The 45,072-nt window shown below is 72.2% G+C and carries 40 protein-coding genes and 2 tRNA genes; 34 read left to right on the plus strand and 8 right to left on the minus strand.

What is annotated here, in order from left to right:
* Positions 1-270: 270 nt before the first annotated feature.
* A complete protein-coding gene (locus ACFWXO_RS27575; protein ID WP_030056266.1) occupies positions 271-684 on the minus strand; it encodes an SsgA family sporulation/cell division regulator in 414 nt (137 codons plus the stop codon).
* Between the two features lie 401 nt (positions 685-1,085).
* Here ACFWXO_RS27575 and ACFWXO_RS27580 point away from each other — a divergent pair.
* Positions 1,086-1,157 (plus strand) — tRNA-Val (locus ACFWXO_RS27580).
* Between the two features lie 212 nt (positions 1,158-1,369).
* Positions 1,370-1,441: transfer RNA gene (locus ACFWXO_RS27585), tRNA-Val, on the plus strand.
* A gap of 78 nt (positions 1,442-1,519) precedes the next feature.
* On the opposite strand, the gene ACFWXO_RS27590 is transcribed toward ACFWXO_RS27585, so the two are convergent.
* Positions 1,520-2,287: an exonuclease domain-containing protein gene (locus ACFWXO_RS27590; protein WP_375890042.1), complete on the minus strand. Its 768-nt coding sequence runs from the start codon at positions 2,285-2,287 to the stop codon at positions 1,520-1,522.
* A 145-nt stretch (positions 2,288-2,432) separates the two neighbouring features.
* On the opposite strand from ACFWXO_RS27590, the gene ACFWXO_RS27595 reads away from it, so the two are divergent.
* The 4 genes from ACFWXO_RS27595 (at position 2,433) to ACFWXO_RS27610 (ending at position 6,934) form a co-directional block, all read left to right on the plus strand.
* The gene (locus ACFWXO_RS27595; protein ID WP_380526820.1) at positions 2,433-2,987 is read left to right on the plus strand and encodes a DUF4365 domain-containing protein; all 555 of its coding nucleotides are present in this window, start codon (positions 2,433-2,435) and stop codon (positions 2,985-2,987) included.
* 32 nt (positions 2,988-3,019) lie between these two features.
* Positions 3,020-4,180, plus strand: a complete 1,161-nt coding sequence (locus ACFWXO_RS27600) for a hypothetical protein (protein ID WP_375890040.1) — start codon at positions 3,020-3,022, stop codon at positions 4,178-4,180.
* Between the two features lie 87 nt (positions 4,181-4,267).
* Positions 4,268-6,247, plus strand: coding sequence for a threonine--tRNA ligase (gene thrS / locus ACFWXO_RS27605; protein WP_380526822.1), 1,980 nt, complete (start codon positions 4,268-4,270; stop codon positions 6,245-6,247).
* A 126-nt stretch (positions 6,248-6,373) separates the two neighbouring features.
* Positions 6,374-6,934 carry an HIT domain-containing protein gene (locus ACFWXO_RS27610; RefSeq protein WP_350507180.1) on the plus strand — a complete coding sequence of 187 codons (561 nt, stop codon included), beginning with the start codon at positions 6,374-6,376 and terminating at the stop codon, positions 6,932-6,934.
* 74 nt (positions 6,935-7,008) lie between these two features.
* Here the strand turns inward: ACFWXO_RS27610 and ACFWXO_RS27615 are convergent, their stop codons facing one another.
* Positions 7,009-8,655 carry a hypothetical protein gene (locus ACFWXO_RS27615; protein ID WP_380526824.1) on the minus strand — a complete coding sequence of 549 codons (1,647 nt, stop codon included), beginning with the start codon at positions 8,653-8,655 and terminating at the stop codon, positions 7,009-7,011.
* Positions 8,656-8,854: 199 nt separating this feature from the next.
* On the opposite strand from ACFWXO_RS27615, the gene ACFWXO_RS27620 reads away from it, so the two are divergent.
* Complete coding sequence (locus ACFWXO_RS27620) at positions 8,855-9,301, plus strand: thiol-disulfide oxidoreductase DCC family protein (RefSeq protein ID WP_380526857.1); 447 nt, start codon at positions 8,855-8,857, stop codon at positions 9,299-9,301.
* On the opposite strand, the gene ACFWXO_RS27625 is transcribed toward ACFWXO_RS27620, so the two are convergent.
* The gene (locus ACFWXO_RS27625) at positions 9,289-11,337 is read right to left on the minus strand and encodes an elongation factor G-like protein EF-G2 (RefSeq protein WP_380526826.1); all 2,049 of its coding nucleotides are present in this window, start codon (positions 11,335-11,337) and stop codon (positions 9,289-9,291) included. The genes ACFWXO_RS27620 and ACFWXO_RS27625 overlap by 13 nt on opposite strands.
* 233 nt (positions 11,338-11,570) lie before the next feature.
* On the opposite strand from ACFWXO_RS27625, the gene pgsA reads away from it, so the two are divergent.
* From pgsA to ACFWXO_RS27705, 16 genes are all read left to right on the plus strand, one after another.
* Entirely contained in the window at positions 11,571-12,218 is a 648-nt protein-coding gene (gene pgsA / locus ACFWXO_RS27630) for a phosphatidylinositol phosphate synthase (protein ID WP_380526828.1), read from the plus strand.
* A gap of 16 nt (positions 12,219-12,234) precedes the next feature.
* Positions 12,235-13,200 carry a phosphatidylinositol mannoside acyltransferase gene (locus tag ACFWXO_RS27635; RefSeq protein ID WP_380526830.1) on the plus strand — a complete coding sequence of 322 codons (966 nt, stop codon included), beginning with the start codon at positions 12,235-12,237 and terminating at the stop codon, positions 13,198-13,200.
* A gap of 45 nt (positions 13,201-13,245) precedes the next feature.
* Positions 13,246-14,421, plus strand: a complete 1,176-nt coding sequence (locus ACFWXO_RS27640) for a glycosyltransferase family 4 protein (RefSeq protein ID WP_380526832.1) — start codon at positions 13,246-13,248, stop codon at positions 14,419-14,421.
* A gap of 123 nt (positions 14,422-14,544) precedes the next feature.
* Positions 14,545-14,925, plus strand: a complete 381-nt coding sequence (locus tag ACFWXO_RS27645; RefSeq protein WP_380526834.1) for a 5-carboxymethyl-2-hydroxymuconate Delta-isomerase — start codon at positions 14,545-14,547, stop codon at positions 14,923-14,925.
* A gap of 43 nt (positions 14,926-14,968) precedes the next feature.
* Positions 14,969-15,514, plus strand: a complete 546-nt coding sequence (locus tag ACFWXO_RS27650) for a hypothetical protein (RefSeq protein ID WP_375890023.1) — start codon at positions 14,969-14,971, stop codon at positions 15,512-15,514.
* Between the two features lie 128 nt (positions 15,515-15,642).
* Positions 15,643-16,554 carry a pyridoxal 5'-phosphate synthase lyase subunit PdxS gene (pdxS, locus tag ACFWXO_RS27655; protein WP_375890021.1) on the plus strand — a complete coding sequence of 304 codons (912 nt, stop codon included), beginning with the start codon at positions 15,643-15,645 and terminating at the stop codon, positions 16,552-16,554.
* 96 nt (positions 16,555-16,650) lie between these two features.
* Positions 16,651-17,268, plus strand: a complete 618-nt coding sequence (pdxT, locus tag ACFWXO_RS27660; RefSeq protein ID WP_375890020.1) for a pyridoxal 5'-phosphate synthase glutaminase subunit PdxT — start codon at positions 16,651-16,653, stop codon at positions 17,266-17,268.
* A 90-nt stretch (positions 17,269-17,358) separates the two neighbouring features.
* Positions 17,359-18,117, plus strand: coding sequence for a YebC/PmpR family DNA-binding transcriptional regulator (locus ACFWXO_RS27665; RefSeq protein WP_375890018.1), 759 nt, complete (start codon positions 17,359-17,361; stop codon positions 18,115-18,117).
* A gap of 163 nt (positions 18,118-18,280) precedes the next feature.
* Positions 18,281-18,838, plus strand: a complete 558-nt coding sequence (ruvC, locus tag ACFWXO_RS27670; RefSeq protein WP_380526837.1) for a crossover junction endodeoxyribonuclease RuvC — start codon at positions 18,281-18,283, stop codon at positions 18,836-18,838.
* Positions 18,835-19,446, plus strand: a complete 612-nt coding sequence (ruvA, locus tag ACFWXO_RS27675) for a Holliday junction branch migration protein RuvA (protein WP_380406865.1) — start codon at positions 18,835-18,837, stop codon at positions 19,444-19,446. Before ruvC ends, ruvA begins: the two co-directional genes overlap by 4 nt.
* Positions 19,447-19,507: 61 nt before the next feature.
* Positions 19,508-20,578: a Holliday junction branch migration DNA helicase RuvB gene (ruvB, locus tag ACFWXO_RS27680; protein ID WP_375890012.1), complete on the plus strand. Its 1,071-nt coding sequence runs from the start codon at positions 19,508-19,510 to the stop codon at positions 20,576-20,578.
* A gap of 260 nt (positions 20,579-20,838) precedes the next feature.
* Positions 20,839-21,258 (plus strand): preprotein translocase subunit YajC, encoded by a 420-nt coding sequence (gene yajC / locus ACFWXO_RS27685; RefSeq protein WP_380526840.1) that lies wholly within the window; start codon positions 20,839-20,841, stop codon positions 21,256-21,258.
* Positions 21,259-21,405: 147 nt separating this feature from the next.
* A complete protein-coding gene (gene secD / locus ACFWXO_RS27690; protein WP_375890008.1) occupies positions 21,406-23,241 on the plus strand; it encodes a protein translocase subunit SecD in 1,836 nt (611 codons plus the stop codon).
* 4 nt (positions 23,242-23,245) lie between these two features.
* Complete coding sequence (secF, locus tag ACFWXO_RS27695) at positions 23,246-24,346, plus strand: protein translocase subunit SecF (protein ID WP_380526842.1); 1,101 nt, start codon at positions 23,246-23,248, stop codon at positions 24,344-24,346.
* Between the two features lie 29 nt (positions 24,347-24,375).
* On the plus strand, positions 24,376-24,927 hold the full coding sequence (locus ACFWXO_RS27700; protein WP_375890004.1) for an adenine phosphoribosyltransferase: 552 nt from the start codon (positions 24,376-24,378) through the stop codon (positions 24,925-24,927).
* 96 nt (positions 24,928-25,023) lie between these two features.
* Positions 25,024-27,540: a RelA/SpoT family protein gene (locus ACFWXO_RS27705; RefSeq protein ID WP_375890002.1), complete on the plus strand. Its 2,517-nt coding sequence runs from the start codon at positions 25,024-25,026 to the stop codon at positions 27,538-27,540.
* Positions 27,541-27,632: 92 nt separating this feature from the next.
* Here the strand turns inward: ACFWXO_RS27705 and ACFWXO_RS27710 are convergent, their stop codons facing one another.
* Both ACFWXO_RS27710 and ACFWXO_RS27715 read right to left on the minus strand, forming a co-directional pair.
* Positions 27,633-28,862 carry a DUF349 domain-containing protein gene (locus ACFWXO_RS27710; RefSeq protein ID WP_375890000.1) on the minus strand — a complete coding sequence of 410 codons (1,230 nt, stop codon included), beginning with the start codon at positions 28,860-28,862 and terminating at the stop codon, positions 27,633-27,635.
* Between the two features lie 265 nt (positions 28,863-29,127).
* A complete protein-coding gene (locus ACFWXO_RS27715) occupies positions 29,128-29,967 on the minus strand; it encodes a peptidylprolyl isomerase (RefSeq protein ID WP_380526845.1) in 840 nt (279 codons plus the stop codon).
* Positions 29,968-30,205: 238 nt separating this feature from the next.
* On the opposite strand from ACFWXO_RS27715, the gene ACFWXO_RS27720 reads away from it, so the two are divergent.
* The 7 genes from ACFWXO_RS27720 to rpsD all read left to right on the plus strand — a co-directional run bounded on the left by ACFWXO_RS27720 (position 30,206) and on the right by rpsD (position 37,959).
* A complete protein-coding gene (locus ACFWXO_RS27720; protein ID WP_360230103.1) occupies positions 30,206-30,913 on the plus strand; it encodes an MBL fold metallo-hydrolase in 708 nt (235 codons plus the stop codon).
* Positions 30,914-30,924: 11 nt separating this feature from the next.
* Positions 30,925-32,187, plus strand: a complete 1,263-nt coding sequence (gene hisS, locus ACFWXO_RS27725; RefSeq protein ID WP_375889996.1) for a histidine--tRNA ligase — start codon at positions 30,925-30,927, stop codon at positions 32,185-32,187.
* Entirely contained in the window at positions 32,184-33,974 is a 1,791-nt protein-coding gene (gene aspS / locus ACFWXO_RS27730; RefSeq protein ID WP_375889994.1) for an aspartate--tRNA ligase, read from the plus strand. The genes hisS and aspS overlap by 4 nt, the downstream gene beginning before the upstream one ends.
* Positions 33,975-34,072: 98 nt before the next feature.
* Positions 34,073-34,591 (plus strand): GNAT family N-acetyltransferase, encoded by a 519-nt coding sequence (locus ACFWXO_RS27735; protein WP_380526848.1) that lies wholly within the window; start codon positions 34,073-34,075, stop codon positions 34,589-34,591.
* Positions 34,592-34,711: 120 nt separating this feature from the next.
* Complete coding sequence (gene ppk2, locus ACFWXO_RS27740) at positions 34,712-35,533, plus strand: polyphosphate kinase 2 (RefSeq protein ID WP_375889991.1); 822 nt, start codon at positions 34,712-34,714, stop codon at positions 35,531-35,533.
* A 68-nt stretch (positions 35,534-35,601) separates the two neighbouring features.
* Positions 35,602-37,032, plus strand: coding sequence for a replication-associated recombination protein A (locus tag ACFWXO_RS27745; RefSeq protein ID WP_380526850.1), 1,431 nt, complete (start codon positions 35,602-35,604; stop codon positions 37,030-37,032).
* 312 nt (positions 37,033-37,344) lie between these two features.
* The gene (rpsD, locus tag ACFWXO_RS27750) at positions 37,345-37,959 is read left to right on the plus strand and encodes a 30S ribosomal protein S4 (protein WP_030240707.1); all 615 of its coding nucleotides are present in this window, start codon (positions 37,345-37,347) and stop codon (positions 37,957-37,959) included.
* Positions 37,960-38,084: 125 nt separating this feature from the next.
* On the opposite strand, the gene ACFWXO_RS27755 is transcribed toward rpsD, so the two are convergent.
* Both ACFWXO_RS27755 and ACFWXO_RS27760 read right to left on the minus strand, forming a co-directional pair.
* Positions 38,085-38,402, minus strand: coding sequence for a tetratricopeptide repeat protein (locus ACFWXO_RS27755; RefSeq protein ID WP_375889988.1), 318 nt, complete (start codon positions 38,400-38,402; stop codon positions 38,085-38,087).
* 48 nt (positions 38,403-38,450) lie between these two features.
* Positions 38,451-40,670 carry an ATP-binding protein gene (locus ACFWXO_RS27760; RefSeq protein WP_380526852.1) on the minus strand — a complete coding sequence of 740 codons (2,220 nt, stop codon included), beginning with the start codon at positions 40,668-40,670 and terminating at the stop codon, positions 38,451-38,453.
* A 218-nt stretch (positions 40,671-40,888) separates the two neighbouring features.
* Here ACFWXO_RS27760 and ACFWXO_RS27765 point away from each other — a divergent pair, with 218 nt between their 5' ends.
* The 4 genes from ACFWXO_RS27765 to ruvX are packed head-to-tail and all read left to right on the plus strand — an operon-like array spanning position 40,889 to position 44,952.
* A complete protein-coding gene (locus ACFWXO_RS27765) occupies positions 40,889-41,368 on the plus strand; it encodes a DUF948 domain-containing protein (protein ID WP_375889985.1) in 480 nt (159 codons plus the stop codon).
* A gap of 4 nt (positions 41,369-41,372) precedes the next feature.
* Positions 41,373-41,804 (plus strand): DUF6167 family protein, encoded by a 432-nt coding sequence (locus tag ACFWXO_RS27770; protein WP_375889983.1) that lies wholly within the window; start codon positions 41,373-41,375, stop codon positions 41,802-41,804.
* Positions 41,804-44,473, plus strand: coding sequence for an alanine--tRNA ligase (gene alaS / locus ACFWXO_RS27775; protein WP_375889982.1), 2,670 nt, complete (start codon positions 41,804-41,806; stop codon positions 44,471-44,473). The genes ACFWXO_RS27770 and alaS overlap by 1 nt, the downstream gene beginning before the upstream one ends.
* Positions 44,473-44,952: a Holliday junction resolvase RuvX gene (ruvX, locus tag ACFWXO_RS27780; RefSeq protein WP_380526855.1), complete on the plus strand. Its 480-nt coding sequence runs from the start codon at positions 44,473-44,475 to the stop codon at positions 44,950-44,952. The genes alaS and ruvX overlap by 1 nt, the downstream gene beginning before the upstream one ends.
* Positions 44,953-45,072: the final 120 nt, after the last annotated feature.

Consider the following 45,072-nt stretch of genomic DNA (forward strand, 5'->3'; position numbering starts at 1 on the left):
CGCCGGGGGGGGGGGGGGGGGGGGCGGGGCCGCGCGGGGGGGGGGGGGCGGCGGGGGGGGGGGGCGGGCCCGGGTTCTGGGGGGGGGGCCCCGTCTCCGGGGCGCCTGCGGTGCTGTGGCCCCGCTCCGGTGGGAGCGGGCCGTTTCACCGGCCCCGAGACCGCGTGGTGCGCGGCTGAGTCCGCTGCCGTGCCCCCGAGTAGGACGGCAGCGATGACGGCAGGAAGTACGGCCCCGCCGACAGCGGGGCTGGACCGCCTCCGGTCGGGGTCAGCTTTCGGCGAGGATGTGGGACAGCTCCCGGTCGAGGTCGAAGTGACGGTGTTCGGTGCCGGGGGGCACCGCGGCGTCCGTCCGCTTGAGGAACGACTCAAGCGCGCGGGCCGGGGCTTCCAGCAGGGCTTCTCCTTCCGGAGAGCTCAGGGCGATGCAGACCACCCCTTGCCCGTGGCTGCGCGACGGCCACACCCGGACGTCGCCGGTACCGGTGGGTCGGTGCAGCCCCTCCGCGAGGAGATCTCGGGCGAACACCCACTCCACGGTCTCGTCGGCGCCCGTGTGGAACGTGGCGTGCACGGCGTAGGGGTCGGCGGTGTCGTAGCGCAGGCCCGCGGGGACGGGCAGTGAGGACTCGCTGGACACGATGAGGCGCAGGTGCAGCTCGCAGCTGACCGTGGTGTTCATAAGCGCCATGGCCTTTCGCTCAGTGTGCGCTCGGGGAATCGCACGTCGGCGAACGGACCATCCCACCCCCAAGACCGATGTAAACCCCTCTGTCCCGATTCGGGCGCGAGTCGTACCCCTTACGGCGCATTGCGGAATCGCCCCGGAGTACCCGCCCGGGGCATTACCGGCGGTTCTTCTCGGTCGGATTCCGGTTCGGCGTGCAGGCGGTCCGTCGGAGTGCCGGGCGGGCCGGGAACAGGGGAGCGGGTGGTGCGGCCGGGCCCGACGAGTCGTGCGCGCGGGCGGGAGGGGCGGGACGGGTGGCGGGGAGGCCCCGGCCCCGGGCGTTGGGGCGGGGTCGCCGGCGGGCGGGGTGTTCGGAGCACCCTCCGGGATGCGGTAATGTTTTCCCTGCACCCGGGCGATTAGCTCAGCGGGAGAGCACTTCGTTCACACCGAAGGGGTCACTGGTTCGATCCCAGTATCGCCCACCGGAATGCATTGTGATATGTGAGGCCCAGTCGATTATCGGCTGGGCCTCACATGTATTTCCGGAAATCCATCCGAAGAGCCGGTATCGAATCCGGCTGAGGGCCAGTCATCTTCCGTGCGGAGCGCGAGTTCTGTGGGTGCGTCGGCCGTACCCCGGAAGAGCGAGTTGTACGACCGCCCCCGAATGGTGCTAGAGTTCTTCTCGTTGCCCGGGCGATTAGCTCAGCGGGAGAGCACTTCGTTCACACCGAAGGGGTCACTGGTTCGATCCCAGTATCGCCCACCCGGACAGCACGCAGGCCCTGACCAGGAAACCGGTCGGGGCCTGCGGCGCGTTCCGGGCCGTCGTGCCGGTGAAGGGCTATGCCGCCGCCCGGCACCCGTGCTCCGGCTCCAGCCGACGACCGCAGACGCACCGGGCCGGCCGCAGCGGCCACGACAGGTCCACCCGCTCCGGCGTTCCCGAGCGGTCGAACCAGGCCTGCAGCCCCCGGGCCTGCGCCGCGTGCCAGACCGCCTGCCGCAGGTGCAGCTCCGCCGCCGTCAGTCCGCCGAGCGCCGCCGGATAGCGGGCGCCTATGCGCCGGATCAACGACAGGGCCGCCGTCGCGTCCGCCGCCGCGTCGTGCGCCCCGGCGAGGTCCACCCCGTAGTGGGCGCACAGGTCGGTCAGCGTCCGCCGGCCCTTGCGGTAGCGGTCCACGTGCTTGTCCAGCACCCGCGGATCCAGCACCACCAGCCCCGCCCCGTCCAGCCCGGTGCTCAACGGCAGGCCGTGGTGGCGCCGCAACTCCCGGTCCAGCAGGGTCAGGTCGTAGGGGGCGTTCATCACCACCACCGGGCGGCCGGCCCGCGCCTGGGCCGCCAGCGCGCGGGTGACCTCGGCCACCACCGTGCGGGCCGGGCGCCCGTACGTGCGGACCTGGTCGTCGGTGATGCCGTGCACCGCCCGCGCCCCGTCCGGGATCGGCACGCCAGGATCGGCGAGCCAGGTGGTGGTCTGCGCCGGTGCGCCCGGGGTGAGTTGGACGACCAGGGCGGCGGAGACGATGCGGTCGGACTCCACGTCCACGCCGGTCGTCTCGGTGTCGAAGGAAGCGAGCGGGCCGGTGTACCAGTGCTGCTGCATGACTGCCCCTCAGGCGTGCGTTCCGCGCCCTGGTGATACCCGGTTCTGACGGTCGCTCAACCCGTTTGGCCCAGCTCCGACCGGGGATCCTGCCACTGGGCCGCTCGGCCCGGACGGGCCCGGAGCCGGGGGAGGCCACGGGGCGATGGCACTGACACAGCCGCAGCCCGACGGCGCGGCGACCACACTCAGGGGGAACCTCGCGGTCACCGCCTGCATGGAGACGCTGCAGGTCGGCTACCTGCACGCGGTCGCCGCGGCGGCCGGCTGCTCGCTCTCCCAGCCGTTCCCGGACAACGGCATCGACTGGCAGGTCAGCCACGGCTCCCGGGAGCACGACGTGGACGACGAGGTCACCATCAAGATCCAGCTCAAGGCGACCCAGCAGATCGCACCCGGTCCGGCCGGGCCGTTCTTCAGCTTCACCCTGGACAACGACCACCTGCGCAAGCTCGCCCGAGCCCGGGTCGCCGTCCCGCGGATCCTGGTCGTGATGCTGCTGCCGCGCCGGATCGACCACTGGCTCCGGGCCCGCCCGGACGCCCTCGAACTGCGGCACTGCTGCTACTGGGTCAACCTGGCCGGCCACCCCGTCACCGGGAAGCGGCGCACCAACGTCCGGGTGCCCACCGACAAGGTCTTCGACGACCGCGCGCTCTGCGACATCATGGCCCGGGTCGGCGCGGGCGGCAGCCCGTGACCGCCCGGCCCCGGCAGCGAGGAAGCACGCCCATGACCCTGCCGAACGGACCGGAGGGCCGGGCCCTGCCCGACCCGGCCACGGTCGACCCCGCGGTGCTCGCCACCCTGCTCGCCCGGCACGGCTGGATCCGGCGCGGCGGCCCCGCCGCCCGGTACGGCCGCTGGACCCCGCCGGACGGCGAACCCGGCACCAGCCTCCTCCTCCCCACCGCCGACGGCTTCGACGACGCCGTCGACCTCCTCACCGACGCCGTCACCGCGCTCTCCCGCTCCCGCACCCCCTCCGCCCGCTCGATCCTCCTCGCCCTCGTCGTCCCCGGCGACGAGCTCAACTGGCGCCGCGAACTGCCCGGCCCCGCCGACGCCACCCCCTGGGACGACGCCGAACGGCTCCAGCGGGCCGCGCGCTCGATGCTCGCCGCCGGGGCCAAGGCCGGCCGGACCACCGCCGGCTACTTCGGTGCCCGGCTGGACGGCCTCGCCGGGGAGTTCCTGGACCGCGTCCTCCTGGTCGAACAGGGCGCCGTCGACCAGGGCGCCGCCCTGACCGCCTACACCCCCGCCCCCGAGGGCCGCACCGCCGTCACCACCCTGGTCCGCGCCCTGGAGGCGCTGCGCGACGCGGTCGACTACCGCCGGGTCAGCGGCGGGCCCGAGGCCTTCGAGAACGCCGTCCGCTCCGGGGTCAGCCGCGAACTCGTCCGGTCCGTCGAGGACCTCGTCCGCGGCGCGACCGCCGCCCGGCTCACCGTCGCCTGGTCGCCCGCCGCCGGCACCCCGGGCGGATTCGGCGACCGCCGGATCGAGCTCGACTTCTCCCCCGGGGACCTGCCCGCCCTCGCCGAGGCCGCCGAACTGCTGGAGCGGATCGAACCCGCCGTCGACGTCACCGTCGTCGGCGTGGTCGTCCGGCTCAAGCGCGCCGACCCCGCCGGACCGGGCTCGATACGGCTCCGGGTGCTCGGCGGCGCCGAGGTCCGCGAACTCAAGGTCGGACTGCCCGACCCCGACTACCGGCTCGCCGCCGAGGCCCACCTCACCGGCGTCCCGGTCCGGGTCTCCGGCCGCCTGGAACGCCGCGACGGCTTCCGCCGGCTGACCCGCCCGCACGGCCTGGAGCTGTGCGGTTGGGCGGACGACGACCGCGAGCGGCTGCTCAAGGGGCTCCAGGAGAGAGGGGAGAGGTCCTGAGTGCGCGGTGCGGCTGGTGCTCTCGGTACCATCGTCACGCGCAGCGCAGTGTTGCGTCCTCTGAATCCAGCACGTCAGGAGAGACCGGTGACGGACGTCCGGGTAATCATCAACCGCGAACCCGATCGGGAAGAGCGCGTGGTGACCACGGGCACTACGGCCGCCGAGCTCTTCGCCGACGACCGCTCGATCATCGCCGCCCGCGTCGGCGGCCAGCTCAAGGACCTCGCGTACGCCGTCCAGGACGGCGACGAGGTCGAGCCGGTCGCGATCGGCAGCAAGGACGGCCTGGACATCCTGCGCCACTCCACCGCGCACGTCATGGCCCAGGCCGTGCAGCAGCTCTACCCCGAGGCCAAGCTCGGCATCGGCCCGCCGGTCAAGGACGGCTTCTACTACGACTTCGACGTCGAGAAGCCCTTCCACCCCGATGACCTCAAGGCCATCGAGAAGCGGATGCAGGAGATCATCAAGCGCGGGCAGAAGTTCTCCCGCCGCGTGGTCACCGACGAGGCCGCCGCCGAGGAGCTGGCCGCCGAGCCGTACAAGCTGGAGCTGATCGGCCTCAAGGGCTCCGCCGCCACCGCCGGCGAGGGCGCCGACGTCGAGGTCGGCGCCGGCGAGCTCACCATCTACGACAACCTGGACGCCAAGAGCGGCGAGCAGTGCTGGGGCGACCTCTGCCGCGGCCCGCACCTGCCCAGCACCCGCCACATCCCGGCGTTCAAGCTGATGCGCAACGCCGCCGCGTACTGGCGCGGCAGCGAGAAGAACCCGATGCTGCAGCGCATCTACGGGACCGCCTGGCCGACCAAGGACGAGCTCAAGGCCCACCTCGACTTCCTCGTCGAGGCCGAGAAGCGCGACCACCGCAAGCTCGGCAACGAGCTCGACCTCTTCTCCATCCCCGAGGAGATCGGCTCCGGCCTCGCCGTCTTCCACCCCAAGGGCGGCATCATCCGCCGCGCGATGGAGGACTACTCGCGCAAGCGGCACGAGGAAGAGGGCTACGAGTTCGTCTACACCCCGCACGCCACCAAGGGGAAGCTCTTCGAGAAGAGCGGCCACCTCGACTGGTACGCGGACGGTATGTACCCGCCCATGCAGCTCGACGAGGGCGTGGACTACTACCTCAAGCCGATGAACTGCCCGATGCACAACCTGATCTTCGACGCGCGCGGCCGCTCGTACCGTGAACTGCCGCTGCGCCTCTTCGAGTTCGGGACGGTGTACCGCTACGAGAAGTCCGGTGTGGTGCACGGCCTGACCCGTGCCCGCGGCTTCACGCAGGACGACGCCCACATCTACTGCACCCGTGAGCAGATGGCGGAGGAGCTCGACTCCACGCTGACCTTCGTGCTCAACCTCCTCCGTGACTACGGTCTGACCGACTTCTACCTGGAGCTGTCGACCAAGGACCCGGTCAAGTACGTCGGTTCGGACGAGACCTGGGAGGAGGCCACCCGCGTCCTGGCGAGCGTGGCCGAGAAGCAGGGCCTGCCGCTGGTCCCGGACCCGGGCGGCGCGGCCTTCTACGGCCCGAAGATTTCGGTGCAGGCGCGGGACGCCATCGGCCGTACCTGGCAGATGTCGACCATCCAGCTCGACTTCAACCTGCCCGAGCGCTTCGACCTGGAGTACACGGCGGCGGACGGTTCGCGTCAGCGGCCGGTCATGATCCACCGTGCGCTGTTCGGTTCGATCGAGCGGTTCTTCGCGGTGCTGCTGGAGCACTACGCCGGTGCCATGCCGCCGTGGCTGGCTCCGGTCACCGTGACCGGCATCCCGATCACCGACGAGCACGTGCCGTACCTGCTGGAGGTCGCGGCCGAGCTCAAGAAGCAGGGGATCCGGGTCGAGGTGGACACCTCGGACGACCGCATGCAGAAGAAGATCAGGAACGCCCAGAAGACCAAGGTCCCGTTCATGCTGATCGCCGGCAACGACGATGTCGAGGCGGGCGCGGTCTCCTTCCGTTACCGCAACGGCGAGCAGAAGAACGGCGTGCCGCGTGACCAGGCCATCGCCGAGATCGTTGATGCCGTGGCGCGCCGTATCCAGGTGTGAGTTCCCCGCCTGAGCGGGGGTGACCCTAACGGCGTTCCGGTCGCCGAGGCAGTCGCCGAGGTTAAGCGCGGGGCAGGCTCTTCAAGAGTCTGCCCCGCGCGGCTTTGCAAGCACCCCCGGGCGAATATGCTGATCAGCATGACGACTGAGCCGGAACTGCAGCGGGGTGTCGGTGAGCCGGACGGCTTCCGCCGCCTGTGGACCCCCCATCGGATGGCGTACATCCAGGGTGAGAACAAGCCCACCGGCCCGGCTCCGGACGACGGTTGTCCGTTCTGCTCGATCCCGTCGCTGAGCGACGAGGAGGGGCTGGTCATCGCCCGGGGGAGCGCCGTGTTCGCGGTGCTGAACCTGTACCCGTACAACGGCGGGCACCTGATGGTGGTCCCGTACCGGCACGTGGCCGACTACACCGACCTCGACGAGGCGGAGACGGCCGAGCTGGCGGACTTCACCAAGAAGGCGATGACCGCGCTGCGGGCCGCCTCGGGGGCGCACGGGTTCAACATCGGGATGAACCAGGGCGCGGCGGCCGGGGCCGGGATCGCGGCGCACCTGCACCAGCACGTGGTGCCGCGCTGGGGCGGGGACACCAACTTCATGCCGGTGGTCGGCCACACCAAGGTGCTGCCGCAGCTGCTGGCGGACACCCGCAAGATGCTGGCCGAGGCCTGGCCGCAGGGCTGAGCCGGCCGGACGCGCGAAGAGGGGCCCGCCACCGAGGAGTTCGGTGGTGGCCCCTCTTCACGTGTCGCTCCCGGTCAGTCGGCGCTGAACTCGTCGACCTTGTACGGGCGGGGGCTCTGCGCCTCGGACTTGATGATCGAGGTGCGGGTCTTGAAGAAGCGGTCCGCGTCGAGGTCGTGCTCCTGGAGGAACTCCAGAGTGGCGGTGTGCACCGCGCTGAGCACCGGCACGGAGGCGTTCATGGCGTTGTCGACCATGGAGCGGTTGTTCCAGGCGGTGCCGACCCAGGAGTGCCGGAGTCCGAACGGCTCGGGCAGGCCGAGGCCGCCGCCGAGCCAGCCGAGCAGGCCGGGCATCTTGTGGAACGGTGCGCGGACGGCCTGGCGGACCACCTCGTCGTTGTCGATCAGGGGGAGCTTGACGGTGCGCTCCTCCCAGAACCGCACGGTCTTGGCGACCGACTTCTCCTTGTTCTTGGGCTTGTCGAAGAAGACGCCCTTGACCGGGCCGAGCGCGTAGCCGGCCACCGAGATGTTCAGCACGTTGGCGAGCAGGGTCACCGTGACGGTGAAGGTGATGATCAACTTGCCGTCGTGGGTGATGAACTGGGTGGCCAGGTAGTGCCGGGGGCCGCCGGAGAAGGTCTGCTTGTCGGCGAGGCTCTGCACGGCGAAGTCGCGCATCCGCTCGCCGTCCATGTCGGCGCCGCCGGGGCGGCTGATCTCGTCCGCGCCCTCGCCGATGTCGAAGACCGCCCACTGCTTGATGGCCACGTTGGGGATGCCGCTGTTGGCGACGTGGCTGACCCCGAGGCCCTTGAGGTGGGCGGAGATCCGGCGGACCAGGTCCCAGGGGTGGAAGGCCCGGAAGTCGGCGTGGCCCTCGGCGGGGTGCAGGGTGTCGGCCAGGCGCCACTCGCCCCAGCGGCGGCCGGCCCCGAGGATGCCCTTGGGGCCGGCGTAGTGGTGGACGTTGGTCTCCTGCTCGGCGTCCAGCCGGCCGAGCTTGTCGCGCAGGTCGTTGGCCTTCTTGTCCAGGTCGTCGCGGGGGACGGCCTTGGCGACGGTGGCGGCGACGGCGCTGCCCTCGACCAGGGCCTGCCAGCGGGCGCGGAGGTCGGTGGCGGAGCGTTCGACGATCCGGCGGGCGAGGTACCAGCCGAGCACCGGGGCGAGCATGGTGATCCGCAGGTAGACGCCGAGGACGCCCGCCGCCGGCGGGAACAGCGCCAGGTAGCCGGCCAGGACGGCGACCGCGATCAGGGCGAGGGCGCCGTAGGTGTCGGCCCCCCGGGCGCTGTCCCGCTTGAGCCAGGCGCGCAGTTGGAAGGCGCCGAGCCAGATCAGGGTGCCGGGGAGGAAGAGCAGGCCGGTGACGACGGTGACGGTGCTGAGCTGCCGGTCGCGGGCGTGCCGGAGTTCCTCGGCGGCCAGGCAGTGCTCGACGACCTGGCGGGTGTCGACGCCGAAGGAGGGGACGAGGGGCTTGCGGTCGCCGCCGAGGGCGCGCGAGACCAGGGCCTTGCTGAAGGCCTCGCCGAGGTTGGGGCGGAAGAGCGCGAAGCGGCCCTTCTTCTCCTTGGCGTCGGTGACGTCGGTGACGAACTTGCCGATCTCGCCGTCGCGGTAGGCGGCGGAGGAGAGCGCCTGGGTGACGGCCGTCTGCGGGCCGGTGTCGGTCCGGGGTATCTGCGCACCCGGGGTCATGTCGAGTGTGGCCACGGTGGCGTCTGCTCCTCCCCTTGTCAGCGGCAGGTTACCGTGCCGTGGCACCCCTGCGCGGATGATCGTCTGAACTACCGTCACGAAGCGGTGCGTTCCGGCCGCACCGGGGCCTGAGGGGCATGATGCCCAGCTTCGGCCGGGTCGATACCCGCCCGGGCCGACGGCGTGAGGGTGGAGGAGGATGGAGGTGAAGGCGATGAAGGGGGTTGTCGTGGTGAAGGATCCGGTGCTGGTCTTCGACGGGGACTGCGCGTTCTGTTCGTCCTGCGTGCGCTGGGGGGAGCGGTACCTGCGGCAGACGCTGGCCTCGGGTGGCTGGGAGGCGGTGCCGTTCCAGTTCGCGGACCTGGCGGAGCTGGACGCGGTGGCGGGCGGCCGCGGTGAGGTGGCGGCCGAGCGGGCCGAGCGCGAGGTGCTGTGGGTGACGCCGGCCGGCCGGGTGTACGGGGGCGCGCAGGCGGTGGCGCGGCTGCTGCTGCGCACCGGGGGCGCGTGGGCGTACCTGGGCGCGCTGTTGACCTTGGCGCCGGTGCGGCCGGTGGCGGCTGCGGTGTACCGATGGGTGTCGCGGAACCGGCACCGGATGCCGGGGGGTACGGCGGCGTGCGCGCTGCCGAACCGGAAGCCGGCTCAGTCGGTGTAGCGCCCGGCCAGGGCGGCGGGCATGGGTTCGTGGCGCAGGTAGGCGCGGGAGAACTCGGCGGTGCCGTGGGTGAGGGAGCGCAGGTCGACCGGGTAGCGGACGAGTTCGAGTTCGGGGACCTCCGCGCGCAGCAGGGTCAGCCCCTGGCCGCCGGTTTCGGTGCCGAGGACGCGGCCGCGGCGTGCGGAGAGGTCGCCGAGGACGGCGCCGAGGTACTCATCGGGCAGCAGGACGCTGACGGCGGCGACGGGTTCGAGCAGCCGGATGACGGCGTGTTCGGCGGCGTCGCGCAGGGCGAGGGCGGCGGCGTTCTGGAAGGAGGCGTCGGAGGAGTCGACGGAGTGCGCCTTGCCGTCGGTGAGGGTGACCCGGACGTCGACGAGCGGGAAGCCGGTGGCGACGCCCTTGGCGAGCTGGGCGCGGACGCCCTTCTCGACGGAGGGGATGAAGTGCTTGGGGACGGCGCCGCCGACGACGTGCTCCTGGAACTCGAAGCCGGAGCCGGCCGGGAGGGGTTCGACCTCCAGGTCGCAGATGGCGTACTGGCCGTGGCCGCCGGACTGTTTGACGAGGCGTCCGTGGCCGGCGGCGGCGGTGCCGAAGGTCTCGCGCAGGGCGACCTTGGGTTCGACGGTGTCGACGTGGACGCCGTGGCGGGTGCGCAGCCGGTCGAGGACGACCTCGGCGTGGGCTTCGCCGGTGCACCAGAGGACGAGCTGGTGGGTGTCGGGGTTCTGTTCGAGCCGTAGGGCCGGGTCCTCGGCGGTGAGCCGGGTGAGGGCCTGGGAGAGCTTGTCGTCGTCGGCCTTGCTGTGGGCTTCGACGGCGATCGGGAGCAGGGGTTCGGGGAGGGTCCAGCCGTCGAGTTCGACGGGGTGGCCGGGGTCGTGGACGGTGTCGCCGGCCCGGGCGGTGGTGAGTTTGGCGGCGCAGACGAGGTCTCCGGCGACGGCGTGCGGGACGGGGCGCTGGAGTTTGCCGAAGGGGCTGGTGAGGCCGGTGACGCGTTCGTCGCCGTTCTGGTCGGCGGTGTGGGCGGGGCCGACGAGGTGGATCCGGCTGTCGGGGCGCAGGGTGCCGGCGTAGACGCGCAGCAGGCTGATCCGGCCGACGTAGGCGTCGCCGGTGACGCGGACGACCTGGGCGGCGAGCGGGGCGTCGGGGTCGCAGGCGGGGGCGGGGCGGGTGCGTTCGGTGGGGTTCGGGAAGGCGTGGGTGATCAGGTCGAGGAGTTCGGCGGCGCCGAGGCCGTTGTCGCTGGTGGGGACGGCGGGGTGGAGGGTGCAGTCGAGGACTTCGCGGCGCAGCCCGGCTTCGAGGGAGTCGGTGTCGAGGGGGTCGCCGGAGAGGTAGCGCTCCATGAGGGTGTCGTCCTGGCCGGAGATGGCTTCGACGAGGCTCTCGTGGGCGGGGCCGGTGTCGGGGAGGGGATCGGCGTCGCCGTAGGTGTCGCCGGTGAGGAGGTCGATGCTGCCGTCGGGGTGTCCGTCGTGGAGGACGGGCAGGAAGAGCGGGCGCAGGGTGTCCGGGCCGAGCTCGAAGGCGTCGTGGCAGCTGGTGAGGATGTCGTCGAAGCCGGTGCGGGCGAGGTCGAGTTTGGCGACGGCGATGGCCCGGGGGATGCCCTCGGCGGCGCACTCGCGCCAGAGGGCGCGGGTGGGGGCGGTGACCGGGTCGGTGGCGGAGACGACGAAGACGGCGGCGTCGGCGGCGTGCAGGGCGGCGCGCAGGTCGGCGGCGAAGTCGGGGTGGCCGGGCGGGTCGATCAGGTTGATCTTGACGCCCTTCCATTCGAGGGGGAGCAGCGAGAGCTGGACGGAGCGCTGCTGCTGGTGCTCGATGTCCTCGTGGTCGGAGACGGTGGTGCCGTCGGCGACGCGGCCGGGGCGGGCGGTGGCGCCGGCGGCGAGGGCGAGGGATTCGGCGAGGGTGGTCTTGCCCACACCGCTGGAGCCGACGAGGACGACGTTGCGCAGGTCCGTGGGGCCGGTGACGGCGGGTGCCTGGCCGGCTCGTGCGGTGCTGCGGTCGGGCATCGGGGTCTCCTCCCGTGGCGCCGAAGCTGTCCTTGGCAGTCTAGGGTCGGGTGTCGTTCCGGCGCGTGTCGTGCTGGGCCCTGGTGGCCGGGGGCCGTCCGGCGGTGCGTGCGTCGGAGCGTGTCCCGGGCGTGGCTACGATGGGTGCGTCGGGCGGGCTCATTCGTCCGGCCGTCTGCCGCGTGTGTTGCGCCAGGCGGGTACCCGGGAGAATCGGAGCGGCTGGGAAGGCCATGCTCAACAAATACGCGCGTGCCTTCTTCACACGTGTTCTGACCCCGTTCGCCGCGTTCCTGATCCGGCTGGGCGTGAGTCCGGACGCCGTGACGCTGATCGGTACGGCCGGTTCGGTGGCCGGGGCGCTGGTGTTCTTCCCGCGCGGGGAGTTCTTCTGGGGCACCATCACGATCACGCTGTTCATCTTCTCGGACCTGGTGGACGGGAACATGGCCCGTCAGCTGGGCCGGACCAGCAAGTGGGGCGCCTTCCTGGACTCCACGCTGGACCGGGTCGCGGACGCGGCGATCTTCGGCGGTCTGGCCATGTGGTACGCGGGCAAGGGCGACGACAACCTGCTCTGCGCGGTGGCGATCTTCTGCCTGGCCAGTGGCCTGGTGGTGTCGTACACGAAGGCGCGGGCGGAGAGCCAGGGCCTGCCGTGCGACGTGTCGGGGCTGGTGGAACGGGCCGAGCGGCTGGTGATCAGCCTGGTGGCGGCCGGGGTGGCCGGTCTGCACGTGTTCGGGGTGCCGTACGTGGAGTGGCTGCTGCCGGTGGCGCTGTGGCTGGTGGCGGCGGGCAGTCTGGTGACGGTGGTCCAGCGGATGGTGACCGTGCGCCGTGAGGCGTTCGAGGCCGACCGAGCGGCGGCCGGGAGCTGATGGGGGGCGTCCTGCGGTGACGGACCGACTGGTGTACTGGGCGTACGCGCTGGGCTGGGCGGTGTTGAAGCACCTGCCGGAGCCGGTGGCGCGGTGGCTGTTCGACCGGCTGGCGGACTACGCCTGGCGTCGTCGCGGGCCGCGGGTGCGGCAGCTGGAGGCGAACCTGCGCCGGGTGCGTCCGGGCCTGCACGAGGCGGCGCTGCGGCGGTTGTCGCGAGCCGGGATGCGTTCCTACCTGCGGTACTGGATGGAGTCCTTCCGGCTGCCGGTGTGGAGCCGGGAGCGGGTCCTGCGGGACGTCCAGGTGGGCGGCTACGAGCGCATAAGGGAGGCGCTGGACTCCGGGCGGGGTGTGGTTGTGGCGCTGCCGCACATGGGCAACTGGGACTTGGCGGGCACCTGGATAGCGCAGCTGGGCCACCCGTTCACGACGGTCGCGGAGCGGTTGAAGCCGGAGCGGCTGTTCGACCGGTTCGTGGAGTTCCGGGAGGGCCAGGGCATGGAGGTCCTGGCGCTGTCCGGCGGCGGAGCGAACGTGATCGGCACGCTGGCGCGGCGGCTGCGCGCGGGCAAGCTGGTCTGCCTGGTGGGCGACCGGGACCTCTCGGAGGCCGGTATCGAGGTGTCCTTCTTCGGTGAGGTGACCCGGATGCCGGCCGGGCCTGCGGCGCTGGCCCAGCGCACCGGCGCGGCGCTGCTGCCGGCGACGCTGTGGTACGACGGTCCGGTGCTGCGGGGGATGATCCACCCCGAGGTGCCGGTCCCGGAGGAGGGCGACCGGAAGGCGCGGACGCTGGCGATGACCCAGGCGATCGCGGACGTGTGGCAGCAGGGCATCAGCGAGCACCCGCAGGACTGGCACATGCTGCAGAAGTTCTGGCCGGCCGACCTGCCGGCCCGTGAGACGGTGGGGGGCGGGTCCGCGGCCGGGCGCGCCGACGCGGCGAAGGAGCCCGCCGCCGGGGCCTCCGGCGCCTGAGCCCGGCTGCCCGTCCGACCCTGCCCGAAGGAGCTTGAGGAACCCGTGAAGATCGGCATCGTCTGCCCGTACGACTGGGACGTCCCCGGTGGGGTGCAGTTCCACATCCGGGACCTCGCCGAGCACCTGATCGGTCTGGGGCACGAGGTGTCGGTGCTGGCGCCGGCCGAGGACGACGAGGCGCTGCCGCCGTACGTGGTCTCGGCGGGGCGGGCGGTGGCGGTGCCGTACAACGGGTCGGTGGCCCGGCTGAGCTTCGGCATCCTGTCGGCGGCCCGGGTGCGGCGGTGGCTGCGCGAGGGGCGTTTCGACATCCTGCACGTGCACGAGCCGGCCTCGCCGAGCCTGTCGATGCTGGCGGCCTGGTCGGCGACCGGGCCGATGGTGGGCACCTTCCACACCTCGAACCCGCGCTCGCGGGCGATGATCGCGGCCTCGCCGATCCTGCAGCCGGGGCTGGAGAAGATGCGGGCCCGGATCGCGGTGTCGGAGTACGCCCGGCGGACCCTGGTGGAGCACCTGGGCGGGGACGCGGTGGTGATCCCCAACGGGGTGGACGTGGAGTTCTTCGCGGAGGCCGAGGCGGACGAGCGGTGGACGGGCGGTGCGGCGGCGGGGGAGCCGGGCACGATCGGTTTCATCGGCCGGATCAACGAGCCGCGCAAGGGCCTGCCGACGCTGCTGGCGGCGCTGCCGCGGATCCTGGCGGAGCGGCCGGGGGTGCGGCTGCTGGTCGCGGGCAAGGGCGACGAGGAGGAGGCGGTGGCCGGCCTGGCGCCCGAGGTGCGCGCGCAGGTGGAGTTCCTGGGCATGGTCTCGGACCGGGAGAAGGCCCGGCTGCTGCGCAGCGTGGACCTGTACGTGGCGCCGAACACGGGTGGCGAGAGCTTCGGGATCATCCTGGTCGAGGCGATGTCGGCGGGCGCCCCGGTGCTGGCCAGCGACCTGGACGCGTTCAAGCAGGTGCTGGACGGCGGGGACGCCGGGGAGCTGTTCCCGGTGGAGGACGCGGACGCGCTGGCCCGTACGGCGCTGCGGCTGCTGGGGGATCCGGGGCGGCTGGAGGAGCTGCGCAAGGCGGCTTCGCGGCACGTGCGGCGGTTCGACTGGTCGACGGTCGGCGCGGACATCCTGGCGGTGTACGAGACGGTGACGGGCGGCGCCGCGGCGGTGGTCGAGGAGGACGAGCGCAGCGCCCCGAGCCGAAGGACGCGCCGGTGACGGGAGCGGGGGGCGCGGGCGGTTCGGTCCGGCCCGGGGCCGACGGCCGGGGCTTGCGTGGCGCCCGGTGCCGGTGGGGTTAGGGTCGGGCCGACCGCACCACTGTGACCCCTGGGGGAAACGATGCCGCAGATCTCCGTCGACTACTCGTCCAGCCTGGCCGGGGCCTTCGAGCGCCGGGCGCTGGGCCTGGCGATCAACCGGCTGGCGGAGGAGACGATCGACGCCAAGCCGGGGTCCTGCAAGACGGTGTTCCGGCCGAGCGATGACCTGGTGGTGGGCTCCGACGGGTCGGTGGACGACGCCGGGGTGGACGCCCAGGTGTATGTCGAGTTCCAGGTGTTCCCGGGCCGTACGCCGGAGGCGAAGGCGGCGCTGAGCGAGGGCGTGGTGGCGCTGCTGGCGCAGCACGTGCGGCCGGCGCCGGGGACGCGGCTGTTCACCGCGGTGAACGTCGAGGACATCGACCGGGAGAGCTACCGCAGCGGCGTCGTGCAGGGCTGACGTCGGGCGGGGCGGCCGGTGACACCCGGTAACGTAGCGGTCCGTGACTACCTGGATCTGGGCCGGCGTGGCCGTGGTGCTGTTCGGCATGTACCTGAGTTGGACGGCCGGCCGTCTGGACCGGCTGCACGCCCGGATCGACGCCGCGCGGGCGGCGCTGGACGCGCAGCTGGTCCGGCGGGCCTCGGTGGCGATGGAGCTGGCGACGTCCTCGTTGCTGGACCCGGCGGCCTCGCTGCTGCTGCTGGACGCGGCGCACGCGGCCCGGCAGGCCGAGGACGAGCACCGCGAGGTGGCGGAGAGTCAGTTGAGCCTGGCGCTGCGGGCGGTGTTCGAGGAGTCGGAGCAGGTGGCGGCGCTGGTCGCGGAGCCGGGCGGTGACGAGGCGGTTCGTGATCTGACGGCCGCGGTGCGGCGGGTGCCGATGGCCCGCCGCTTCCACAACGACGCGGTGCGGGCGGCGCGGGCGGTGCGGGAGCACCGGCTGGTGCGGTACTTCCGCTTGGCGGGCAAGGCGCCGTTCCCGATGGCCTTCGAGATGGACGACGCCCCGCCGCCCGCCCTTACGCCCGAGGGAGCACCTGCTTAGGCTGTCCTCGGATACGGCCCGTTTGTCGCATCCCGTCGTCCGGGCTGGACTTGGTGGCGCATGGTTGGGCCACCTGATCTGCCTACCATAGGGCGATAGCACTGGTTAATCTTCGAGTGAGGTCTCACGTGTCCACCACCCCCACCACCGCAGACCAGCCGCAGATCGGTACCGCCCGGGTCAAGCGCGGCATGGCCGAGCAGCTCAAGGGCGGTGTGATCATGGATGTGGTCAACGCCGAGCAGGCGAAGATCGCCGAGGACGCCGGCGCGGTGGCCGTCATGGCGCTGGAGCGGGTTCCGGCCGACATCCGCAAGGACGGCGGCGTGGCCCGCATGTCCGACCCGAACATGATCGAGGAGATCATCGAGGCGGTCTCCATCCCGGTGATGGCCAAGTCCCGCATCGGGCACTTCGTGGAGGCCCAGGTCCTGCAGTCGCTGGGTGTCGACTACATCGACGAGTCCGAGGTGCTGACCCCGGCCGACGAGGTCAACCACTCCGACAAGTTCGCCTTCACCACCCCCTTCGTCTGCGGCGCCACCAACCTGGGCGAGGCCCTGCGCCGCATCGCCGAGGGTGCGGCCATGATCCGCTCGAAGGGCGAGGCCGGCACCGGCAACGTCGTCGAGGCCGTCCGCCACCTGCGCCAGATCAAGAACGAGATCGGCCAGCTGCGGGCGCTGGACCACAACGAGCTGTACGCCGCCGCCAAGGAGCTGCGCGCCCCGTACGAGCTGGTCAAGGAGGTCGCCGAGCTCGGCAAGCTGCCGGTCGTGCTGTTCTCCGCCGGTGGCGTGGCCACCCCGGCCGACGCCGCGCTGATGCGCCAGCTGGGCGCCGAGGGCGTCTTCGTCGGCTCCGGCATCTTCAAGTCGGGCGACCCGGCCAAGCGTGCCGCCGCCATCGTGAAGGCCACCACCTTCTTCGACGACCCGAAGATCATCGCGGACGCCTCCCGCAACCTGGGCGAGGCCATGGTCGGCATCAACTGCGACACCCTGCCGGAGACCGAGCGCTACGCCAACCGCGGCTGGTAGTCACTCCCGCCCTTCGCCCGGCCCGCCGCAGCGCTTCGGTGTGCGGCGGGCCGCGCCGCGTCCTTCCGTAGTAACGATCGATAGAGGTTGAAGACCGTGAGCACTCCAGTCATCGGCGTCCTCGCCCTCCAGGGCGACGTCCGCGAGCACCTGGTGGCGCTGGCCGAGGCCGACGCGCTGGCCCGTCCGGTGCGCCGCGCCGAGGAGCTGGCCGAGGTCGACGCACTGGTGATCCCCGGCGGGGAGTCCACCACCATGTCCAAGCTGGCCCTGCTGTTCGGCGTGATGGACCCGCTGCGCGCGCGGGTCGCGGCCGGCATGCCGGTGTACGGCACCTGCGCGGGCATGATCATGCTGGCCGACAAGATCCTCGACGGCCGGGAGGACCAGGAGAGCGTCGGCGGCATCGACATGACGGTGCGCCGCAACGCCTTCGGCCGGCAGAACGAGTCCTTCGAGTCCGGCCTCGCCTTCAAGGGCCTGGAGGAGGAGCCGGTGCACGGCGTCTTCATCCGCGCCCCCTGGGTCGAGGCGGTCGGCGCGGGCGTCGAGGTGCTGGCCGAGCTGCCCGGTGCGGACGGTCCGGAGAGCCGGATCGTGGCCGTGCGCCAGGGCAACCTGCTGGCCACCTCGTTCCACCCGGAGCTCACCGGCGACCACCGCGTGCACGCCTACTTCGTGAAGATGGTCGAGGAGCACCTCGCCGCCCGGTAGGGCTCCGGTAGCCGTGTGCGCCTTACCCGTGACGACACCGGTAAGATCTCTCCTGTTTCATTTCCCTTTGGCGACGTAAAGGAGCTGGCGATGTCCGGCCACTCTAAGTGGGCTACCACCAAGCACAAGAAGGCCGTGATCGACGCCAAGCGCGGCAAGCTCTTCGCCAAGATGATCAAGAACATCGAGGTGGCGGCGCGCACGGGCGGTCCCGACCCGGCGGGTAACCCGACCCTCTACGACGCCATCCAGAAGGCGAAGAAGAACTCGGTCCCGATCGACAACATCAACCGCGCCGTCAAGCGCGGTGGCGGTCTGGAGGCCGGCGGCGCCGACTACCAGACCATCATGTACGAGGGCTACGGTCCGAACGGTGTCGCCGTCCTGATCGAGTGCCTCACCGACAACCGCAACCGCGCGGCCTCCGACGTGCGCGTCGCGATGACCCGCAACGGCGGCTCGATGGCCGACCCGGGCTCGGTGTCGTACCTGTTCAACCGCAAGGGCGTCGTGATCGTCCCCAAGGCGGACGGCGTGGACGAGGACAAGCTGTTCGAGGTCGTCCTCGACCAGGAGCCGGAGGAGATCAACGACCTCGGCGAGTCCTTCGAGATCGTCTCCGAGGCCTCCAAGATGGTCGCCGTGCGCACCGCGCTGGTGGACGCCGGTGTCGACTACGACTCGGCCGAGGCCAACTTCCTCCCGAGCATGCAGGTCGAGCTGGACGTCGACGGCGCCCGCAAGATCTTCAAGCTGATCGACGCGCTGGAGGACAGCGACGACGTGCAGAACGTCTTCGCCAACTTCGACATCTCCGACGAGGTCGGCGCGCAGCTCGACTCCGAGTGACACGGCGTCGTCCGTGCCACGGTGAGTGATCGTTCTCACGGCCCGGCCCGGTGGTCCCAGGACCGCCGGGCCGGTGTCGTCGGCGGGGTTGTCGGACCCGGGCGGTAGCCTTCGCGAAGGCCGCTCGCCGTGAGCGGCGGATCGGCGAGGGACGGGGCGTGGCGTGCGGGTGCTGGGTGTTGACCCGGGGCTGACCAGGTGCGGGGTCGGCGTGGTCGAGGGCATGCCGGGCCGGCCGTTGCGGATGGCCGGGGTGGGCGTGGTGCGCACGCCGGCCGACGCCGAGATCGGGCAGCGGCTGCTGCTGGTGGAACAGGGGCTGGAGAGCTGGCTGGACGAGCACCGGCCCGACCTGGTCGCGGTCGAGCGGGTCTTCGCCCAGCACAACGTCCGCACCGTGATGGGCACGGCCCAGGCGAGCGCGGTCGCGATGCTCTGCGCCACCCGGCGCGGCATCCCGGTCACCCTGCACACCCCCAGTGAGGTCAAGGCCGCCGTCACCGGCTCCGGCCGGGCCGACAAGGCCCAGGTCACGGCCATGGTGCAGCGCCTGCTGCGGCTGGACGCGCCGCCCAAGCCCGCGGACGCGGCCGACGCGCTGGCGCTGGCGATCTGCCACATCTGGCGCGGCGGGACGACCAACCGGCTGCAGGCCGCGGCCGAGGCCGCCCGCTCCGGGCCCGCCCGGGGCCCCTTCTCCGTGAAAGGCAGTAGTCGGTGATCGCCTTCGTGCAAGGACCGGTGGCGGCCATCGCCTCCGGCATCGCGGTGGTCGAGGTCGGTGGGGTCGGCATGGCCGTCCAGTGCACCCCGAACACCCTGGCCGGCCTGCGGCTCGGTGAGCCCGCCCGGCTGGCCACCTCGCTGGTGGTCCGGGAGGACTCGCTGACCCTGTTCGGCTTCGCCGACGACGACGAGCGGGCCGTGTTCGAGATCCTCCAGGCCGCGCCGGGCGTGGGCCCCAAGCTGGCCCAGGCGATCCTGGGCGTGCACAGCCCCGACGCGCTGCGCGCCGCGGTGGCGGGCGGGGACGAGAAGGCGCTGGTCGCGGTGCCGGGCATCGGCAAGGCGAAGGCGGCCAAGCTGCTGCTGGAGTACAAGGACAAGCTGGGCGCCCCGCACGGCGCGGTGCCCGCGCAGAAGCCGATCGCCACCGGCCCCGCGCCGTGGAGCGAGCAGCTGCACTCCGCGCTGACCGGTCTCGGCTACGCCCCGCGCGAGGCGGACGACGCGGTCGCCGCCGTCACCCCGGAGGCGGAGGCCCAGCAGTCGCCGGACGTCGGCGCCCTGCTGCGGCTGGCCCTGCGCGGCCTCAACCGCGCCCGCTGAACCCACCCGACGACCTGCCCGTCCGTCGACACCGACACCGCAGACCCTGGAGCCCGCGAGGATGTACGACTCGGAACCCGCCGACCGGCTGGTGACCGCCGCCGCCGACGGCGAGGACCAGGCGGTCGAGGCCGCGCTGCGCCCCAAGCTGCTGGACGAGTTCATCGGCCAGGAGCGGGTGCGCGAGCAGCTGTCCCTGGTGCTCCAGGCGGCCCGCCAGCGCGGCAGCGCGCCGGACCACGTGCTGCTGAGCGGCCCGCCCGGCCTGGGCAAGACCACCCTCTCCATGATCATCGCCGCCGAGCTGGGCGCCCCGATCCGGATCACCTCCGGCCCGGCCATCCAGCACGCGGGGGACCTCGCGGCGATCCTCTCCTCGCTCACCGAGGGCGAGGTGCTCTTCCTCGACGAGATCCACCGGATGTCCCGGCCGGCCGAGGAGATGCTCTACATGGCGATGGAGGACTTCCGGGTCGACGTGATCGTCGGCAAGGGCCCGGGCGCCACCGCCATCCCGCTGGAGCTGCCGCCCTTCACGCTGGTCGGCGCCACCACCCGGGCCGGGCTGCTGCCGCCGCCGCTGCGCGACCGCTTCGGCTTCACCGGGCACATGGAGTTCTACGCCCCGGCCGAGCTCCAACGGGTGGTGCACCGCTCGGCCACGCTGCTGGACGTCGAGATAGACCCGGCCGGCGCGGCCGAGATCGCCGGGCGCTCGCGCGGCACCCCGCGCATCGCCAACCGGCTGCTGCGCCGGGTCCGCGACTACGCCCAGGTCCGGCACGACGGCGTGGTCACCCCCGCGATCGCCGCCCGGGCGCTGGACGTCTACGAGGTGGACGCCCGCGGCCTGGACCGGCTGGACCGCGCGGTGCTGAGCGCGCTGCTGCGGCTGTTCGGCGGCGGCCCGGTCGGCCTGTCGACCCTCGCCGTCGCGGTGGGGGAGGAGGCCGAGACGGTCGAGGAGGTGGCCGAGCCGTTCCTGGTCCGCGAGGGCCTGCTCGCCCGCACCCCGCGCGGCCGGATCGCCACCGCCGCGGCCTGGCAGCACCTGGGCCTGACCCCGCCGGTCCAGACCACGCGGGGCAGCGTCCCGCCCCAGCCGGAGCTGTTCCGGCCGGACGGAAGTTGACCGCTCTCGGCCGAACGGGTGAGACCCGGCCGTCGGTTCCCGCCCCCGCCCGGCGCTGTGCCCCGGGGAGGAGACGGGGGCGAACTCCCGGGAATCCGTGCAGGCGGAGGGTCGCCACTTTCGGCGGCAGGATGCGATGCTTGGCGTTGTCCGATCAGTTCGGGGTCGCCTAGACTCCGCCGGACCGCCCCTCTCACCTGACGGGCCGACCCATACCACACAGGCCGCCGGCCGGCGGCCCGTAAAGGACCCTGGCTGCAGTGAACCTCATCATCCTTCTCCTCCCGATCATCGCGATCGTGCTCATGTTCCGGTCGCAGAAGAAGCGCCAGCAGCAGCAGCAGAGCATGCAGACCTCGCTGGAGCCCGGGGCGGGAGTGCGCACCATCGGCGGCCTGTACGCCCAGGTGAAGGCGGTCAACGACGAGACCGTCGAGCTGGAGATCGCGCCCGGCGTGGTCACCCACTTCACCAAGAGCGCCATCGCGGCCGTCCTGGACCCCCAGGAGTGCGACGCGATCATCAACGGTCGCCCCGCCGACGACGAGCTGTCCGAGCCGGAGGCCGAGGACACCGACGCCGCGCCGGTCGAGGACAAGCCGCTGACGCTCACCAAGGACAGCGCCGAGAAGGGCGATGTCAAGGGGGATGTCGAGGGCGGGGCTCCCGCGAGCAAGTAGTACGGCCGGGCAACCCGCCCGGTCGCGCGGCGCAGTGCCGCGAGCCCACAGGACCTCAGGGCCGCAGACCCGCCATGCCCCCGTCCCGCCACGAGCCGGACGGGGGTCCGGTCGGCGACGTGGCATGGACAGGGAGAAACGAGCAAGGTGGCAACACCCAAGTCGCGCCCGCGCGACGGCTACCCAGGGCGGGCGCTGGCCCTCATCCTGGTCGTCACCGTCGGACTGGTCGCCCTCATGTTCGGGACGGGCAACACCAAGCCCCGGCTCGGTATCGACCTCGCAGGCGGCACCAGCATCACGCTGACCGCGAAGTCGAAGGATCCCAAGGCGATCACCAAGGCGAACATGGACATCGCCGTCGGGATCATGGAGCGCCGCGTCAACGGGATGGGTGTCTCCGAGGCGGAGGTCCAGACCCAGGGCTCGGACACGATCATCGTGAACATCCCCAAGGGCGGCGACAAGCAGAACGCGGCGGACCAGGTCGGTACCACCGCCCAGCTGTTCTTCCGTCCGGTCCTGGCGGTCGCGCCGAGCGGCTTCACGCCGCCCGCGCCGCCCACCGGCACCCCGTCCGCGGGCGCCTCGGGCACCCCGAGCGCCGCCCCGTCGGGCAGCGCGACGCCCACGGCCGGCGCGAGCGGCTCCGCGAGCCACGCTCCCACCCCGTCCGCCAGCGCGAGCGCCACCAAGCAGGGCCGCTCCGTCGGTGAGGCCCTGGCCGCCGAGGGCTCCACCCCGAGCCCCGCCGCCACCGGCGTCAGCGGCACCCCGTCCGCCCCCGCCACCGGGTCGGCCGCCCCGAGCGCCCAGGCCACCCAGCCGAGCGCCGCCGACGTGAGCGCGGCGATGACCCAGGGCACCGTGCCGCCGGAGCTGGCCACCGCGTTCGCCAACCTCGACTGCACCAAGCCGGAGCAGCGCTCGACCCAGACCGGCGCCGTGGACAAGGCCGTCGTCGCCTGCTCGCAGAAGCCCGTCAAGGGCGGCTACTACGAGAAGCTGGCGCTCGGCCCCGTCGCGGTCAAGGGCTCGGACGTCTCCAAGGCCCAGCCCAGCCTCGACACCCAGACGGGTGCCGGCTGGCAGGTCCAGCTGCAGTTCAACGGCACCGGCACCGACGCCTTCACCAAGGTCACCGGCCAGCTCGCCTCCCAGACCCCGCCGAACAACCAGTTCGCGATCGTGCTGGACAACGAGGTCGTCTCGCACCCGCAGGTCAACGGCCCGATCCCCGGCGGCAGCGCCGTGATCACCGGCCAGTTCAGCCAGCCCGAGGCGCAGGACCTCTCCAACGTGCTGAGCTACGGCGCCCTGCCGCTGGAGTTCAGCAAGGGCGACGTCACCACCGTCTCCCCGGCGCTCGGCAGCGACCAGCTCAAGGCGGGTCTGATCGCCGGCGCGATCGGCATGCTGCTGGTGGTCGCCTACTCGCTGATCTACTACCGCGGCCTCGGCCTGGTCTCGATCGCCGGTCTGCTCGTCTCGGCGGCCCTGACCTACTCGATCATGAGCCTGCTCGGCGGCGGGATCGGCTTCGCGCTGAACCTGCCCGCGGTCTGCGGCGCGATCGTCGCGATCGGTATCACCGCAGACTCCTTCATCGTGTACTTCGAGCGCATCCGCGACGAGGTCCGCGACGGCGCCCCGCTGCGCCCGGCCGTCCAGCGGGCCTGGCCGCGGGCCCGACGCACCATCCTGGTCTCGGACTTCGTCTCCTTCCTCTGTGCCGCGGTGCTCTACGTGGTCTCGGTCGGCAAGGTCCAGGGCTTCGCGTTCACCCTGGGTCTGACCACCGCGCTGGACGTCGTGGTGATCTTCCTCTTCACCAAGCCGATGATCACGCTGCTGGCCCGGCGGAAGTTCTTCTCCGACGGCCACCCGTGGTCCGGCCTGGACCCGAAGCGGCTGGGCGCCCGCCCGCCGCTGCGCAGCACCCGTCGCCGTAACTCCTCCTCTGCCGCCGTGAAGGAGGCCTGACACCGTGTCGCGCTTCTCCAATCTGGGCCACCGGCTCTACCAGGGCGAGGTCAGCTTCGACTTCGTCGGGCGCCGCAAGCTCTGGTACTCGATCTCCGGCGTGATCGTGCTGATCGCGGCGATCGGCCTGGCGATGGGCCTGCACCTGGGCATCGAGTTCAAGGGCGGCTCGGTCTACACCGTGACCAAGCCGGGCCTGTCGGTCTCCCAGGCCCAGGACACCGCCGACGGGATCGTCTCCTCGCACCCGCTGGTGCAGTCGACGGACAGCAACAAGATCCGCATCCAGGTCAGCAGCGACGAGACGAAGAGCTCGGACGAGATCCGTTCGCAGCTCTCGCAGAAGCTCGGCGTGCCGCTGGACACCGTCGAGGCCCAGGTGATCGGCCCCAGCTGGGGCAAGCAGATCTCCAACAAGGCGCTCACCGGCCTGGTCGTCTTCATGGTCCTGGTGACGGTCTACCTGGCGATCGCCTTCGAGTGGCGGATGGCGGTGGCCGCCCTGGTCGCCCTCATCCACGACCTCCTGATCACCATCGGCGTCTACGCCCTGGTGGGCTTCGAGGTCACCCCCGGTACGGTGATCGGCTTCCTGACCATCCTCGGGTACTCGCTCTACGACACGGTCGTCGTCTTCGACACCGTGAAGGAGAACGCCAAGGGGATCACCAAGCAGAACAAGCTCACCTACAGCGAGGCGGCCAACGCGGGCCTCAACCAGACCCTGGTGCGCTCGCTCAACACCACCGTGGTGGCGCTGCTGCCGGTCGCCGCGCTGCTGTTCATCGGTGGCGGCCTGCTGGGCGCCGGCACCCTGAACGACATCTCGCTCGCGCTGTTCATCGGCCTCGCGGCCGGTGCCTACTCCTCGATCTGCGTCGCCACCCCGCTGCTGGCTCAGCTCAAGGAGGAGCAGCCGGAGATGAAGGCGCTGCGCAAGCGCGTCCTGCAGCACCGGGCCGCCGCGGCGGCCAAGGGCGAGGGCGCCGACGCGACGGCGACCGACGAGGGTCCGGAGGACGACGAGCCTGCGGGTATGGTCGGTCAGCGCGGCCGGTCGGCCGGCACCACCCGTGCCAAGGGCCGTCCGTCCACCAAGCGCTGAACCGCACCCGACCCTGAGGACAGAACACCGTGACCACCGCCGACACCGCACTGGCCGAGCTGCTGAACAGCCGGATCCGGGACGTCCCGGACTACCCGAAGCCGGGTGTGCTGTTCAAGGACATCGCGCCGCTGCTCGCCGACGCCGAGGCCTTCGGCGCCCTCACCCGGGCGCTGGCGGACCGGGCGCTGGAGCTCGGGGCGACCAAGGTGGTGGGCCTGGAGGCGCGCGGCTTCGTGCTGGCGGCTCCGGCGGCCTTCGCGGCCGGGCTCGGCTTCGTGCCGGTCCGCAAGGCCGGGAAGCTGCCCGGCGAGGTGTTCCGGCGCTCGTACGAGCTGGAGTACGGCTCGGCGACGCTGGAGGTGCAGTGCGACGCCTTCACGCCCGGTGAGCGGGTGCTGGTGGTGGACGACGTGCTGGCCACCGGTGGCACCATCGGTGCCTCGCTGGACCTGGTGAAGGAGGCCGGCGCCGAGCTGGCGGGCGTCGTGGTGCTGATGGAGCTGGGCTTCCTGGACGGCCGCGAGCGGCTGGCCGGGCACCTGGGCGACGCCCCGCTGGAGACGCTGGTCACGGTCTGAGGGGCAGGACGGAAGGACGGCGGTCGGATCATCCGGCCGCCGTCCTTCCGTTTCCGGGCCCGGCCCGATGAACACCGGGCTGCCCGGCTCGGTACCATGAAGATTCATCCCCTCCCGGTAGTGCCCGGACCGCACGGGCCTCGGCGGGGGTCGGCCCCGGTGCCCCGAGGAGTGTCCTTGCCCGACGAGGTTGTGCCCACGGCCGCAGCGGCCGCCCCCGAGAACCACCCCACGCCCTCGGGGGCCACCCCGGCACGCCCGGCGCCGGCCTCCTCGCGCCAGCTCGCCCCGCTCGGCCGCGGCTCCGGCAGCGGCGGCGGGATGCGCGCCCGGCTGGCCCGCCTCGGCGGCCAGCGCTCCAGCGTGCTCAACCCCGTCCTGGAGCCGCTGTTCCGCTCGATCCGGGCGAACGACCCCAAGGCCGACCCGGCGCTGCTGCGCGACATCGAGCGCGCCTACGCCGTCGCCGAGAAGTGGCACCGCGGGCAGAAGCGCAAGAGCGGCGACCCGTACATCACCCACCCGCTGGCGGTCGCGACCATCCTGGCCGAGCTCGGCATGGACGCCGCGACCCTGATGGCGGGGCTGCTGCACGACACCGTCGAGGACACCGACTACGGCCTGGAGACCCTGCGCAAGGACTTCGGCGACTCGGTGGCCCTGCTGGTCGACGGCGTCACCAAGCTGGACCGGGTCAAGTTCGGCGAGGCCGCGCAGGCCGAGACCGTCCGCAAGATGGTCGTGGCGATGGCCAAGGACCCCCGGGTCCTGGTGATCAAGCTCGCCGACCGCCTGCACAACATGCGCACCATGCGCTACCTCAAGCGGGAGAAGCAGGAGAAGAAGGCCCGCGAGACGCTGGAGATCTACGCCCCGCTGGCGCACCGGCTGGGCATGAACACCATCAAGTGGGAGCTGGAGGACCTCGCCTTCGCGATCCTCTACCCCAAGATGTACGACGAGATCGTCCGGCTGGTCGCCGAGCGCGCCCCCAAGCGGGACGAGTACCTGGCGACCGTCATCGACCAGGTCCAGGCGGACCTGCGCGGCGCCCGGATCACCGCCTCCGTCACCGGCCGGCCGAAGCACTACTACTCGGTCTACCAGAAGATGATCGTCCGGGGCCGGGACTTCGCCGAGATCTACGACCTGGTGGGCATCCGGGTCCTGGTCGACACCGTCCGCGACTGCTACGCGGCGCTGGGCACCATCCACGCGCGGTGGAACCCGGTGCCGGGGCGGTTCAAGGACTACATCGCGATGCCCAAGTTCAACATGTACCAGTCGCTGCACACCACGGTGATCGGTCCGGGCGGCAAGCCCGTCGAACTCCAGATCCGCACCTTCGACATGCACCGGCGGGCCGAGTACGGCATCGCCGCGCACTGGAAGTACAAGCAGCGCGCCGTCGCCGGGGCCTCCAAGATCCGCACCGACACCCCGACCCAGGTCCGCAAGGACGACAAGGCCGGCGCCGTCAACGAGATGGCCTGGCTGCGACAGCTGCTGGACTGGCAGAAGGAGACCGCCGACCCGGGCGAGTTCCTGGAGTCGCTGCGCTTCGACCTGGCCAGCAACGAGGTCTTCGTCTTCACCCCCAAGGGTGACGTGATAGCCCTGCCGGCCGGCTCGACCCCGGTCGACTTCGCCTTCGCGGTGCACACCGAGGTCGGCTACCGGACCATAGGGGCCCGGGTCAACGGCCGTCTGGTGCCGCTGGAGTCGACCCTGGAGAACGGCGACGCCGTCGAGGTGTTCACCTCCAAGGCGGAGAACGCCGGACCCTCCCGGGACTGGCTGGGCTTCGTCAAGTCCCCGCGCGCCCGCAACAAGATCCGCGCCTGGTTCTCCAAGGAGCGCCGCGAGGAGGCGATCGAGCACGGCAAGGAGGCGATCGTCCGGGCGATGCGCAAGCAGGGCCTGCCGATCCAGCGGATCCTGACCGGCGACTCGCTGGTCACCCTGGCCCACGAGATGCGCTACCCCGACATCTCCTCGCTCTACGCCGCCATCGGCGAGGGGCACGTCGCCGCGCAGAACATCGTCCAGAAGCTGGTCCAGGCGCTCGGCGGCGAGGAGGGGGCCACCGAGGACCTCGCCGAGACGGCCACGCCGACCCACGACAACCGGCGGGCCGTGCGCCGCCGGGCCAAGGGCGACCCCGGCGTGATCGTCAAGGGCGTCGAGGACGTCTGGGTCAAGCTGTCCCGCTGCTGCACTCCGGTGCCGGGCGACCCGATCGTCGGCTTCGTCACCCGCGGCAACGGCGTCTCGGTGCACCGCGCCGACTGCGTCAACGTGGAGTCGCTGAGCCAGCAGCCCGAGCGGATGATCGACGTCGAGTGGGCGGCGACCCAGTCCTCGGTCTTCCTGGTGGCCATCCAGGTCGAGGCGCTGGACCGCTCCCGGCTGCTCTCGGACGTCACCCGGGTGCTCTCCGACCAGCACGTCAACATCCTGTCGGCGGCGGTCCAGACCTCCCGGGACCGGGTGGCGATGAGCCGCTTCACCTTCGAGATGGGCGACCCGAAGCACCTGGGCCACGTGCTCAAGGCGGTCCGCGGCGTCGAGGGCGTGTACGACGTCTACCGGGTCACCTCGGCCCGCAAGTAGCCGCACGCACGAGGAAGGCCCCCGGGGAGCTCCCCGGGGGCCTTCCTCGTGCAGTGCACTCAAGTGCGCTGAGCGGGCTCAGCGGGCCGGAATCAGCCGCTGAACTCCTCCTGGCTCCGGTGGGCCTGCTCCAGCAGGGTCTCCACACCGGAGAGCTCGGCCTCCAGCTTGGCGACCTTGCCGGCGTTGCCCGCCGAGCGGGCCTTGTCCAGGTCGGCCCGGAGCTTGTCGGCCTTCGCCTCGAACAGGCCCACCATGCCGGCCGCGCGGGCCTTGGCCTCCGGGTTGGAGCGCTTCCACTCGCTGTCCTCGGCCTCGCGGATGGCCCGCTCGACCGCGTTCAGCCGGCCGTCCAGCTTCGGACGGATGTCGCGCGGGACGTGGCCGATGGCCTCCCAGCGCTCGTTGACCTCGCGCAGCGCGGCCTTGGCGGCCTTGAGGTCGGTGATCGGCAGGATCGCCTCGGCCTCGGTGGCCAGCGCCTCCTTGAGCTTCTGGTTCTCCACCTGCTCGGCGTCGCGCTCGCTGAACACCGCGGAACGGGCCTGGAAGAACACGTCCTGGGCGCCGCGGAACCGCGCCCACAGCTCGTCCTCGACGTCCCGCTGCGCCCGGCCGGCGGACTTCCAGCGCGCCATCAGGTCGCGGTAGGCGGCCGCGGTGCTGCCCCAGTCGCTGGACGAGGAGAGCGCCTCGGCCTCGGAGACCAGCGCCTCCTTGGTCTGCCGGGCGTGCTCGCGCTCGGCGTCCAGGGTGGCGAAGTGCGCCTTGCGGTGCTTGGAGAAGACCGAGCGGGCGTGCGAGAAGCGGTGCCACAGCTCGTCGTCGCTCTTGCGGTCCAGCCGCGGCAGGCCCTTCCAGGTGTCCACCAGGGCGCGCAGCCGGTCCCCGGCCTCCCGCCACTGGGTGGACTCGGCGAGCTGCTCGGCCTCGGAGACCAGCGCCTCCTTGGCGGTGCGGGTCTCGTCCTGGGCCTTGGCGCGGGCGGCCTTGCGCTCCTCCCGCCGGCTCTCGATCTCACCGGTGAGCGTGTCCAGGCGCTTGGCCAGCGCGTCCAGGTCGCCGACCGCGTGCCCCTCGGTGACCTGGGCGCGGAGGTGCTCCAGCGCGGTCTGGGCGTCCTTGGCGGCCAGGTCGGTGGTGCGCACCCGCTTCTCCAGCAGGCCGATCTCCACCTCGATGCCCTGGTACTTGCGCTCGAAGTAGGCGAGGGCCTCCTCGGGCGAGCCGGCCTGCCAGGAACCCACGACGCGTTCGCCGTCCGCCGTCCTGACGTACACCGTGCCCTGCTCGTCCACACGGCCCCACGGGTCGCTGCTCATAGCGCGTCCTCCACATGACGTCGCGCCCGCTCCGGGGCGGCGCACGACCGTCGTCCACAGTTGATGTGCGGCGGACCGATGAGTCCGCCGTCCCCGTCCGCCGTGCCTTGCTGCCGAGGGTGACGGCTAGGCGGGTCCGGGCACCCTATACAACGCCAACATAGGCGACCAGGACCGGTGCTGTCCGCATCCGGGCCGGGCGATTTCGGTCCGGGACCGGGCGGGGGGCGCTGCGCGCGCCCGCCGCCGGTGGTCCCGGGTTCGGTCAACCCTTGGACACCGTAACCGAGTTGAGGGTGACGTCGGCCATCGGGTGGCCGTCGCCGGCGCCCTCCAGGGTGCCCGCGGCGGCGATCTTCTGGACCACGTCCAGGCCGCCGGTGATCTTGCCGAACGGGGTGTAGTTCGGCGGCAGCTGGGTGTCCTTGTAGACCAGGAAGAACTGGCTGCCGTTGGTGCCCGGGCCCGCGTTGGCCATCGCCACGGTGCCCGCCGGGTAGGTCGCGCCGGTCAGGTTCTCGTCCGCGAACTGGTAGCCGGGGCCGCCCGAACCCTTGGCGGTCGGGTCGCCGCACTGGAGCACGAAGATGCCGTCGGTGGTGAGTCGGTGGCACTTGGTGTGGTCGAAGTACTGCTCGCCCGCCAGGAAGTTGAACGAGTTCACGGTGTGCGGGGCCTTGGCCGCGTCCAGCGTGACGGTGACCTTGCCGCAGTTGCTGTCCAGCGACATGGTGTACGAGGCACCCTTGTCGATCGACATGGCCGGCTCGGCCTTGAACTGCTTGCCGTTGGGCGAGCCCGCCGCCGGGGCGGCGCAGCCCTCGACCGGCTTGCGGGTCGGGGTGGCGGCCGGGTCGGCCTGGGCCGGGTCGCTCTGGCTCGGCGCGGCCTGCGGGGTGGCGGCGGCCGAGGTGCCCTTGTCCTTGTCGGAGCTGAACGCGCCGCCGGCGAGGAGCCCGCCGCCGGCCAGCACCACCACCGCGAGCGAGGCGCCCAGGATCGTGTTGCGGCGCCGCCGGGCGGAGGCCGCCTCGGCCCGGCGCTGCGTCTGGCGCTCGTACTTCTCGCGGGCGAGCTGCCGCCGCCGCTGTTCGCTGCTGACCACCGGCCGTGTCTCCTGAGCATGTGCGGGAAAAGTGGATGGGTTCCGGAGCGGATCATCGCACCCATCGGCGGCCAAGTGTAGGGACCGGGCCCGTAAGGACGCGGTGAACCTGTCATGGCCCCGGCCCGCCACCGCCTATCTGGTTCGCAACCGGACCCGGACCGCCGGTAGGCTTCCCTTACGTCATCACTACTGGTAGCCACCGCAGCCCACCGCCGCACCCACCCGAAGGACGCGCGTGTTCATCGCCGGATTCCCCGCTGGAGCCTGGGGCACCAACTGCTACCTGGTCGCGCCGGCGGCGGGCGAGGAGTGCGTCATCGTCGACCCCGGGCACCAGGCCGCGCAGGGCGTCGAGGAGCTCATCCGTGAGCACCGGCTCAAGCCCGTCGCCGTCCTGCTCACCCACGGCCACATCGACCACGTCGCCTCGGTGGTCCCGGTCTGCGGCGCCCGCGGCGTCCCGGCCTGGATCCACCCCGAGGACCGGTACATGATGTCCGACCCGGAGAAGGCGCTCGGCCGTTCCCTGGGCACCCAGTTGATGGGCGAGCTCACCGTCGGGGAGCCCGACGACGTGCGCGAGCTCACCGACGGCAGCGTGCTGGAGCTGGCCGGCCTGCGGCTCACCGTGGACCACGCCCCGGGCCATACCGGGGGGTCGGTGACCTTCCGGACGCCCGGTGCCGAGGACCTCCCCCCGGTGCTGTTCTCGGGCGACCTGCTGTTCGCCGGCTCCATCGGGCGTACCGACCTCCCGGGCGGGGACGGCGAAGCGATCATGCGCTCGCTGGCCCGGGTGTGCCTGCCCCTCGACGACTCCACCGTGGTCCTCTCCGGCCACGGCGGTCAGACCACCATCGGCCGCGAGCGCGCCACCAACCCCTACCTCCGACAGGCAGCGGGGGCGGCCGGCGCCCCGGCTTTCCCGCGACGAGGAATGTGACGGAAGAGAAGTTGAGCACCTTCACCGCCCCCAAGGGCACCTACGACCTGCTGCCCCCCAGCTCCGGGACCTTCCTGGCGATCCGCGAGCGCATCGCCGCGCCCGCCCGCCGGGCCGGTTACGGCTACGTCGAGACCCCGGTCTTCGAGGACGTGAAGCTGTTCTCCCGCGGTGTCGGCGAGTCCACCGACATCGTCTCCAAGGAGATGTACACCCTCACCACCAAGGGCGGCGACGAGCTCGCGCTGCGCCCCGAGGGCACCGCCTCGGTGCTGCGCGCCGCGCTCCAGGCCAACCTGCACAAGCAGGGCAACCTGCCGGTCAAGCTCTGGTACTCCGGCTCGTACTACCGCTACGAGCGCGCCCAGAAGGGCCGCTACCGCCAGTTCTCCCAGGTCGGCGCGGAGGCGATCGGCGCCGAGGACCCGGCGCTGGACGCCGAGCTGATCATCCTGGCCGACGACGCCTTCCGCGCGCTGGGCCTGAGCGACTACTCGCTGCTGCTCAACAGCCTCGGCGACAAGCAGTGCCGCCCGGTCTACCGCGCCGCCCTGATCGAGTTCCTCTCCGGCCTGGACCTGGACGAGGAGACCCGCCGCCGTGCGGAGATCAACCCGCTGCGCGTGCTGGACGACAAGCGCGAGTCGGTGCAGGAGCAGCTGGTCGGCGCGCCGATGCTGCGCGACTTCCTGTGCGAGGAGTGCAAGGCGTACGACGAGAAGGTGCGCGAGCTGCTCACCGCCGCCGGCGTCGCCTTCGTCGACGACCCGAAGCTGGTCCGCGGCCTGGACTACTACACCCGCACCACCTTCGAGTTCGTGCACAACGGCCTCGGCGCCCAGTCCGCGATCGGCGGCGGCGGCCGCTACGACGGCCTGTCCGAGATGATCGGCGGCCCGGCGCTGCCGTCCGTCGGCTGGGCGCTCGGCGTGGACCGCACCTACCTGGCCCTGGAGGCCGAGGGCGTCGCCCTCGACCTGCCGCCCGCCACCTCCGTCTACGCCGTCGCGCTCGGCGAGGAGGCCAAGAACCTGCTGTTCGCCAAGGTGGTCGAGCTGCGCCGGGCCGGCGTCGCCACCGACCTCGCCTTCGGCGTCAAGAGCATCAAGAACGCCATGAAGTCCGCCGACCGGTCCGGCGCCCGCTTCGCCCTGATCGCCGGTGACCGGGACCTCGCCGAGGGCGTCGTCCAGCTCAAGGACATGAGCACCGGCGAGCAGTCCCCCGTCGCCCTCGACGCACTCGTCACCACCTTGAAGGAGAAGCAGCTGTGATCCGCACGCACGACGCGGGCACGCTCCGCCCGGAGCACGCAGGCACCACCGTCACCCTGGCCGGCTGGGTCGCCCGCCGCCGCGACCACGGCGGCGTCGCCTTCATCGACCTGCGCGACGCCTCCGGCACCGTGCAGATCGTGGTCCGCGACCTCGACTCGGTGCACGGCCTGCGCGCCGAGTACTGCGTCAAGGTCGTCGGCGACGTCCGGGTCCGCCCCGAGGGCAACGAGAACCCGGACATCCCGACCGGCGCGGTCGAGGTCGTCGTCAGCGACATCGAGGTGCTCTCCGAGGCCGCCCCGCTGCCGTTCCCGGTCGCCGAGTACGAGCCGGGCACGGTCAACGAGGAGGTCCGGCTGCGCTACCGCTACCTGGACCTGCGCCGCGAGGGCCCGGCCAAGGGCCTGCGGCTGCGCTCGAAGGTCAACAACATCATCCGCCGGGTGATGGAGGAGAACGACTTCCTCGACATCGAGACGCCGTACCTCACCCGCTCCACCCCCGAGGGCGCCCGCGACTTCCTCGTCCCGGTCCGCCTGCAGCCCGGCCACTGGTACGCCCTGCCGCAGTCGCCCCAGCTGTTCAAGCAGCTGCTGATGGTGGCCGGCATGGAGCGGTACTACCAGATCGCCCGCTGCTTCCGCGACGAGGACTTCCGCGCCGACCGCCAGCCGGAGTTCACCCAGCTGGACATCGAGGCCTCCTTCGTCGACCAGGAGGACATCCTGGCCCTCGGCGAGAAGATCGTCGGCTCGATCTGGCGCGAGGTCCACGGCTACGAGATCCCGAACCCGCTGCCGCGGATGACCTACGCGGACGCCATGGGCCGCTACGGCTCCGACAAGCCGGACGTCCGCTTCGGCCAGGAACTCACCGACCTCACCGAGTACTTCAAGGGCACCGAGTTCCGCGTCTTCCAGGCCCCGTACGTCGGTGCCGTGGTCATGCCGGGCGGCGCCTCGCAGCCGCGCAAGCAGCTGGACGCCTGGCAGGACTGGGCCAAGGCGCGCGGCGCCAAGGGCCTCGCCTACGTGCTGATCGACGGCGAGACCGGCGAGCTGCGCGGCCCGGTCGCCAAGAACCTCTCCGCGGAGCACCTGGCCGGCCTCGCCGCCGCGGCCGGCGCCAAGAACGGCGACGCGGTCTTCTTCGCGGCCGGCAAGGAGCGCCCCTCGCAGGAGCTGCTCGGCGCCGCCCGCCTGGAGATCGGCCGCCGCTGCGAGCTGATCGACGAGTCCCAGTGGGCCTTCCTCTGGGTCGTCGACTTCCCGATGTTCGAGCCGATCGAGGACGACAAGGGCCAGTTCCAGGGCTGGCACGCGGTGCACCACCCGTTCACCGCCCCGACCGCGGAGTCGCTGGACACCTTCGACACCGACCCGGGCGCGGCCCTGTCCAACGCCTACGACCTGGTCCTCAACGGCTCGGAGCTGGGCGGCGGTTCGATCCGTATCCACCAGCGGGACGTCCAGAAGCGGGCGTTCGACGCGATCGGCCTGTCCGAGGAGGAGGCGGCCTCGCAGTTCGGCTTCCTGCTGGACGCCTTCAACTACGGCCCGCCGCCGCACGGCGGGGTCGCCTTCGGCCTCGACCGGATCGTCACGCTGCTCGGCGGCTACGACACCATCCGCGACGTCATCGCCTTCCCGAAGACGTCCACCGGTGGTGACCCGCTGACCGGCGCGCCGACCCCGATCACCCCGGCCCAGCGCCGCGAGGCCGGCGTGGACGCCCAGCCCAAGGTCCGCGAGGACGCCAAGCCCGAGGCGCAGCCCAAGAGCTGACGCCTCGTCATACGCGCTAACCTGCAACGGCCCCGGACGGTCCACCCACCGTCCGGGGCCGGTCCACAACGTGGTGTGACACAGGGAGGGTTGACTCGATGCAGGTCACCACGAGAGTCGAATGTCCGCAGGACGCCCCGGCGACCAGGCGCGTGCTCATGGCCGCGTTCCCCGGGCCGGACGAGGCGGATCTGGTGGATGCGCTGCGCCGCGACCCGGCCTGGCTGCCCGGGCTGTCGCTGGTCGCGGTCGACGACGGCGGGCTGGTGATCGGCCACGCCCTGCTGACCCGGCTGCGGGTCGGTGACGGCGGCGGGGCCGGTGACGCGCTGGCGCTCGCGCCGGTGGCGGTGGCGCCCGAGTGGCAGCGCCGGGGCGTCGGCGAACTCGTCGTCCGGGCGGCGCTGGCGGCCGCCGAGGAGGCGGGGGAGAAGCTGGTGGTGGTGCTCGGCGATCCCGGGTACTACGGACGGTTCGGCTTCATCCCGGCCGGGTGGCACGAGGTCTCCGGCCCGTTCGAGGTGCCGGAGGCGTACTTCCAGGTGCTGCCGCTGGCGGCGTACGACGGCGACCCGCGCGGGCTGTGCCGCTACCCGGAGCCCTTCGTCGCGGTCTAGCGGACGTCTCGGGGGCGTCCCGCGATCCGGTTCGCCCCTTCCTCCGGTCCGACCTGCGGGGTCACCGTTCTGCGCCTACGGTGAAGGGTCATCGGCAGTAGTCGGACGGAGGACCCGAGAGTGGCCAAGGGGCAGCAGCGGACCGCGAAGCCGGAACGACTGGCGAAGAAGCCGTACGAGCGGGAACTGCTGCGGCTGCAGCAGGAGCTGGTGAAGCTCCAGGAGTGGGTGCGGGTCGAGGGCGCCCGCCTGGTGGTGGTCTTCGAGGGGCGGGACGCGGCCGGCAAGGGCGGGGCGATCAAGCGGGTGACGGAGTACCTGAACCCGCGCATCGCCCGGGTCGCGGCGCTGCCCACCCCGACCGAGCGGCAGAAGACCCAGTGGTACTTCCAGCGGTACGTCGAACAGCTCCCGGCGGCCGGGGAGATCGTGCTGTTCGACCGCAGCTGGTACAACCGGGCCGGGGTCGAGCGGGTGATGGGCTTCTGCAGCGACGAGGAGTACTGGCAGTTCCTGCACCAGTGCCCGACCTTCGAGCAGATGCTGATCGAGGCGGGCATCCTGCTGCGCAAGTACTGGTTCTCGGTCAGTGACACCGAGCAGGAGCAGCGGTTCCGGGACCGGCTGGAGGACCCGATGAAGCGCTGGAAGCTCTCCCCGATGGACGTGGAGTCGATCACCCACTGGGAGGACTACTCGCGGGCCAAGGACGAGATGTTCGTCTACACCGACATCCCGCAGTCGCCCTGGCACGTGGTGGAGAGCGACGACAAGCGGCGGGCCCGGATCAACATGATCGCCCACCTGCTCTCCACCGTCCCGTACCACGAGGTCGCCCCGCCGCGGATCGAGCTGCCGCCCCGCCCGGCCCCGCACGGCTACCAGCGGCCCCCGCGCGATCTGCAGAAGTACGTCCCGGACCACGCCGCCGGGCTGCGGTAGCCGGCATCGCGCGGGGGCGGGCACCGCGCGGGGGCGGGCCTGTCGGCGGGCTCAACTAGGCTTCCGGTGTGGACGAACCGGACCTCTTCACCGCCGCCGCCGAGGAACTCCAGGCCAGGGAGCCCGGCCGGGCCCCGCTGGCCGTACGGATGCGCCCGCGCACCCTGGACGAGGTGGCCGGGCAGCGGCAGCTGCTGAAGCCGGGCTCGCCGCTGCGCCGGCTGGTGGCGGGCTCCCGCGGGCCGGCCGCCACCAGCTCGGTGATCCTCTGGGGGCCGCCCGGCACCGGCAAGACCACCCTGGCCCACGTGATCAGCCAGGCCGTGGAGGGCCGCTTCGTCGAGCTCTCCGCGATCACCGCCGGGGTCAAGGAGGTCCGGGCGGTGATCGACGGCGCCCGGCGGGCGGTCGGCATGTCCGGCCGGGAGACGGTGCTGTTCCTGGACGAGATCCACCGCTTCTCCAAGGCCCAGCAGGACTCGCTGCTGCCCGCCGTGGAGAACCGCTGGGTCACCCTGATCGCGGCGACCACCGAGAACCCGTACTTCTCGGTGATCTCCCCGCTGCTGTCCCGTTCGCTGCTGCTCACCCTGGAGTCGCTCACCGACGAGGACGTCCGGGCGCTGCTGCGCCGGGCGGTGGAGGACGAGCGCGGCCTGGAGGGCGCGCTGGAGCTGACCCCGGAGGCCGAGGACCACCTGGTGCGGCTCGCCGGCGGGGACGCCCGGCGGGCGCTGACCACGCTGGAGGCGGCGGCCGGGGCGGCGCTGGAGAAGGGCGAGGCGAGCATCTCGCTGGCCACCACCGAGACCGCCGTGAACCAGGCGGCGGTGCGCTACGACAAGGACGGCGACCAGCACTACGACGTGGCCAGTGCGCTGATCAAGTCGATCCGCGGCAGCGACGTGGACGCCACGCTGCACTACCTGGCCCGGATGATCGAGGCGGGGGAGGACCCGCGGTTCATCGCCCGGCGGCTGATGATCTCGGCCAGCGAGGACGTCGGCCTGGCCGACCCGACGGCGCTGCAGACGGCGGTGGCGGCGGCCCAGGCGGTGGCGCTGATCGGCTTCCCGGAGGCCCGGATCATCCTGTCCCAGGCGGCGATCGCGCTGGCGCTGGCGCCCAAGTCCAACTCGGCCTACCTGGCGATCGACGCGGCGCTGGCGGACGTGCGGCAGGGGCTGGCCGGGGCCGTCCCGCCGCACCTGCGGGACGCCCACTACGGCGGCGCGGGCAAGCTCGGGCACGGCCAGGGCTACCAGTACCCGCACGACCTGCCGGAGGGCATCGCCACCCAGCAGTACGCGCCGGACTCGGTGCACGGCCGGGAGTACTACCGGCCGAACCGGCGCGGCGGCGAGGTGCGGTACGCGGACACCGTGGACTGGACGCGCGGGCGGCTGCGGGGGGAGCGCCGGAGCGCCGAGAAGCAGGCGGACAGGGCTGAGAGGAAGGCTGGGGAGGCCGGGGAGGCGCCCGGGGAAAAGGGCGCGTGATCCACCGGTATACTCGGTCGGAGTGCCAAGTCCCGGGACGGCGGCGGGGGAGACCCCACCGACCGGCCGCACCAGCGGGACATCGGCCGTAGGCCTCCTCCGGGAGGCCCGCACCAGGAGCGTCGCGCACCGTTTCGGTGTCGCGGACGGCCCGGTTTTCCGGGCCCTCCGTGTGACCAGCACTTCATGTGCCCGGCTCCGGAGAGCGGCTGATCCCTTCGCGCAGGCGTCGGGGTTATCTCCGGGTCGCGACATGCGACCTCCGTCAACACCTGGTGAAAGCCGTATTCGTAAGCAAGGAAGGTTTGGTTCATGGCGAACCAGAAGCGTCCCAAGGTCAAGATCGCGCGTGCGCTCGGCGTGCCGCTGACCCCGAAGTCCGTCAAGTACTTCGAGGCCCGCCCGTACCCGCCCGGCCAGCACGGCCGTGGTCGCAAGCAGAACTCGGACTACAAGGTCCGTCTGCTCGAGAAGCAGCGTCTGCGCGCCCAGTACGACCTGAGCGAGAAGCAGATGGCCCGCGCGTTCGACCGCGCGAAGAAGGCCGAGGGCAAGACCGGTGAGGCGCTCGTCGCCGACCTGGAGACCCGTCTGGACTCCCTGGTCCTGCGTTCGGGCATCGCCCGCACCATCTACCAGGCCCGCCAGATGGTCGTCCACGGCCACATCGAGGTCAACGGCGGCAAGGTCAACAAGCCGTCGTTCCAGATGAAGCCGGGCTTCGTGGTCACCGTCCGCGAGCGCTCCAAGGAGAAGGTCCCCTTCCAGGTCGCCCGTGAGGGTGGCTACGCGGGTGAGGGCCAGACCCCGAAGTACCTCGAGGTCAACCTGAAGGCCCTGGCCTTCCGCCTGGACCGTGCGCCGCAGCGCAAGGAGGTCCCGGTGATCTGTGACGAGCAGCTGGTCGTCGAGTACTACTCGCGCTGACCCGCGCTCGGTTCGCAGTTCGCCGAACCGGCAGCGAGCCCCCGTCGCCTTTCGAGGCGGCGGGGGCTCGTCCCTTTTCCGGTGCCGGTCGGCCTCCGGTCTCCCGGTGCCGGTCGGCCCTCCGGCTACAGCTCCGCGCCGGTCATCGCGGCGGCCAGCCGCAGGTGCGGGCGGGCCTCCTCGCCGCGGCCCTGGCGCTCCAGGGTGCGGCCGAGCATCAGCCGGGCGTAGTCCTCGGCCGGGTCGAGGTCGAGGATCCGGCGCAGTTCGGCCTCGGCGCGGCCGAGCTGGGCGGAGTGGAAGTAGCTGCGGGCCAGCAGCAGCCGGACCGAGAGGTTGGCCGGCTCCTCGGCCAGCACGCCTTCCAGCATGCGGGCGGCGTCGCTGTACGCCTTGGACTCGAAGTAGAAGTTCGCGAGGCGGTACTCGTCGTGGACGGCCATGGTGCTCCTTCCGGGTGGATCCTTGCCTCCTCAAGCAATCCGCAAGCTTCAGCTATTCCGCACCGGCGCCGGGGCCGGTGCGGGCGGCACCGAACAGGGTCCGGGGCCGGGTTCCGGGCCGCCCGGCGCGCCCCCGTCGCCGAGCGCCCGGCCGACCGCGGCGTCCAGGTCCAGCCGCCCGCCCACCTGGTAGCAGTCCTCGTACTCCTGCTCGGTGAGCCCGGCCCGGGCGCGCTCGGCGCACTCCTGGTGGGTGCCGAAGAAGGAGCGGGACCCCAGGAAGGGGTTGCCGACCGCGCGCCAGATCCGGTGCGCCGCGCCCTGCAGCACCCGGGCCTCGCACAGGGCGGCCGGCTCGCCCGGCGAGGGCGGCTCGGTCTCCAGCAGTGCCAGCAGGTCGATCCCCAGCACGATGCCGAGCAGGTCGTGGAAGCGGTGGTTCAGCCGGACGCACTCGCGGGCCAGCACGCGGGCCGGCTGGACGGCGCCGTCCAGGAAGTGCGAGTACGCCATCGCGTACAGCACGTAGCCGTACGCCCACTGCTCGCCGTGCTCCTCGCACACCTCGCGGGCCTGGCCGAACCAGAGCTCGGCGCTGTCCGGATCGCCCTGGAACAGGTAGGCGAGGCCCAGCTCGACCATCGCCATCACCACGTTGCTGTTGAGCTCGCCGATGGTCCGGTAGTGCCAGAGCGCCTCCTCGAACAGCTCGGCGGCGCGCTCCGGGTCGTCACCGATCAGGGCGGCGCAGCCCTGGCGGTGGACGGCGTAGGCGAGGGCCCGGTCGTCGCCGGTGTCCAGGGCCTGGCGGCGGCACTCCTCCAGGGCGGGGCGGGCGACGCCGAGGTCGCCCTGGAGGGTGGCCATGTAGCCGGTCACCCAGAGGGCCTTGGCCCGGACCTCGGTGGGCTCGCGGTCCAGGGCGAGCGCGCGGTCCAGCCAGTGCCGGCCCTCGCCGAGGTGGCCGCAGCCGACCCAGTAGAACCACAGGGTGCCGGCCAGCAGCAGGGCGATCTGCTCCTCGCCGGGCTCGGCGAGGCAGAACTCCAGCGCGGCGCGCAGGTTGGCGTGGGCGAGCAGGGTGCGCTCGGCGGTCTCGGCCTGCCGGGGGCCGAACCACTCGACCTCGCCCCAGGTGGCCACGCCCAGGTACCAGTCCCGGTGGCGGCGCAGCAGCCGGTGCTCCTCGCCGGCGGCGCGCAGCCAGTGGCCGCCGTACTCGCGCAGGGTGTCCAGCAGGCGGAAGCGGACGCCGAAGGCGCTGTCCTCGCGCAGCACCACCGACTTGGCGACGAGTTCGTCGAGCAGGTCGAGCACGTCCTCGGGCTCGATGCCCTCGCCGGCGCAGACGTACTCGGTGGCCTCCAGGTCGAAACTGCCGGCGAAGACCGACAGGCGGGCCCAGAGTAAACGTTCCTGCACTGTGCAGAGCTCGTGACTCCAGCCGATCGTGGTGCGCAGCGTCTGGTGTCTGGGCAGGGCCGTCCGGGAGCCGCCGGTGAGCAGCCGGAAGCGGTCGTCCAGCCGGGCCGTGATCTGCTCCACCGACAGCGCGCGCAGCCGTCCGGCGGCCAGCTCCACGGCCAGCGGGATGCCGTCGAGCCGACGGCAGAGCAGGCCGACCGCCTCCGCGTTCGCCTCCGTCACCGCGAAGGACGGCAGGACGGCCCGCGCCCGGTCGGCGAACAGCCGCACCGCGTCCGGCAGCGGGGCCGGGGCGTCCGGCCGCTCCTGCGGCGGGTCGACCGGCAGCGGGGTCAGCGTCAGCAGGTGCTCGCCCGAGGCCCGCAGCGCGGTGCGGCTGGTGGCCAGCACCCGCAGCCCGGGCAGCGCGCGCAGCAGCGCGTCGGTCAGCTCGGCGCACGCCTCCACCAGGTGCTCGCAGCCGTCCAGCACCAGCAGCAGGCGGCGCCCCGCCAGGTGCTCGCCCAGCACGTCCAACGGTGGCCGGGCGGTGCCGTCGGTCAGCCGCAGCGCCTCCAGCACGGCGTGGCCGAGCAGCAGCGGGTCCTGCACCGGGGCCACATCCACCAGCCAGGTGCCGTCCGGGAAGGCCTCGGCCGCCCGGTCCGCCGCCCGCAGCGCGAGCCGGCTCTTGCCGACCCCGCCGGGCCCGGTCACCGTCACCAGCCGCGCCCCGGCGAGCAGACCCGCCAGCTCGGCCAGTTCCCGCCCGCGCCCGACGAAGCCCGTCACCTCGGCGGGCAGCCGGCCCGGCTCCGACTCGCGCGGCCACGCCGCGGGCTGTGCTGTCCAGTCGCCGGCCAAGCGCTGCTCCCCGTTGTTCCCGGCCCGGACCGCGGCGGTCCGGACGTGCGTCGGGCCGTACGGGCGACGGCCCGCCTGGCTGAACGAGGTGACCGGACGGTAGGTTACGCGCGCGGTTCGCACATCCGGGCGAGGCCACGGCCGTGACCCGGTCCGGAAAGCGGACCCGGGCGCGATAGGGTTCGGTTGGGAACCGCAAGGCGAGGGAGCGCGCAGAAGTGTCCGTGGGAGAGCTGGCCGGCTTGCTCGTCGCCGTGTTCTGGGCGGTCCTGGTCACCCTGCTCGCGGTGGTGCTGGTGCGACTCTCCCGGGTGTTGAAGGAAGCCACCGTCCTGGTCTCCGCGGTCACCGAACAAGCCGTCCCGCTGTTGGCCGACGCCGGTGCCGCGGTGCGCAGCGCCAACGAGCAGCTGGACCGGGTGGACGAGATCACCGCCAACGTCCAGGACGCCGCCGCCAACGCCAAGGCGCTCTCCTCCACCGCGGCCGCCACCCTGGGCGGACCGCTCATGAAGGTCGCCGCGTTCAGCTACGGCGTCCGCAAGGCCGTCGCCAAGCAGCAGGGCACCCTGCCGAGCGTGCCGGTGCAGCCCGCCGAGCGCGACGAGCTGGCCCGGCTGATCCGGGCCGAGGTGCGCGCCGCGACCGCGCCCAGGAGCGGCCTGTTCTCCCGGGTCCGGCGAGCGGTGAGGGGCTGACCGGATGGCACGGATCTTCTGGATGGCGGTCGGCGCCGGCGCCGCGGTGTGGGCCATGAACAAGGCCAACGGCGCCGTGCAGCGGCTCACCCCGGACAGCCTCTCCGGCACCGCCGCGCGCGGTGCGCTGCACCTGGGCGACCGGGCCAGGCAGTTCGCCCAGGACGTGCGCTCCGGCATGGCCGAGCGCGAGGAGCAGCTCAAGGACGACCTCGGACTGCACGGCACGGCCGTGGCGGAGCCCCGGAGCACCCGCCGGGTGCTGCGCGGCGAGCCGCAGTACCGAGCTATCTCGGCGGTGCCCGGTCGCCCGGCCGCCGCCCTGCCCCCCGCCCGCGCCCTGCCCGACGGCGGGGGCCGCACCGTCCCACAGACCATTGAAGAAACGCCCCGCCGAGCCCTGCCGCGGGGCGGAACGAACCGGAAGGACCACTAATGGAGTCGGCTGAGATCCGCCGCCGCTGGCTGCGCTTCTTCGAGGAGCGCGGCCACACCGTCGTTCCGTCGGCGTCCCTGGTCGCCGACGACCCCACCCTGCTGCTGGTCAACGCCGGCATGGTGCCGTTCAAGCCCTACTTCCTGGGCGAGGTCAAGCCGCAGTTCTCGCGCGCCACCAGCGTCCAGAAGTGCGTGCGCACCCTCGACATCGAGGAGGTCGGGAAGACCACCCGGCACGGCTCCTTCTTCCAGATGTGCGGCAACTTCTCCTTCGGTGACTACTTCAAGGAAGGAGCCATCAAGTTCGCCTGGGAGCTGCTCACCACTCCCGTCGCGGACGGTGGCTACGGCCTGGAGAAGGAGAAGCTCTGGATCACCGTCTACAAGGACGACGACGAGGCCGAGCAGATCTGGCGCGACGTCATCGGCGTGCCCTCCGAGCGCATCCAGCGCCTGGGCATGAAGGACAACTTCTGGTCGATGGGCGTCCCCGGCCCGTGCGGCCCGTGCTCGGAGATCAACTACGACCGCGGCCCCGCGTACGGCGAGGAGGGCGGCCCGGCGGTCAACGGCGAGCGCTACCTGGAGATCTGGAACCTGGTCTTCATGCAGTACGAGCGCGGCCACGGCGACGGCAAGGACGGCTTCGAGATCCTCGGCGACCTGCCGAGCAAGAACATCGACACCGGTCTCGGCCTGGAGCGCCTCGCCGCCATCCTGCAGGACGTCGACAACCTCTTCGAGATCGACACCAGCCGGATGATCCTCGACCGCGCCGCCGAGCTCACCGGCCACACCTACGGCGCCGACCACAAGTCGGACGTCTCGCTGCGCGTGGTCACCGACCACATCCGCACCGCGCTGATGCTGGTCGGCGACGGCGTCACCCCCGGCAACGAGGGCCGCGGCTACGTGCTGCGCCGCATCCTGCGCCGCGCCATCCGCAACATGCGCCTGCTGGGCGCCACCGAGCCGGTGGCCAAGGAGCTCATCGACGTCGCGATCAAGGCGATGGCGCCGCAGTACCCCGACCTGGAGAGCGACCGCAAGCGCATCGAGACGGTCGTCGTCGGCGAGGAGGCGGCCTTCCTGCAGACCCTCAAGGCCGGCACCAACCTGCTGGACGTCGCGGTCACCGAGACCAAGCAGTCCGGTGGCGTGGTGCTCTCCGGCGACCAGGCCTTCAAGCTGCACGACACCTACGGCTTCCCGATCGACCTCACCCTGGAGATGGCCGAGGAGCAGGGCCTCCAGGTCGACGAGGCCGGCTTCCGCCGTCTGATGCAGGAGCAGCGGGACCGCGCCAAGGCGGACGCCAAGGCGAAGAAGATGGGCCACGCCGACGTCGCCGCGTACCGCGAGGTCGCCGACAAGTCCGGCGCGAGCGTCTTCACCGGCTACAGCCTGACCGAGGGCGAGGCCACCGTCGTCGGCCTGCTGGTGGACGGCGTCCCGGCGCCGGCCGCCTCCGAGGGCGACGAGGTCGAGCTGATCCTCGACCGCACCCCGTTCTACGCCGAGGGCGGCGGCCAGCTCGCCGACCACGGCCGGATCCGGCTGGAGTCCGGGGCGGTCGTCGAGATCCGCGACGTGCAGCAGCCCGTCCCGGGCGTCGTCGTCCACTCGGGCGGCGTGCTGTTCGGCGAGGTCGTGCTCGGCGCCTCGGCGTACGCCACGATCGACATCGACCGCCGCCGGGCGATCGCCCGCGCCCACTCGGCCACCCACCTGACCCACCAGGCGCTGCGCGACGCGCTCGGCCCGACGGCCGCCCAGGCCGGCTCCGAGAACGCCCCGGGCCGCTTCCGCTTCGACTTCGGCTCGCCCGCCGCCGTTCCGGGCAGCGTGCTGGTGGACGTCGAGCAGAAGATCAACGACGTGCTGGGCCGCGAGCTGGAGGTCACCGCCGAGGTCATGACGATGGACCAGGCCCGCAAGGCCGGCGCCATCGCGATGTTCGGCGAGAAGTACGGCGACGAGGTGCGGGTCGTCTCGATCGGCGACTTCTCCAAGGAGCTGTGCGGCGGCACCCACGTCGGCAACACCGCCCAGCTGGGCCTGGTGAAGCTGCTCGGCGAGTCCTCGATCGGCTCCGGCGTGCGCCGCGTCGAGGCGCTGGTCGGCGTCGACGCGTACAAGTTCCTGGCCCGCGAGCACACCGTGGTGGCCCAGCTCACCGAGCTGGTCAAGGGCCGCCCGGAGGAGCTGCCGGAGAAGATCTCGGGCATGCTCGCCAAGCTCAAGGACGCCGAGAAGGAGATCGAGCGCTTCCGCGCCGAGAAGGTGCTGGCCGCCGCGGCGGGCCTGGCCGACTCGGCCGAGGACGTGCACGGCATCGCCGTGGTCGCCGCGCAGGTCGCCGACGGCGTGGGCGCGGACGAGCTGCGCAAGCTGGTCCTGGACGTGCGCGGCCGTCTGGGCGCCCGCCCGGCCGTGGTCGCCGCGTTCACGGTGGCCAACGACCGCCCGCTGACCGTGATCGCGACCAACGAGGACGCCCGCGGCCGCGGCATCAAGGCCGGCGAGCTGGTCCGCACCGCCGCCAAGACCCTCGGCGGCGGCGGTGGCGGCAAGGACGACGTCGCCCAGGGCGGCGGCTCCAACCCGGCCGCGGTCGGCGAGGCAATCGCCGCGGTGCGCGGCCTGGTCGCGGAGCGCGCCAGCTGATGGAGCAGGAGGAGAGGCCCTTCCGGCGTGGGCGGCGGATCGCCGTCGACGTCGGTGACGCCCGGATCGGGGTCGCGTCCTGCGACCCCGACGGGGTGCTCGCCACACCGGTGGAGACCGTTCCGGCCGGGGTGAAGTCGCAGGCCAGGATCGCCGCGATCGTCGAGGAGTACGACGCGATCGAGGTGGTCGTCGGGCTGCCGCGCTCGCTCAGCGGCAAGGAGGGTCCGGCCGCGGAGAAGGTCCGGGCCTACGCCACGCGGCTGGCCAACCGGGTCTACCCGGTGACGGTGCGGCTGGTGGACGAGCGGATGACGACCGTCACCGCGACCCACGGGCTGCGCGCCTCGGGGGTCAAGGCGAAGAAGGGCCGCTCGGTGGTCGACCAGGCCGCCGCGGTGGTGATCCTCCAGACCGCCCTTGAGTCCGAACGGGTGAGCGGACGCCCGCCCGGTGAGAGCGTCGAGGCGACCGGCTGACCGGCCTGCTCTAACGTCCCGAAGAGGGGTGGGGGGGGGGGGCGGTGGGGGGCGGGGGGGCGGGGCCGGACAGCGGGAGCGGTTGTGGCGGGCGGTGGGAGAGTGGGACTGGGGGCGGGC

It is taken from the genome of Kitasatospora sp. NPDC059088, assembly GCF_042738155.1.
Taxonomy (GTDB): domain Bacteria; phylum Actinomycetota; class Actinomycetes; order Streptomycetales; family Streptomycetaceae; genus Kitasatospora.

Coding starts and splice junctions, on each gene's coding strand:
- ACFWXO_RS27665 (WP_375890018.1), top strand. CDS start 17,359: ATGTCCGGCCACTCTAAGTGGGCTACCACCAAGCACAAGAAGGCCGTG.
- ACFWXO_RS27625 (WP_380526826.1), bottom strand. CDS start 11,337: ATGCCCGACCGCAGCACCGCACGAGCCGGCCAGGCACCCGCCGTCACC.
- ACFWXO_RS27600 (WP_375890040.1), top strand. CDS start 3,020: ATGACCCTGCCGAACGGACCGGAGGGCCGGGCCCTGCCCGACCCGGCC.
- ruvX (WP_380526855.1), top strand. CDS start 44,473: ATGGAGCAGGAGGAGAGGCCCTTCCGGCGTGGGCGGCGGATCGCCGTC.
- alaS (WP_375889982.1), top strand. CDS start 41,804: ATGGAGTCGGCTGAGATCCGCCGCCGCTGGCTGCGCTTCTTCGAGGAG.
- ACFWXO_RS27620 (WP_380526857.1), top strand. CDS start 8,855: ATGAAGGGGGTTGTCGTGGTGAAGGATCCGGTGCTGGTCTTCGACGGG.
- ruvB (WP_375890012.1), top strand. CDS start 19,508: ATGTACGACTCGGAACCCGCCGACCGGCTGGTGACCGCCGCCGCCGAC.
- ACFWXO_RS27610 (WP_350507180.1), top strand. CDS start 6,374: ATGCTGATCAGCATGACGACTGAGCCGGAACTGCAGCGGGGTGTCGGT.
- ACFWXO_RS27590 (WP_375890042.1), bottom strand. CDS start 2,287: ATGCAGCAGCACTGGTACACCGGCCCGCTCGCTTCCTTCGACACCGAG.
- ACFWXO_RS27575 (WP_030056266.1), bottom strand. CDS start 684: ATGAACACCACGGTCAGCTGCGAGCTGCACCTGCGCCTCATCGTGTCC.
- ACFWXO_RS27755 (WP_375889988.1), bottom strand. CDS start 38,402: ATGGCCGTCCACGACGAGTACCGCCTCGCGAACTTCTACTTCGAGTCC.
- ACFWXO_RS27595 (WP_380526820.1), top strand. CDS start 2,433: ATGGCACTGACACAGCCGCAGCCCGACGGCGCGGCGACCACACTCAGG.
- pgsA (WP_380526828.1), top strand. CDS start 11,571: ATGCTCAACAAATACGCGCGTGCCTTCTTCACACGTGTTCTGACCCCG.
- ACFWXO_RS27710 (WP_375890000.1), bottom strand. CDS start 28,862: ATGAGCAGCGACCCGTGGGGCCGTGTGGACGAGCAGGGCACGGTGTAC.
- ACFWXO_RS27645 (WP_380526834.1), top strand. CDS start 14,545: ATGCCGCAGATCTCCGTCGACTACTCGTCCAGCCTGGCCGGGGCCTTC.
- rpsD (WP_030240707.1), top strand. CDS start 37,345: ATGGCGAACCAGAAGCGTCCCAAGGTCAAGATCGCGCGTGCGCTCGGC.
- ACFWXO_RS27705 (WP_375890002.1), top strand. CDS start 25,024: ATGAAGATTCATCCCCTCCCGGTAGTGCCCGGACCGCACGGGCCTCGG.
- ACFWXO_RS27770 (WP_375889983.1), top strand. CDS start 41,373: ATGGCACGGATCTTCTGGATGGCGGTCGGCGCCGGCGCCGCGGTGTGG.
- ACFWXO_RS27735 (WP_380526848.1), top strand. CDS start 34,073: ATGCAGGTCACCACGAGAGTCGAATGTCCGCAGGACGCCCCGGCGACC.